Origin of the sequence: Roseomonas sp. CECT 9278 (assembly GCF_918698155.1) — a bacterium.
GTDB lineage: Bacteria > Pseudomonadota > Alphaproteobacteria > Acetobacterales > Acetobacteraceae > Neoroseomonas.
Genome location: NZ_CAKKLX010000032.1, coordinates 1 through 55,358, shown reverse-complemented (window position 1 = coordinate 55,358; position 55,358 = coordinate 1). Strand labels below are relative to the sequence as shown.

Below are 55,358 nucleotides of genomic sequence, written 5' to 3'. Positions count from 1 at the left end.
GACCGCATCACCGACAGCCAGCGCACGCTGCGCGACCGCGCCGCCGGCATCGAGCAACTGGCCCAGACCGCGCTGCGCGAGATCGAGCAGGCGCTGGGCGTGGTGATCCGCCAGGTTGCCTCCAGCCGCAGCGTGAACATCGTGATCCCGCGCCCGCTGGTCATCTTCAACGAGCCGCAATTCGACCTGACCGAGGAAGTCGCCGCGCAGCTCAACCGCATGATCCCGAGCGTGACCTTGCCGCCCGAGGCCGGCGAGACGCCTCCGGCGCGGCCCGCCCAGGCGCCGGCGCGCCCGGCGCAGCCGCCGCGGCGGAACTGATCGTGGGGGCGGACCCCCGCTTCTTTCCCGCGCGCGGCCCGCTGAGCCTCGCGGCGATCGCCGAGGCTGCGGGCGCGCACCTTGCCGCCGAGGACGGGCGGAGCATCGCGGGCGTCGCGCCGCTGGCGCTGGCGGCCGCGCAGGACATCGCCTTCTGCGAGGGCCGGCGCCATCTCGCGGCGCTGCGCGAAACCCGCGCCGGCGCCGTGCTTGTGGCCGCCGAGGCCGTGGCCGAGGTTCCCGCCGGCTGTGCGGCGCTGGTGGTCGATGCGCCGCAGCTCGCCTTCGCGCGCGTGGCCGCGCTGTTCCATCCGCGCCCGGCGCCGGTGCCCGGCATCCACCCCAGCGCCGTCATCGCTGCCGACGCGACCATCGGGGAGGGCTGCGAGATAGGCCCCTTCGTGGTGGTCGGCGCGGGGGCGGAGATCGGGCCGGGGTGCATCCTGCACCCGCATGCCGTGGTGGGGCCGGGCTGCGTGCTCGGGGCCGGGTCGATCCTGCGGACCCATGCCAGCCTGCTGCACTGCATCGCCGGCAAGGGCGTGGTGCTGCACGAAGGCGCCCGCGTCGGCAATGAGGGCTTCGGCTTCGTCACGACCAAGGCGGGCGAGCACGTGACGGTGCCGCAGGTCGGCCGCGTGCTGCTGGGCGATGGTGTCGAGATCGGCACCAATGCCTGCGTGGATCGCGGCGCGGGCGGGGATACCGTGCTGGGGCCGGGCACGCGGCTCGACAACCTGGTGCAGGTCGGCCACAACGTGAAGACCGGTCGCGGCTGCGTGATCGTGGCGCATGCCGGCATCGCCGGGTCGTCGGAACTGGGCAACTACGTGGTGATCGCCGCGCAGGCCGGCATCACCGGGCACATCACGCTGGGCGATGGCGCGCGCGTGGGCGCGCAGGCAGGGGTGATGAACCACGTGCCCGCCGGCATCGACGTGGTGGGCAGCCCCGCCTGGCCGGCGCGTGAGACGCTCAAGGCCTTCGCCTGGCTGCGACGCCAGGTGGCGCCCCCAGGGGGTGCGAAGTCAGCGAACGACAAGACGGGCGGGGCGGCATGACGACCGAGGACACCAGCAAGGCCGGCGAGGTCGGCACCTACGACATCGCGCAGATCATGCACGCGATTCCGCACCGCTACCCCTTCCTGCTGGTGGACCGGGTGGTGGAGCTGGTGAAGGACGTCTCCTGCATCGGCATCAAGAACGTCACCATCAACGAGAACTTCTTCCAGGGCCATTTCCCGACCATGCCGGTGATGCCCGGCGTGCTGATCATCGAATGCATGGCGCAGACCGCGGCGGTGCTGGTGGTCGAGACGCTCGGCCCCAGCTGGGCCGGCAAGCTCGTGTATTTCATGACCGTCGACAATGCGAAGTTCCGCAAGCCGGTGGTGCCGGGCGACCAGATGCGCGTGCATGTCGTCAAGCAGCGCCAGCGCGGCAACATCTGGAAGTTCGAGGCCGAGGCCAAGGTGGACGGCAAGGTCGTCGCCGAGGCCACCTACGCCGCCATGATCCTGGATCGCTGAGCATGACGCAGATCCATCCCACCGCGGCGGTCGCCCCGGGCGCCGTCATCGGGCAGGGCTGCCGGATCGGCCCCGGCTGCGTGGTGGGCGCCGACGTCGTGCTCGAGGACAATGTCGAACTCATCGCCCATGTCGTGGTCGACGGCCACACGCGGCTGGGCCGTGGCGTGCGGGTCTTCCCCTTCGCCACCATCGGCATGGCGCCGCAGGACCTGAAGTACCGCGATCAGCCGACACGCTGCGAGATCGGCGCCGGCACGCTGGTGCGCGAGGGTGCGACCGTGCACCGCGCGAGCGTGGGCGGGGCGGACGTGACGGTGGTGGGTGCCAACTGCCTGCTGATGGCGGCCTCGCATGTCGCGCACGACTGCGTGCTGGGCGACGGCGTGATCCTCGCCAACAACGTCATGCTCGGCGGCCATGTCGAGGTCGGCCCCGGCGCCTTCATCGGCGGCGGCGCGGCGGTGCACCAGACCGTGCGCGTCGGCCGCCTCGCGATGGTGAGCGGCATGTCGGGCGTGACCAACGACATCCCGCCCTTCGGCTACGTGTTCGGCGTGCCGGCGCGACTGGTCGGCTTCAATCGGATCGGGCTGTTGCGCCGCGGTGCCACGCGCGACCAGCTGCGGGCGCTGCGCGCCGTCCACACCATGCTGTTCAAGGACCCGGGCGAATTCGCCGCGAAGCTCGATGAGGCCGCGGCGCGCTTCGTCGAGGATGCGCTGGTGCAGGAACTGCTCGCCTTCGTGCGCGACCCCTCGCGCCGGCGCCAGCTCGTGCGGCCCGGCCGCATGGCGGCGCCGGAGCTCGGCGGCACGGATGAGGAGAACGGGGAGGGGTCGTGACCCCCGGCCCCAGCGACGCCCCCTTGGGCATCATCGCCGGCGGCGGGCTGCTGCCCGTGCGCGTGGCGGAGGCGGTCGCCGCCACCGGCCGCCCGGTGGTGGTCGCCGTGCTCGAAAGCCATGGCGACCCGCGGGCCTATCCGCGCTTCCCGGCGCAGGCCTTCCGCTGGGGCCTGGCGGCCACGATGCTGGCCTGGCTGAAGGCGCAGGGGGTGCGGCAGGTGGTGCTGGCGGGCACCGTGGCGCGGCCTTCGATCCTGTCGCTGCGGCCCGACGCGGCGGGGGTGAAGCTGCTGGCGCGGATCGGCCGCGCCGCCTTCACCGGCGATGATTCCATCCTGCGCGCGGTGATGAAGGTGCTCGCCGAGGACGGGTTCGAGGTGCTGGGCGCGCAGCAGGTGCTGGGCGGGTTGCTGCCGGCGGCGGCGCACCTGGCCGGCCCGGTGCCGGACGACCTGGCGCGCGCCGACATCCAGCGCGGCCTGGCGGTGTGCCGGGCGCTCGGTGCCGTCGATGTCGGCCAGGGCTGCGTCGTGCAGCAGGGCCTGGTGCTGGCGGTCGAAGCCATCGAGGGCACCGACGCGATGCTGGCCCGCGCCGGCGCCCTGCAACGCGAGGGCCCCGGCGGCGTTCTGGTGAAGGCGCTCAAGCCCGGCCAGTCGCGCCTGGCGGACCTGCCGACCATCGGGCCGCGCACGGTCGATGGCGCGCGGGAAGCGGGGCTGCGCGGCTTGGCCTTCGAGGCCGGCGGCACCATCCTTCTGGAGCGTGACGCAACCATCGCGCGGGCGGCGGCGGCCGGGATCTTCCTGCTGTCCTTCGACCCCGCGGAATATTCGGAAGGATCGACGACATGACCACGGGCCGCTTCCTGCACACCATGATCCGGGTGGGCAACCTCGACCGTTCCATCGCCTTCTACACCACTCTGCTCGGCATGACGGAACTGCGCCGGCGCGACGTGCCGGATGGCAAGTACACGCTGGCCTTCCTGGGCTATGGCGAAGGCAACAAGGAAGGCCAGGGCGAGATCGAGCTGACCTACAACTACGGTGTCGACTCCTACGACCAGGGCAATGCCTTCGGCCACCTGGCGGTCGGCGTGCCCGATGTCGCGGCGGCCTGCGAGGCGGTCCGCAATGGCGGCGGCAAGGTCACGCGCGAGGCCGGGCCGGTGAAGTTCGGCACCACCATCATCGCCTTCGTGGAAGACCCGGACGGCTACAAGATCGAGCTGATCCAGCGGTAGCGGCAGGCGGGGATGGACCCGCTCTCCCTGCTGCGCGGCCTCCTCGACACCACCGAGGATGCCGCGCGGGCGCTGGTCGGGCGCGAGCGCATCCGTCTCGCGGTCACCGGCCTGTCACGCGCGGGCAAGACCGTGTTCCTGACATCGCTGATCGCGAACCTGGTCGCCGCCGGGCGCGGGGCGCGCACGCTGCCGGTGCTCAGCGACGCCGCGGGCGGGCGCATCCGCCGTGTCTTCGTGGTGCCCGCCGGGACCGAGACGGTGCCGCGCTTCGACCCGGACGCGCACCTGGCTGCGCTCGCCGCGGATCCGCCGCGCTGGCCCGAACGCACCGAGGATTTCTCGACCCTGTCGATCGCCATCGACGTCGAGCGCCGCAGCTCGCTCGGCGGCATGCTGCCGGAACGGCGCATCACGCTCGACCTGATCGACTACCCGGGCGAATGGCTGCTCGACCTGCCGATGCTGCGCCAGGATTTCTCGACGTGGTCCGAGGAGACGCTGGCGCGATTGAAGCGCGGCATCCGCGCCGGCGCGGCGGCGGAATTCCTCGCCTTCCTGGATGGCCTGCCGGATGACGCGGCCGCCGAGGATGCGCTCGCGAAGCGCGGCTACACGCTGTACCGCGACATGCTGCGCGAGTGTCGCGACGGGCTCGGGCTGCGCTTCCTCCAGCCCGGGCGCTTCCTCAATCCCGGGCCGCGCGGGGAAGCGCCGCTGCTGTGGTTCTTCCCGCTGCCGGCCACCGCGCAGGGCGGGCTGGCGCAGCTCTGCGCGCGGCGCTTCGATGCGTATCTCGCGGACCAGCGGGCGACCTTCCTCGACCCCTTCTTCGCGCGCTTCCATCGCCAGGTCGTGCTGGTCGATGTGCTGGGTGCGCTGCATGCCGGGGAGGAAGCCTTCCACGACACCGGCGATGCGCTGTCCGCCATCGCCTCGGTGGTCTCGGGCGCCAATTGGCTGGAACGGCTGCTTGGCGCGGCGCCCACGCGTGTGGCCTTCGCCGCCACCAAGGCGGACCACGTGCCGGCGCGCGCGCGCGATGCGCTGGCGGCGCTGGTGGAGCACATCACGGTCGGCGCGCGCGGTCGGGCGGAGCAGTCGGGGGCGGCGGTGTCGTTCCACGCGCTTGCTGCCATCCGCTGCACGGAGGATGCCGTCGCGCGCCTCGAGGGCCATGCCGTCGCGGCCGTGCGCGGGGTGCTTTTGGAGAACGGCGTCGGCGCCACCATCTATCCGGGCGAGGTGCCGATGAAACCGCCCGAACCTGCCTTCTGGGATGCCGGCCTGTTCACCATGCCGGAGTTCCGCCCGCCACGGCTCGACCCCGCCGGGGCCAGCGGCATGCCGCATATGGGCCTGGATGCGCTGCTCGCCTGGTTGATCGGGGACGCGTTGTGAGCGCGCCCGATGGCCGCAGGGGCGAAGGCCCCGGAGGGCTGAATCGGCCGCGTCACGCTGAAAGCGCGCCCGATGGCCGCAGGGGCGAAGGCCCCGGAGGGCTGAATCGGCCGCGCCACACTGAAAGCGCGCCCGATGGCCACAGGGGCGAAGGCCCCGGAGGGCTGAATCGGCCGCGCCACGCTGAAAGCGCGCCCGATGGCCGCAGGGGCGAAGGCCCCGGAGGGCTGAATCGGCCGCGCCACACTGAAAGCGCGCCCGATGGCCGCAGGGGCGAAGGCCCCGGAGGGCTGGTTCGGCCGCGCGTGATCACCGATGCGCCGGGCGATCGCGGCGGTGAAGCCGCCGTGGAACGCCATCAGCCGCGCGTCGTCGCCGAGGATGCAGGCGCTACGGCAACGACCACGCAGGGCGCCACCCGCGCCCGCCCGCGCGTGATCCTCGACGAGGGCGCCAAGCCCTTGCCGCGGCTGGACTTCGGCTGGGACCGGGCGGTCGCGCCGGTCGCTCTGCCGCCTGGTCGCGGCTGGTCGTCCGTCGCGCTCGTGGGGGCGGGGGCGGCGGTGCTGGTGCTCGGCTTCTCGGTCCTGGAAGCCGGCAATTTCGTCGCCGCGCAGTTCGCGCGCGCGGCCTGGCTTGGCTGGGTCACGCTGGCGGTTGCGACGGGCGGATTCGGCCTCGTTTTCGCGGCGATCTGGCGGGAGATGCACGGCTACCTGGCCCTGCGCACGGTCGATCGTGCGCGCGCCGCCGCCGCGCGTGGCGACGTGGCGGGGCTGCGGTCGGAGCTGGTGGCCTGGCAGGCGCGATTGCCGCCTGGGCGCGCGCGCACGAACGACATCGCCGCCGCGCCGATTGATGCTGTCGTCGCGTTGGTCGAGGCCAGGACGCTGGCGCCCATCGCGCAGGACGCCGCCGCGCTGGGCCGTGCCGCCGCGGTACAGGCCTTCGCGGTCACCGCGGTCAGCCCCTCGCCGGCCGCGGATGCGTTGATCTTTGTCTGGCGTGGATTGCGGCTGGTGCGGCAGGTGGCCGCCTTGCACGGCTTCCGCCCCGGCATTGCCGGCACCCTGGCGCTGCTGCGCCGTGTCGCGGTGGATGCCGCGACGGTGGCTGCGACCGATGTCGCCGTGGATGCCGCCGTGCGTGGCCTGCTGAGTTCGAAACTGGCCGAGCACATCGCCGGCGAGGCCGCCGCGGGCGCCGTGGCCGCCCGCCGCATGATCCTGCTGGCCCGCGCCGCCGACGAAGCCTGCCGCGTCCTGCCGCGCCCCTGAGTTCCAAAAAATGGGCGGGGGATCGGGGGAGTTCCCTCCCCCGACCTTTCTTTTAGCCTTCCAGCCTCACGTTGGCGGCGCGCGCCACTTCCCGGAAGGTCGCGATCTCGTTGCGGATGAACGCCGCGTACTCCTCCGGCGTCATCGGATCGGGCACCGCCCCCATGCTGAGGATGCGGTTGGCGATGGCCGGTTCGCGCAGGATGGCGACGACGTCGGTGTTGATGCGCCGGATGATGTCGGCCGGCGTGCCGGTGGGTGCCACCAGCCCGGTCCAGCCCGCCGTGGCGTAGCCTGGCACCAGCGTCTCGGCGATGGTCGGCACGTCGGGCAGTTGCGGCACGCGCCGGGCGCTGCACAGCGCGATGGCGCGCACGCGCCCCTCGCGGATATGCGGCAGGGACGACGCCACGGAATCCGTCATCAGCTTCACGTTGCCCGCGATGACGTCGGCGATGGCCGGGCCCGACCCGCGGTAGTGCACGATGTTGAAGCGGATATTGGCGCGCATCATCAGCAGTTCCGCCGCCATGTGCTGCGACGTGGCCGGCCCGGCCGAGGCCATGTCCAGCGCGCCCGGCCGTGCGCGCGCTTCCGCCGCCAGTGCCTGCATGGTGTGCTGCGGCACCGACGGATGCGCGATCACCAGCAGCGGCACCATCGCGACATTGCTGATGGCGGCGAAATCGCGCTCAGCGTCGTAGGGCACGCGCTGCATGACGGAGGGATTCACGCCCAGCGTTCCCGATGTCCCGGCGGTCAGCGTGTAGCCATCGGCCGGCGCGCGCGCGCCGGCTTCGAGCGCCGGCGCACCGGCGCCGCCGGCGCGGTTCTCGACCACCACGCGCTGCGGCCAGCGGCGCGAGAGTTCATCGGCGACCAGGCGCGTGATGATGTCGGAGGCCTGGCCGGGCGGGAAGGGCACGATGATGCGGACCGGCCGGTTCGGGTAGTCGGACTGCGCCCGGGCTGCGATGGGCAGCAGCGGCAGGCTGGCCGCGCTTAGCAGGGCGCGGCGATGGATGCGGTTCATGCGATTCTTCCTCCCGGAACGCGCAATCTACTGCAGCGCCCGGTCCAGTGGAACCGCGCCACGGTGGCGTCGATGGCGGCACGCGCCGTGTTGCGGGCCAGCACGCCCGGCGGGATCGTCCCGGCTGCTGGATGTTCAACGCGGCGCACGACCGGGCTTCGGCCGCATGGAGACGCCCGTGGAACCAAGGGGCGGGGCTCCGCACCAGGGCGCACGGGCAGCGCGCTATTCCGGCGACAGCGCATCCTCCAGCCGGGCCTGGTCGCGGCGCAGCGCGTCGCGCCGCTCGGCCTGGGCGCGGCGGTCGCGCAGCAGGTCCAGCACCTTCTCGGCGCGCCGTGCGCCGGCCAGGGCGTCGCGTTCGGCTTCCAGCGCGGCCTCGGCGCGCGCCACGGCCGCGGCCTGTGCGTGGCGCACGGCCAGCCCGCGGGCCAGGAAGGCGCCGTAGGTCGCCCCGGTCGCGTCGGGTGCCTCGTTGCGCAGGGCGGCCTCGGCGGCCGCGGCGGCATCCTGCTGGCGCGCCAGGGCGCCGCGCGCTTCCGACAGGCGACGGCGCGCGGCCTCGACCTCGATCGCGCGCAGGCGGGCCAGGGTGGAGAGAGGGTCGCGCGGCATGGTGGCGCCATGGTCGCGCAGATGCCTTGCCGCAAGGTGAATCAGCGCGCGCCCTGCAGCCAGACCGCATCGGCCCCCAGCTCCGGCCAGCCGATCGGGCGCACCACGCCGGGTGCTGCCGGGTCGCCATTCCAGCGCGCGGCGATGATGCGCTGGCCGGTGAAGCCACCGGCCGCATCCGACAGCAGCCAGGCCAGCGGCGGGCCCATGATGGCGGGCTTCAGCATGGCATCGCGCGACCAGCCACTCTCCGCGCCGATGAAGGGCGTGTCGGTCGGCCCGCCCGGGATCAGCACATTCACCGTGACACCGCTGCCCGCGAGCTCCTGCGCCCACACCGCCGAGGCCGCCTCCAGCGCCGCCTTGGTCGCGCCATAGGGCAGCACGCGCAGCATGGTGCGGAAGGATGTCGTGTTGTTCACCACGCGCCCCCAGCCGGCAGCACGCATCATCGGCAGCACGGCGCGCAGCAGCAGCATCGGCGCACGCACGTTGATGGCGAAGAAGCGGTCCCAGGCGGCGGCGTCCAGCTCCTCGATCGCCGGCAGGCGCGTCTCGGCATCGGGGCGCAAGGACGACACGCCGATGCCGGCATTGTTTACCAGCGCGTCGATGCGCCCGAAATGCGCGACGGCAGCAGCCACGCCATCGCGGCAGCCGGCCTCGGTCCCGAGATCCGCCAGGATCGGGTGCAGCCGGTCATGCACGGGCAGGCCGGCGATGTCTCGGTCGAGCGCGGCGACGCAGTGGCCGGCCGCCAGCACGGCATCGACCATCGCCAGGCCGATGCCGCCGGCGGCGCCGGTGATCAGGATGGTGCGGGGCATGGGAAGGGTCCTCGAGGGGGCTTTGCCCCCTCGAACTCCCCCACCAGGGGACGACGGCCCCCTGGACCGCGGGGACCACTCGCCGGGGCAGGGAAGGCACCTTATCCTGCAAAGCACGAAACGGGAGGGGAGCGATGCGCGTCATCATCGCAGGCGGGGGGATCGGCGGGCTGGTGGCGGCGCTGTCGCTGCACGCGGCAGGGATCGAGGTCGACGTCTTCGAACAATCGACCGAGATCCGTCCCCTCGGCGTGGGCATCAACGTGCTGCCGCACGCCATGCGCGAATTGACGGAGCTCGGGCTGCAGGACCGTGTCGCGGCGGCGGGGATCGTCACGCGCGAACTCGCCTACGCCAATCGCTTCGGGCAGATGATCTGGTCCGAACCGCGCGGGCGGCACGCCGGCTACACCTGGCCGCAGGTCTCGATCCATCGCGGCCGGCTGCACCTGCTGCTGCTTGATGTCGCACGCGAAAGGCTGGGCAGCGACCGCATCCACCTCGGCGCGCGGCTGGCGGATTTTGCCGAGGACACCACCCGCGTCACCGCCCGCTTCGAGGATGGCCGCACCGCGCAAGGCGACGTGCTGATCGCCGCCGACGGCATCCATTCCGCCGCCCGCACGCGCTTCTACCCGAATGAAGGCGTGCCGATCTGGAACGGCGCGATCCTGTGGCGCGCGACCTCCATCGCCGATCCCTTCCTGACCGGCGCGACCATGGCGGTGGCCGGCAATCGCGACGAGAAATTCGTCGTCTACCCGATCGCCGACCTGCCCGATGGCCGCAAGCTGACCAACTGGATCGCCGAGCTGCGCGTCGACCCCAACCAGGACTGGAAGCGCGAGGACTGGAACCGCCCCGGCGCCATCGAGGATTTCGTCGACCGCTTCGAGGACTGGCGCTTCGACTGGCTCGACGTGCCGGCGCTGATCCGCACCGCGCAATCCATCTATGAATTTCCCATGGTGGACCGCGACCCGCTGCCGCGCTGGACGCATGGGCGCGTCACGCTGCTGGGCGATGCGGCGCATCCGCTCTATCCGATCGGATCGAACGGGTCGTCGCAGGCCATCCTCGATGCGCGCACGCTGGCGCTGCACCTCGCGACGCAGGCCGACCCGGTCGCCGCACTGCACGCCTACGAGGCCATCCGCCGCCCGGCCACCGCCGCGCTGCTGCACGCGACGCGCGGCGACGGCCCGGATGTCGTGCTCGACATCGCGGAATCCCGCGCCCCCGACGGCTTCGCCGACATCGAGTCGGTGATGCCGATGGCCGAACGCAGCGAGATCGCCACCCACTACAAGCGCCTGGCCGGCTTCGAACCCGCCACGCTCAACACGCGGCCGAGCCTGTCGCCGCCACGGAGGGCCGCATGAGCGTCCACTACCTTCCCGTCCGCGAGGACTGGCTGGCCACCTGCCAGGAGGAAATCCTCGACCCCGGCCAGCGCATCATCGACCCGCACCACCACCTGTGGGACCGCCCGGGCTGGCGGTATCTGCTCGATGAGATCCTGGCCGATATCCGCACCGGCCACGACGTGCGCGCCACCGTGCTGGTGCAGGCGCGCGCCTTCCACCGCGCCGATGGGCCGGTGGAACTGCGCCCGGTCGGCGAGACGCAATTCGCCGCCGGCATCGCCGCGATGTGCGAGAGCGGGTTCTACGGCGATGTGCGCGTCTGCGCGGGTATCGTGGGCCATGCCGACCTGACGCTGGGCGCCGCGGCGGGCGCGGTGCTGGACGCGCATCTCGCCGCCGGCAATGGCCGCTTCCGCGGCATCCGGCACTCCGCCACCTGGGACCCTGATCCCGAGATGCTGAACCCCGCCTATACGCCGGCCGAGGACATGCTCGACACGCCCGGCTTCCGCGCCGGCTTCGCGGAACTGGGCAAGCGCGGCCTGTCCTTCGAGGCCTGGCTGTATTTCCACCAGATCCCGCGCCTGGTGCGCCTGGCGCAGGCGCATCCCGAGGTGCCGATCGTGCTGAACCATTGCGGCGGGGTGCTGGGCATCCGCGGCTATGCGGGCAGGCGCCACGAGGTCTTCGCGGCGTGGTCGGCGAACATGCGCGCACTCGCCGCCTGCCCGAACGTGATGGTGAAGTGCGGCGGGCTGGGGATGCGCCTGCCGGGCTTCGGGCTGGAGCAGGGCGCGGCGGCGCCCTCCTCGCAGCAGCTCGCCGATGCCTGGCGGCCCTGGATGGAGCCGATCATCGAGATGTTCGGCACCGACCGCTGCATGTTCGAGAGCAACTTCCCGGTCGACAAGGGCGGCTTCGGCTATGCCGCCGGCTGGAACGCCTTCAAGCGGCTGGCGGCGGGTGCCTCGGCCGAGGCGAAGGCCGACCTGTTCCACCGCTCCGCCGCCCGCTTCTACAGGATCGAGGCATGACCCAGCACCGTTTCTGCACCGTGGCCGATGAAGGCCGCCTGCGCATCGTCACGCTGAACCGCCCCGAGGTGATGAACGCGCTGCACAGCGAGGCGCATGTCGAACTCGCGCAGGTCTGGGACGACTTCGCCGCGCGCGACGATCTGTGGGTGGGCATCGTCACCGGCGCCGGCGACCGCGCCTTTTCCGCCGGCAATGACCTGAAGGTGCAGGCGGCGGGCAAACGCGGGCCGACGCCGGCCTCGGGCTTCGCGGGGCTGACCACGCGCTTCGACCTGGACAAGCCGTTGATCGCCGCGGTGAACGGCATCGCCATGGGCGGCGGCTTCGAGATCGCGCTGGCCTGCGACCTGATCGTCGCGGCCGAGAACGCCGTCTTCGCGCTGCCCGAACCGCGCGTCGGCCTGGTGGCCGGGGCAGGGGGCGTGCACCGCCTGCCGCGCATGATCGGCCAGAAGCAGGCGCTCGGCATGATCCTGACCGGGCGGCGCGTGCCGGCGGCGGAGGGTTTCGCACTCGGTTTCGTCAACGAGGTGGTGCCGGCAGGCGAGGCGCTGGCGGGTGCGAAGCGCTGGGCGGCGTTGATCCTGGAATGCTCACCGCTGGCGGTGCGGGCGTCCAAGCAATGCGTCTATGACGGCATGGATGCGCCGACCCTGCGCGAGGCGATCGGCACCATGTTCCCCGCCCAGCAGCGCAACCGCGACAGCGAGGACTACATCGAGGGCCCGAAGGCCTTCGCCGAGAAGCGCAAGCCCGACTGGAAGAACCGCTAGAGGTCGGGCTCGAAGCCCAGGCCCGGCGCGCCCGGCACGGCGATGGCGCCGTCGCGCGGCACCAGCGCCGGATAGGCCGGCCGCGCCAGGTCGGCGAAGTAGATCTCGATCGGCTCGGCCTCCGGCATGGCGGCGAGGAAATGCAGCGTCGCCAGCAACCCCGGGCCGAAATAGGGGCAGTGCGGGACCAACCGCACGCCGGCCTCGCGCGCCAGCTCGGCGATCTCCAGCATGGCGGACAGGCCGCCGATCTTGGTGATCGACGGCTGCGCCACATCCACCGCGCGCAATTCGAACATCCGGCAGAAATCCTCCACCGTGCCGTTGCATTCGCCCGCCGCGATCGGCACCGGCGATGCCGCGCGGATGCGCGCGATGGCGGGGATGTCCTCGGGCGGCCAGATCGGTTCCTCGACCCAGGCGGCGTTCAGGCCCTCGACATCCTCGCAGAATTGCGCCGCCTCGTGCTCGGTGTTCCAGACGCAATTGATGTCGAGCATCAGCGGCGTCGACGGTGCGGCCAGGTGCGCCGCGCGGATGCAGCGCAGGTCGAATTCATGCAGCTTGATGTGGCGATAGCCGCGCGACAGTGCCTCGGTCACGTTGCGCGCGACGTCATCGGGCTGGCCATAGCGCAGCAACGAGGCATAGGCCGGCACCGATGCGCGCGCGGCATCGCCCAGCAGCGCATGCAGCGGCGCGCCCGCCGCCTTGGCGCGGATATCCCACAGCGCGATGTCGATCGCCGACAGGGCGAAGCTGACCGGCCCGTTGCGGCCGAAATTGTGGAAGCGGCGCGCCAGCATCCGCATCAGCGCGGCGATGTCCGTCGCATCCTGCCCGATGCAGGCCGGGCCGATCAGCCGATCGATCGCATCCTTCGTCGTCTCGACCAGGGTGAAGCCGAAGCCCTCGCCCCAGCCATGCAGCCCGTCCTCGGTCTCGATCCGCACCAGCAGCGTGTCCATGGCGCGCAGATGCAGGTTGCCGCCGACGCCGCCGGCGCTGGCGCCATAGGTGAAGTCCGTGCGGTGGTGATGCGTGGTGACGCGGGCGATCCGCATGGTCCTTCCCCCTCGGCCGTTCGTCTTGCCGCCGGCCATCTGGCGCTGCATCCTGCCGCCATGCAAGCCGCCGGCACGCCGCTCAAGACCACCCATTTCAAGCGGGGCGATCATGGGCTCGACCTGGTCGGGCGCGACGATTCCTCCAGCGCGCTGGTCATCCGCGAGATCTTCCACGACCGTGTCTATGCGCCGGTGCCGGGCATCGCCCCGCCGCGCGTGGTGCTCGACATCGGCGCGCATACCGGCTTCTCGTCGGGCTTCTTCCGGCTGATGTATCCGAATGCCGCGATATTCTGCGTCGAACCCGACCCTGAGTCCTTCGCCATCCTCGCCGGCAACGCAGAACGCATCGGCAATTGCCGCGCCTTCAACCTCGGCCTGTTCGAACGCGACACCGTGGCGCATTTCAACGCGGCACGGATCTCCGTGCTCAGTTCGCTGTTCCCGATGAAGTACGACGGCGTGCCGGCGCAGTCGGCGGCAGTGCAGCTGCGCCACGCCGGTGCCTTCGCCGGCGAACTCGCCGCGCAGCACGACCTGCCCGGCTTCGACCTCATCAAGATCGACACCGAAGGCGCCGAGTTGGCCATCCTGGGCGCGCTCGGCGACCGTGTGGCGCAGGCGCATGTGATCCACCTGGAATTCCACAGCCACGCCGATCGCCGCGCCATCGATGACCTGCTGTGCCGCACCCATGTGCTGTGCCATGGGCGGATCGAGCGCCCCGACCTCGGCACGCTGACGTATGTCGCGACGCGCCTGATCCCACAGCGCCATCCGCGCTGACGCTTCCGCCGCGCGAGGTTCTCGGCGATGCTCGGCCCACGCGCGGCGCCCGCTGCGCGCCGGGGGAGACACCGCATGAACCGCCGCACGCTGTTGCTGGCCGCCACCCTGCCACTGCCCGCCCTGGCGCAGGCGCCAACGCACGCCGCTTGGCCCGACCGCCCGATCCGCGTGGTGGTGCCCTTCGCGGCCGGCGGCCCGTCCGACATCGTGGTGCGGCTGCTGGCACCGCGCATGGCGGCGACGCTGGGCCAGCCAATCGTGGTGGACAACCGCGCCGGCGCCGGCGGCGTGACCGGCGTGGACGCGGTCGCTAAGGCCGCACCCGACGGATACACCATCGGCATCGGCAGCGCGGGCGGGCTTGCCATCTCGCCGCGGCTGGACCGCGGCACGCCCTATGATCCGCTGCGCGACCTGGCGCCGCTGACACTGGCGGTGCTGGTGCCCGAACCGCTGGTGGTGCCCGCCGCCGCCCCCTTCCGCACGGTGGCGGACCTCGTGGCGGCGGCGAAGGCGCAGCCGGGGCGGCTGAACTACGGCTCGGCAGGGTCGGGCAGCATGCCGCACCTGGCGGGCGAGCTGTTCCGCATGGCGGCGGGCATCGACATCACGCATGTGTCCTATCGCGGCGGCGCGCCGCTGGCGCTGGCCATCCTGCAGAACGAGGTGCAGCTGGGCTTCGCCGACCTGCCGATCCTGCTGCCGCATATCCGCAGCGGTGCGCTGCGCGCGCTGGCGGTCGGCACGCAGCAGCGGCTGGAATGGATCCCGGACGTGCCGACCATGGCGGAGGTCGGGCTGCCCGGCGTGGACGCCAACAACTGGCATGGTTTCGTGGCCCCCGCCCGCACGCCGCAACCCGTGCTGGACCGGCTGCACGGCGCGTTGGCCGGCGCGCTGAACGACCCCGGGATCCGCCGTGCTCTGCACGACCAGGGGGCGATCCCGGGCGGCAATACCGCGGCGGAATTCGGCGCCTTCCTGCGCGCCGAGAACGAGAAATGGGGCGGCGTGATCCAGCGCGCCGGCGTGCGCGCCGACTAGGCCAGGTCCCGATCGGATCGGCGCATGCGACCGGGTGGCGATGTTCGCAAAGGCAAGGCGGCGGCGGCGGCGTTGCAGCGCAGGCGCCGAGGGCTTCAGGCGCCGATGGTCTGCAGCACCTCGAAGCCCTCGAATTGCGGCGGGCCGAGGGTGGTCGGCTTGGACACGGCGCCGGCGCCGGCATGGGCGCGGCGGAACTGTTCGGACCGCGTCCAGCCCTCGAAGGCCTCCTTCGACTGCCAGAGCGTGAAGGAGGAATAGAGGATGTGGTCCGCGGCCTGCGCGCCCTTCAGCAGGTGGAAGGTGACGAAGCCGGGCACCTCGTGCAGGTGGCTCTCGCGCGTCAGCCAGGCCTGCTCGAAGGCGGGCGCCTGGTCGGGGATGACGCGGAAGCGGTTGGCGGCGACGAACATGGCGGTGGCCTTCCCTGGACTGCGCCCATGGATGGGCAGCGGCGCGCGATCTGCAAGGGGCAGCGCGTGACCGACCGTGCGGCAATGGAGGCCGTGGCCGACTGGTACCACGCCTGGTTCACCGGGATCGTGCTGGCGGCCGTCGCGCGGCGCGGCCCGGCGGATGCGGCGGCGCTGGTCTTCGCCGTGTTCCGCCGCCAGCAGGCGGAGACCTTCCTGCCCGGCCTGCGCAAGCTCGGCCTCGATGGCCTGCCGCCGGCGGTGGCCGCGGCGCGCTACCACTACCTGTCGAACTTCATCGGCGGCGTCGGCGTCGAATATGTCGAGGAGTCGCCACGGCAGGCCTGGATCCGCTACCCGCCGCCGCGCTGGATCTGGCCGGGCGCCACCATCTGCGCCATCCCCTCCGAGGTGAACGCCGCCATGCTGCGCGGCTGGCACGCGAACAACGGCGTGATGCTGGGCTGCCCTGGCCTCGGCTTCGTGTGCACCGGGCAGACGGTGGATGGGGATCCGGGGCTCGAGGGCTACTACGTCGAACATGACCACGCGCTGGCCGAACCCGACCGTCTGCGCTTCGCGAAGCACGAGACGATGCCCCGCTTCGATGCCGCCGCCGCGCCACGCCTACCATCGTCCGATTGGCCGGAAGACCGTGTGGCCAGGGCGAAGCGCGGCTATGCCATGACCTATTGCCGCACCACGCTGGCGGCGGCGTTCGACGTGTTCGGCGCCGAGGCCGGTGGCGCGCTGCTCGGCCACGCGGCGCGGCTGATCGGCATGCAGCATGTCCATGCGACGGCCGCAGCGCTGGGCGCGCGGGACTTCGCAGGGTTCATGGTCGCGCTGGCGGAAGCGGAGGGCGATGCGGCGCACGCCGAAGCGCAGCCCGATGGCAGCGTTGTCGTGACGCGCGAGCGCATCGCCCTGCTGCGCGGCATCGTGGCGCCGCATCCCGCGATGCTGGCGGCCTGGGGTGAATTGCTGGCGGGCGCGCTGGCGGGCTGGGACCGTTTCGCGCGGATGAAGCGCGAGGGGATGCTGGCGTGGCGGATCACCGGCGGTTGACGGTTGCGCGGGGATTGGGCCTGCCTTTCAGAGTTTCCGGATAGATTTCCGGAAACATGAACCGCCACGACGGCCCCGCCCCCGCCACCGCTCTCGTCCACGACCGCCTGCGCCAGCGCAGCCTCTGCCTGCGGCGTGTCGAGGTGCAGGTCCGGCAGGAGGACACGCCGCCGCTGCGCGCCGTCGCCGCCGCCTTGGCCGATGCGGCGCAAGCCGAGACCGCGCGCGCGGATCTGCGCCGCCGCTTCGCATCGGCGGCCGGGCTCAAGGCGCTGCTGGCCGCCGTATCGCTCGACGGGCTCGACCTTGAGCGCCCGCGCGACACGGGCCGCGACAGCGACCTGTGACCTGGCTGGTCGAAACCAACATCATCTCGGAGGTCAGGAAGGGGCCGCGCTGCCATCCCGCCATTTCCGCCTGGTGGGCCGGCGTGGAGGAACACGACCTGTTCCTCAGCGTGCTTTTGCTGGGCGAGATCCGGCGCGGCATCGGCGCCCTCGCACGGCGGGACCTGCCCCGCCCCACCACGACCGAGGCCTGCCTCGCCACGCTCGTGGCCGGCTTCGGCCCGCGCATCCTCGGCATCGATGCGCGGGTGGCGGAACGCTGGGGCGCCTTGCCGCGGGCGGAAGGTGCCGGTGATCCATGCGCTGATGGCTGTGCCCGCGGATGTTCACGGCCTCACGCTGGTGACGCGCAGTGCCCGCGACGTCGGGGGTCTCGGCGTCGGCGTGCTGAACCCCTTCGGCTGATCCTCCCGCTATGCCAGCGCCGCCGCCGTCGTGATCCGCAACAGGCTCTCATCCCGCCCCAGCGCCCAGAGCACCGAATTGATCGGCGGGCTCATCAGGCTGCCGCACAGCGCGGCGCGCAGCGGCTGGGCGATGTCCTTCAGCTTCACCCCCTTCACCTCGGCATAATCGCGCAGCCATTGCTCGAGGTCGGCCTTCTCCCAGGGCGCGGCGCTCAGGAACTCCGCCAGGTCCGCGAGGCGCGCGCGCGCCTCGGGCGTCAGCGCGGCCAGCGCCTTCTCGTCGATCGCCGGCAGGCTTTCATGCGCGGCGAAGGCGGCGGATCCCGCCAGTTCCTCCAGCGTGCGCGCGCGTTCCTTCAGGTCCGGCATCAGCATCGCGACGCGCTCCGCACCATCCGTGCCGAACAGCACGCCGCGCTTGGCCAGAATCTCCAGCACCGCGCGCGTCAGCCGCGCATCATCCGCCTGGCGCAGGTACACGCCGTTCAGGTGCGTGAGCTTCGCGTAGTCCATGCGCGACGCGGAGCGCCCCACATCCTTGATGTCGAACAATTCGACCGCGCGGTCGTGGGGCACGATCTCCTCGTCGCCATGCCCCCAGCCCAGGCGCAGCAGGTAGTTGTTCACCGCCTCGGGCAGGTAGCCCTGGTCGCGGAAATCCAGCACCGACACCGCGCCATGGCGCTTCGAAAGCTTCGCCCCATCGGCGCCGTGGATCAGCGGGATGTGGGCGAAATGCGGCCGTCGCCAGCCCATCGCGTCATAGACCATGCATTGCCGGAAGGTGTTGGTCAGGTGGTCGTCGCCGCGGATGACATGGGTGATCGCCATGTCGTGGTCGTCCACCACCACCGCATGCAGGTAGGTGGGCGAGCCGTCCGATCGCAGGATGATCATGTCATCCAGCTCCGCATTGCCCACGCGCACCTCGCCCTGCACCAGGTCCTCCACCACCGTCTCGCCCTCCAGCGGCGCGGCGATGCGGATGACGAAGGGCTTGCCCGCCTGCTCGGGGCCGGGCGCGCGGTCGCGCCAGCGGCGGTCGTAGCGCGGCGGGCGGCCCTCGGCGGCGGCCTGCTCGCGCATCTGGGTCAGTTCCTCGGGCGTCGCCCAGCAGCGATAGGCGCGGCCCGCCGCCAGCAGCGCATGCGCCACCTCGGCATGGCGTGCCTCTCGCGCGGCCTGGAAGACCGGCGCCTCGTCCGGGGAAAGCCCGAGCCAGGCCAGGCTCTCCAGGATCTGGTCGACCGCCGCCTGGGTCGATCGTTCCTTGTCGGTATCCTCGATGCGCAGCAGGTAGGCGCCCTTGTGGTGGCGCGCGAACAGGTAGTTGAACAGCGCGGTCCGCGCCCCCCCAATGTGCAGGTAGCCGGTGGGCGAGGGGGCGAAGCGGGTACGGACGGTCATGTCACCTGGGCTCGGTCGGGAAGGGCGCCGCTGATCCAGCGGCATGAGGCTGCGGGCCTGGTGCCAGGGCCGCCGGCCCGTCGGGCGCCACGCCGCCAGCGCCTGCGGCACGGCACCCGGATACCAGATCGCCCGGGCGCGGTGAACCCGCAACACCCTCCCGCGCCCTGGCCGGATCAGGCTAGGATGAACGCCTGAGTTGTGGAACGCGCTCCTGTCCAGCACCATCGCGCGAGATGCCGCCTGCCGTATCGGCGCCGCCCTTGTCGCCGTGGGGCAGCGCATGGACCTGCTGCTGGCCAGCGAGCGGGGCCGCCTCGCGCCCTGGCTCGCGGTCGCGATGGGGGCCGGCATCCTGGGCTACTTCACGCTGCACGAGGAACCGCCGCTCTGGGCCGTCGCACCCGGGCCGCTGCTGGTGGTGGCGGCCTGGCTGGTCGCGACGCGCGCCCCGCATGCCGGCTGGCTGATCGGGCTGGTGGCCGCCGCGGCGCTGGGCTTCGGCGCGGCGCTGCTGCACGCCGCCGCCGCCCCGCCGGTCATCGCCCCGCCGCTGCGCGCGGTGGTGCTGAGCGGCATCGTCCAGGATGTGGACCTGCTGCCCGAAGGCCTGCGGGTGACGCTCGGCCAGGTGCGCTTCGGGCCGCAGGACGCGGTGCAGCCCCGCAGCATCCGCGTGCGCCTGCGCGCCAACGACCCCGCACGCCCCGCCCCGGGGGATGGGATCAGCCTGCGCGCCCTGGTACGTGCCCCCTCGCTCCCCGCCTTTCCCGGCGCCTGGGACTTCCAGCGCGCGGCGTATTTCGCCGGGCAGGGCGGCGCAGGCTTCGCCATCGGCCCGGCCGAGGTCACCCCCGCCGCCGGCGCCGCGCCGCCGCTGTCGGGGCTGCGCGCCGCGATGGAGGCACGGGTGACCGCGGCGGTGCCCGGTGCCGCCGGGGCGGTCGCCGCGGCGCTGCTGACCGGCGGGCAATCCGCCATCCCGCGCGCCGACATGGCGGCGATGCGCGATTCCGGCCTGGCGCACCTGCTCTCGGTCTCCGGCCTGCACATCGCCATCGTGATGGGCGTGACCTTCTGGGTGGTGCGGCTGCTGGTGGCCTGCTGGCGCTGGCTGGCGCTGCGCGTCGACGGCAAGGTCTGGGCGGGGGTCGCGGCGCTGGGCGCGGGCGGGTTCTACATGCTGCTGACGGGGTCGCAGGTGCCCATGCAGCGGTCCTTCGCGATGGCGGTGCTGGTGACGCTGGCGCTGCTGTCCGGGCGGCACGCGGTCACGCTGCGTGGCCTGGCGCTGGCGGCCGCTGCGGTCATGCTGCTCGCCCCCGATGCGCTGCTGGGCCCGTCCTTCCAGATGTCCTTCGCCGCGGTGCTCGCGCTGGTGGCGGGGTGGGAGGCCCTGCGCGCGCCGGTGCAGCGGCTGCGCGGCGACGGCGCCTGGTGGCGGCGCGCGGCGGTGTTCGGCGTGGGGCTGGTGATGACCTCGGTGCTGGCGGGGCTGGCGACGGCGCCCTTCGGCCTCGCGCATTTCGGCCGGCTGCAATGGTATGGCGTGGCGGCGAATGCGGTGGCGGTGCCGCTGACCTCGGTGCTGGTGATGCCGGCCGCCATGCTGGCGGCGCTGCTGATGCCGCTCGGCCTCGATGGCCCGGCGCTGGCGGTGATGGGCTGGGGGTGCGAGGCGGTGCTGATGGTGGCGCGCGAGGTCGCTTCCTGGCCCGGTGCCGCCACCGGGGCGCGGCCGATCCCGCCCTGGGGCGTGATGTGCTTCGCCTTCGGGATGCTGTGGCTGTGCCTGTGGCGGGCGCGCTGGCGCTGGGCGGGGGTGCCGCTGATGGCGCTGGGGCTGGCCAGCGCTTCGCTGCATCGCCCGCCCGACCTGCTGGTGTCGAACGATGCGCGGCTGGTCGGCTTCGCGGCGGATGGCGGGTTCTGGCTGCAGCGGCAATCGGGCGCGTCGAACCTGGTGCGCGACACCTGGCTGCGCGCGCATGGGCTGGCCAGCGCGCAGCCCTTCCCGCGCGAGGGCGACGCAGCGGCCGGCGCCATCGATTGCCGCGCCGGCGCCCGCGGCACCCTCGGCGCGTGCAGGCTGCGCGCCACGCCGCAGGGCCCGGTCGCGATCCTGCTGCGCGGGGAGGCGCCGGAGCACGCCTGCGGCCAGGCCGCGGTGGTGGTCTCGGCCGAGCCGGTGCGCGGGCGCTGCGCCGGCAGCCAGGTGGTCGACCGCTTCGCGGTATGGCGCGACGGGCCGCATGCGGTGTGGCTGGACGGCGCGGCCGCGCGCGTGGTGTCCGACCGCGCCTTCCGCGGCGCGCGCCCCTGGGTGCCGCCGCCGCCGGTGCCCCGCGCGCGGGAGGAACTGCCCCCGGCCGCGGTGGAATGACCGCCCCCGCGACACGCAGCCCGCACCGCCGGTCGTGATCCGGTCGGCCGGTCCCCGCCGAACGCGACCCGCCCTACAGGAAGAACCAGGCCTGCACCGGGGTGAAGGTGCTCGCCACCACGATCGACAGGTCCGCCGTGCCGTCGCCATTGGTGTCGCCGCGGATCACATGGATGCCGGCGGCGACGGTGTCGTAGCCGAGCTGCCCCGCGCTGGCCGCCCCGGTGCCCGCGAAGGCGGTCGTGCCAATCCAGGTGAAGGCCTGGTTGCCCGCGGCGGCCGCATTGGCGTCGATGGTCCGCAGGTCGATCTTGTCGAACCCCGCCCCGGCCGAATAGGTGAAGTCGAGGATCACGTCCGGGTTCCCGGTCGCGCTGTCGCTCACCAGCGCGAAGCGGAAATGGTCCGCGCCGGTGCCGCCCTGCAGCGTGTCGGCATCCGCGCCGCCGACCAGCGTGTCGTTGCCGCCGCCGCCCGCCAGGGCGTCGTCGCCGGCCACGCCCTGCAGCAGGTTCGCGTTGTCGTTGCCGGTGATGCTGTTGGCGAGCCCGTTGCCGGTGCCGTTCAGCAGCGTGGCGCCGGCCAGCACCAGCGCATCGAGGTTGGCCCCCAGCGTGAAGGCGGTGCCTTGCGTGGCCGAGACCGTGTCGATGCCCTGGTTCAGCAGTTCGAACACCACGTCGCCGGTGGCATGGAGGTAGAAGTCGTCGCCGATGCCACCGACCAGACGGTCATTGCCGGCCTCGCCGTCCAGCGTGTCGTTGCCCGAACGCCCTTCGAGCGTGTCGTTGCCCTCGGCGCCCGCCAGATAATTGCCGAGGTTGGTGCCGCGGATGATGTCCGCCGCGGTGCCGCCGATCGCGTTCTCGAAGCCGATGATGGTGTCGAGGCTGCCGCCGTAGTCGGTCGCGCGCGCGGTGATCAGGTCGATGGTTACGCCCTGCACCTGGAGGCGGTCGCCGGCCTCGTTGCTGGTGAAGTGCGTGCCGCCGGGCGAGAAGCCCAGGCTGTAGCTGAGCGTATCGGCGCCGCCCAGCGCGTTCACCAGGTCCGCCCCGGCGCCCGGGCCGATCAGGTTGCCGATCGCCGAGCCGGTCAGCGTGTCGTCGCCGAAGGATGCCGAGATCCCTTCGAAGCCCAGGATGGTGTCGGTGTCGCCGCCGGTGTCGCGCGCGCGCGACACCGCCAGATTGACCGACACGCCGCCGACATCGGCCCCGGTATAGGAGATGATGTCGAAGCCGCCGAGCCCATTGACGCTGTCCGCGCCTTCCGAGGGGCTGATCCATTCGCCGAAGGCCGAGCCCAGCACCACGTCGTTGAAGTCGCCGAACAGGACCGCGCCGCGGATGTTGATCAGCCTGTCGGTGGCGCCACTCCCGTCAGCCACGCTGCCGGAGGCGAGGTTGATCGACAGCCCCTGGGTCTGGTCGGCATAGTCGGCGCGCACGTATTCGCCGGCGATGCCCACCAGCGTGTCGTCGCCGCGCCCGCCGCGCAGGTCCGAGGTCGATTGCCCGCCCTGCGCGATGCCGGTCAGGCGGTCGGCGAAGGCGCCGCCGATCACGTTCTCGATCGATACCAGGCGGTCGGTGCCGCCCTCTCCATCGGTCGCGACGCCGGTCGTGAGGTTCACCGTCGCGCCGGTGGTGGCGTTGTTGTACTCGGCATAGTCGCCGCCCAGGCCGCCATCCAGCGTGTCGTTGCCGGCGCGGCCGCGGAAACGGTTCTGGTCGGTGCCGCCCAGCATGGAATCGGCGAAGGCGGTGCCGGTGACGCGCTCGATCCCGGTCAGGCGGTCGGTGCTGCCCCAGCCATCCGTCACCACGCCGGTCACCAGGTTGACCACGACGCCCTGCGTCGCGCCCGTGGCGAGCCCGGCGCTGAACTGGAAGCCGACGCGGTCCTGCCCGCCGCCGCCGTTGATCGTGTCGGCGCCGGCGAAGGCGAAGAAGAACTCGTCGGCGCCCGAGCCGACCATCAGGTCGTTGCCGATGGTGCCCCAGACTTCCTCGATGCTGACCAGCGTGTCGGTGCCACCTTCGCCATCCTGCGCGCGGCCGGTGGCGAGGTTGACGCTGACCGCGCCGGTCGCCTGGCTGTAGTCGGCGATGTCGTTGCCGTCGCGCCCGTCGATCCGGTCATTGCCGGCGCGGCCGCGGAAGCGGTTGATCGCGGCATCGCCGTTCAGCGTGTCGCCGAGCTCGGTGCCCCGCACCGCCACGAAATTGGCGATGGTGTCGATGCCGCCCAGCCCGTCCGTCGCGCGACCGGCCACGAGGTCCACCGAGACGCCGGCGGTCGCGCTCGCGCTGCGGTAGTCCAGGAAGATGCTGGTATTGGCATCCAGCGTGCCGACCAGGCTGTCATTGCCCGCATTGCCGCGGACGTTGAAGCCGAGCGTGGAATTGACCGAGGCCAGGGTGATGGTGTCGTGGCTGTTCGACCCGTTGATCTGCTCGACATTCGTGATGGTGTCCGCGCCCTGCGTCAGGATGGTCGGCGCGGGGGCGGAGATGATGGTGTTGACGCCGCCGACATTCGTGACGTTGACCGTCACGGCGCCATCCGTCGGATTGGCGGCGAAACTGACGATGTCGAAGCCGGTGCCGCCGTCGATGCGGTCGTTGCCGGCGCCGCCGAAGAACAGGTCGTCGCCTTCGTCGCCGAACAGGAAATCGTTGTCGTTGCTGCCGGCCAGGCTGTCATTGCCAAGCCCGCCACGCAGCGTGTCGAGCCCGCTGCCGCCGTTGACGCTGTCGTTGCCGCCCTGGGCCAGGACGCTGTCATTGCCGCCGGTGGTCAGCGGCCCGACGCTCGACACCGCGGTCGTGATGGTGTCGTTGCCCGCGGTCGCGGTGATGATGGCCATGGCGAAGCCCTTCCGACGTCGCAACCAGCATCGGCCGCGCGCCCGTCGGGCGCCACGATGTCAGCGGTGCATGGCCAAAAAGTAATGCGACCTGCGGTAGTGCGGTGGCGGGTCAATACCGCCGCAGCAGCCCCACCAGCCGGCCCTGAACGCGCACCCGGTCGGGCCCGAAGATGCGGGTCTCGTGCCGCGGGTTGGCCGGTTCCAGCGCGATCGAATTGCCGCGCCGGCGCAGCCGCTTCAGCGTGACCTCGTTCTCGTCGACCAGCGCCACCACGATGGTGCCGTTCTCGGCCGTCTCGGCGCGCTGGATCAGCACGGTGTCGCCATCGAGGATGCCGGCGTCGATCATGGAATCACCGGCGACCTCCAGCGCGTAGTGGTCGCCAGAGCCGATCAGCGCCGCGGGCACATCCACCGAGGCGCCGTGGTCGCGCAGGGCTTCGATCGGCACGCCGGCGGCGATCCGCCCGAACAGCGGCAGGCTGACCGCGGCCACGTCGTTGGCGGGTTCCGGGGCGGGGCGGGGCGGGCTGGCGGCGAAGGGGCCGCGGATGACATTGGGGCCGAGCGGCGCGTCCTGCACCTTGGGCGTTCGGCTGGGACGCGGCGCCATGTTCTCGGGCAGGCGGATGACCTCGAGCGCGCGGGCGCGATGGGCGCGGCGGCGCAGGAAGCCGCGTTCCTCCAGCGCCGTGATCAGGCGGTGGATGCCGGATTTCGACTTGAGGTTGAGCGCGCCCTTCATTTCCTCGAAGGATGGCGAGAAGCCGGTGTCGCGCAGGTGGCGGTCGATGAACATCAGCAATTCGTGCTGCTTGCGCGTGAGCATCCGGCGGCCTCTCTCTCCGTGGTGCCGGCCGCGACTCGTGCGGAACAAAGCGGCAACCTGGCGCTGTTCTAGAAAGGTTCCGGAGTCACAGTCAATGGGATTCGCCTGTGGATGAATCCCGCCGTCCTGCCAGGATGCGCCCCATGGACCTGTCCTTCCTGATCGCCGCCCATCGCCTGCCGGAGCAGGTGCCGCAGGCCGTCGCCTCGGTCCTGGCGCGCGCCGCCGGCGCGGCGGTCGAGGTGATCATCGCCTCCGACGACGGCACCGACTATGCGCCGCTGCTGCCGCCCGACCCGCGGCTGCGCTTCACCGCGGTGGGGCCGGTCGCGACCGGCGCCCATGCCGCGCGCAACCGCGCCCTGGCGATCGCGACCGGGGCCCATGTGCTGATGCTGGACGGCGACGACGCGCTGGAGGGCCCCCCCGATGCGATCGCGCAGGCCCTGGCGCAGGCGCGCCCGCGCGGCGCGGTGGTGGTGCCGAGCATCGTGCGCGACCCGGGCGGCCAGGTGGTCCGGCGCATCCCGGCCCAGGGCAGCCAGGCCTTCGGCTTCGCCGCCTGGCGCGAGGCCTTCGCCTCCCTGCATACGGCATCGCCCATACCGTGGGCGGCTTCGCCTCGGCCGCCGCCGCCGAGGGAGGCCCCGATCTCTGGGAGCAGATGTACCGGTTGAACGTCCTGACCACGCTCAACATCTTCCGGGCCGCGCTGCCGCCCATGTGCGCAGCCGGTCGCGGCAGCCTGCTGGCCATCGGCGCCGGTGCGGCCGTGAAGGCGCCGTCGGGGCTTGGCGCCTATGCCGGTGCCAAGAGCGCCGTCCATCGGCTTGTCGAGAGCTTCGCCGACGAGCTCAAGGCCGACCGCATACGCGTCAACGCGATCCTGCCCAGCATCATCGACACCCCGCAGAACCGGGCGGCCATGCCCGACGCCGACCACACCGCCTGGGTGCGGCCGCGTGAGATCGCCGACGCCATCGCCTTCCTGCTCGCCGAGGATGCCAGCGGCGTCACCGGTGCGTTCATTCCGGTGTCGGGGCGGGTCTGAGGCTTCGCTTAGACAGGCTCGGTCCGGACAAGCCGGACATCGACCTCGCGCTCAACGAAATCCCATTCCCGCGTCGCTCGCAGCCGCGCCAAAAGCCTGTCGAACGCCGGCTCATCGGCCGGTGCGAACTCGAACCAGGTCAGGAAATCGAACGGCTCGCCGAGGTCGCGGCTGTGGTGCAGCCGGCGCGCGATCGCCGGAAGGTACTCCATGCCGATCGCCGTGTGCTGCGAGGTCTCTTCGAAGATCGCGCGTCTGTCATCCTGCGCGAGGTCCCACCAGGCCGCCGACTTTTTGATTGGGATCAGGGCTGCATGGGTCGCCTGTCGGCGGTCGAGGCCCTCCTGGCGCGCCCTCAGGCCGGCCACCTCGTCTCGCGTCGCATAGCGGAGGTTGCTGACCGTGCCGAGCAGGCGCCAACTTGTAGGGTCATCGATCGGGCCGGGCTCCCAGGGGTGGATGGTCAGGGCCTCGGCCGGTGCGAGGCCGGCGCCGCGATAGGCCGCGATCGAGGAGATACGCCAGTCTCCGTGCGCTCCGGCGCTGAAGGCATAGGTCGACGCCATGGCGGTCCCGATCTTGCTAATCACCCGACATTCCCCAAGTGGCCCGCCGCTTGACTTCAAGATCGCCTGATTTTGCTCGCTGGGCAAGCGTTTTTCGCCCCGAGCGGTGTCTGTCGTCGCGCAAACGGCCGAAGTCGGGTGGATCAAGCCTCGAACCCGCAGCATTCTGGCCCGGCAGAGCCGCTTTTCCGCGCGGCAGACGGACCTGTCCTGCCGCTTTCGTTCAGCTTGGGCATGGATCGTGGTCATGCGCATGACGGAGGCGTTCGAAGACGGCGGATGGCGGCAAGGACGGCCCGCACCATCGGGCCGGTGACGGCGACCTCGGCCAACTGGAAGGTAATGGCGCGGGCGTGGCGGACGACGCGGGCGCCGATCTTGATCAGCTTGAGTTGCAGGCTGGTCAACGACCAGTCCGCCATGGCCTCGGGCAGTTCGATGCAGCGCAGGAAGGTTGCCAGGTTGTAGGCCAGCGCGTGCAGTTGCAGCCGCACCTCGTTGTGCCGGAACTTCCGGCATGACAGCCGCGTCCAGCGAAAGGCATATTTGCCTTCCTTGATGTGCTGCTCTGCGGTGCCGCGCTGGTTGTAGAACCTCACCACCCAGTCTGGCTCCATCGGCAGGTTGGTGACGATGAAGCCGACTTTGGGGAACAGCTCGCCCGGATGCCATTCGATCTTGGCGATGACGCGGCGCGGCTTGTCCCAGGACGCCGCCTGATACTCGAAGTCCTCGAAGAACCGTTTGACCTTGGTCAGCGAAGGCCGTCCCACGGGCCGTGTCAGCCGATGCGCGATCTTCTCGCGCAAGACGGCGTTGGCGGGCAGACGGATGGCGTAGAAGAACCTGGCTTCTTCCAGCCGCATATAGATCGCGGGGATCGCGTAGGCAGCGTCGGCCCGGAAGAAGCGTCCACCAAGGTCGCGGCCAGCATATCGGGCAATGACGGGATCAAGGACATCCCGCCAGCCATCGGCGCTGTGGACATTGCCGTTACGCAGGGCGCAGCGCTCCAGCATGCCAAACTGGTTGAACAAGAAGATGGGGTGATAGCAGGTGCAGTCGAAATGCCCGTTCCAGGCAGTACCTTCCTGATCGCCGTGGGTGGGGCTGACCGAGCTGTCCATGTCCAGCACGATGTATTTCAACCCGTTGCGGTCATGAAACCGGTCGATCCATTGGCCGTTCAGATCGGCCAGCGCCGCCCGGTTCGCGGCCAGAGCCAGCGTCTCGGTCTCGAACCGTCCCATCTGCGATGCCGAAGCAGCTTGCGCCTCGACGGCCCTGCCGCCAACGACCTGACGCATCACGGGATCGAGGGCCAAGCGGTCGGCATCGTTCACATCCTCGTATCCGGCCAGTCGTCCGAACACCGATTGCCGGAACAATCCGTCAAGCCGATGGAGCGTGTTCTTCCCGGTGCGGCTGTCTCGCAGCGCCTCCGACGCCAGATTGGACAGGCCGAGCACGTCATCAAGCTCGCGCATCACCAGCAGGCCACCGTCTGAACTGATCTGCGCACCACGGAACTCCAGACGCACACGGCGGTCGAAATCAACCCGATCTCCCCGCGCCAAGCCCGCACCCTCCAGGTGATCCATGAAACGCGCCCCTCGCAGCCGTCAACGCCATGATTTATATGCGAAATATCACGATTACGACAGCGAAATCAGCGACTTACTTGGAGAATGTGGGTGCATGTGCTCGCGCGGCGCGACCTGGTGCGCCCCTTCGAGGATTTCCGCCTGATCGACGACGTCGTCTTCGACCTGCGCGCGCTGGCCGCGGCGGGGGGCGAGGCCGCGGTCGCGCAGGCGCTGGCCTATCGCTACCAGCTGCGCGCCGGCCAGGCGACCGACGTGCCCTGGCGGCGCTTCGATGCGGAATATGCGCGCGCGCTCGGCGCGATCACGGCGGATGGCTTCGGCTTCGGCGCGCAGGCCGGCGCGGCGGCGCGGGTGCTGCGGCGATGGCGGGCGATGAACCGGGCGGTCGGCACGCGGCCGGGGCTGGGCGACTACCACCGGGTGGTGGCGGCACGGGAGGCCGGCGCGGCGCGCGCGTGAGCGCGAGGGTCCGCATGGGGCAGGGCGCGCGCAGGCCACGGCCCGGACGCGCCGCGGCGATCCGATGGCGCGCCCCGACCGGATGGATTGGCCAGGTCGGGCAGGGATGTTCGTCAGAACGAAGGTCGGGAACAGCGCCCGACCGGACGCGATCATCCGGGCGGGGAAGGACGTTCGTGACGGCAAGCGTCGCAGGGCATCGACGCTCCAGGTCGCACCCACACGGCGCCAGGGAAGACCCCAGCCGGATGGCATCATCCGATCGGGCAGGGATGTTCGTGGAGACAATGGCCTGGAGGCGGTGCAGCGAGCCAAGGCGCGCGGAAACGGCGCCACGGCATTGTTTTTGCGAGCATCCTACCCGTCCAAGCAACTCCGTTTGCACGGATGACGCTTTAGACGCCCAGCTCCGCCAGGATGATCGCCTCGACCTCCGCCCCCGCCGGCAGGGCGGGCGCGTGGGGCGCGCGCAGCACCAGCGCCTCGGCGCGCGCCAGCGTCGCCAGCATCGACGAATCCTGCATCGCCGCGGGGGTCGCGACCAGGCGGCCCTGGTCGTCGACGGCCAGCGTCGCGCGCAGATGGTCCGCGCGCCGGTCATTCGCCTTCAGCGCCACGCCGGCCAGCACGCGCCGGGTCGGCGGCGGCGCCCCCGGCAGGCCCGACATCCGGCCGATCGCCGGGATCAGGAACATCACGCCGCAGACGATGGCACTCACCGGATTGCCGGGCAGCCCCAGCACCGGCGTGCGCCCCAGCCGCCCCCAGATCAGCGGCTTGCCCGGCCGCATCGCGATCTTCCAGAAGCCGAGTTCGAAGCCTTCGCCGCCGAGCGCGGCCTGGACCAGGTCGTGTTCGCCCACGCTGGCGCCGCCGGTGGTCACCAGCAGGTCGAAGGCATGGGCGGTGGCGGCGACCTCGGCGATGGCGGCGGTGTCGTCGGGGGCGATGGGCAGCACCACCGGGTCGCCGCCGGCAGCGCGCACCAGCGCGGCCAGGGCATGGGCGTTGGAGGAGACGATGCCGCCCGGCGGGATCGGGTCGCCCGGCAGCGCGATTTCGTCGCCGGTGGCCAGGATGCCCACGCGCGGGCGGCGATGCACCGCCAGCCACGGATTGTTCGACGCGGCGGCCAGGCCGATGTCGCGCGCGGTCAGCTTGCGCCCGGCGGGCAGCACCTCCGCGCCTTCCGCGAAATCCAGGCCGCGGCGGCGGATATGGCGGCCGGCGGTCACGGCCTCGTTCACCCGCACGCTGCCATCCGCGGCGGTGGCGTCCTCCTGCAGCAGGATCGCGTCGGCGCCGTCGGGCACGACGCCGCCAGTGAAGATCCGCACCGCCTCATTCGCACCGACGCGGCCGGCGAAGGGGCGCCCGGCCGGCGCGGCGCCGGTCATCCGCAGCGTCGCGCCTTCCGTCGCATCCGCCGCGCGCACGGCGTAGCCATCCATCGCCGAGACATCCGCCGGCGGCTGCGTCAGCCGCGCCGACACGCCACGCGCCAGCACGCGCCCGGCCGCGTCGGACAGCGCCACGGTCTCGGCGGCGGTCGGGCTCAGCGCGGCCAGGATGCGCGCGCGGGCGTCCTCGACCGCGAGCAGGTCACTCGCCACGGAATTCGCCCGACTTGCCGCCGGCCTTGTGGACCAGGCGCACATCCTCGATCCGCATGCCGCGATCGACTGCCTTCACCATGTCATACACGGTGAGCGCGGCGACGGTCACGGCGGTCAGCGCCTCCATCTCGACGCCGGTGCGCCCGGTCAGCGTCACGGTCGCCTCGATGGCCACCGCATCCTCGCCCACGGGCACCAAATCCACCGCAACCTTGCTGAGCATCAGCGGATGGCACAGCGGGATCAGGTCCGACGTCTTCTTCGCCGCCATGATGCCGGCGATGCGCGCCACCCCCAGCACATCGCCCTTGCCCGCGCGGCCCTCGCGGATCATCGCGAGCGTCGCCGGCTGCATCACGATGCGCCCGCGCGCGGTGGCGCTGCGCGCGGTCTCGTCCTTGCCGGCCACATCGACCATCGCCGCGCGGCCGGCGGCATCGAAATGCGTCAGCGCCATCAGCGCGCGTCGACCAGCGCGCGCGCTGCCACGGTCACGTCCGGCTGGCGCATCAGGTGCTCGCCCACCAGGATGCAATGCGCGCCGGCCATCGCCATGCGGCGCACATCGGCCGGCGTGCGGATGCCGCTCTCGGCGACCGGCAGGCGGTCGGCGGGCACCAGCGGGGCCAGTGCCTCGGTGGTGTCGATGTCGGTCTGCAGGGTGCGCAGGTTGCGGTTGTTGATGCCGATGAGGCGCGTGCGCAGCCCCAGCGCGCGGTCGAGCTCGGCGCGGTCATGCACCTCGGCCAGCACCGCCATGTCGAGCGACAGGGCGATGTCCTCCAGCTCGTTCGCGCGTTCGTCGGTGAGGGCGGCCATGATCAGCAGGATGGCGTCCGCACCCATCGCGCGCGCCTCGAAGACCTGCCAGGGATGGATCATGAAGTCCTTGCGCAGCACCGGCAGGGAACAGGCGGCGCGCCCGGCCTCCAGGTGCTCGCGCGCGCCCTGGAAATACGGGCCGTCGGTCAGGATGGACAGGCAGGCGGCGCCGCCGGCCTCGTAGGCGGCGGCCAGCGCGGCGGGTTCGAACGGGTCGCGGATCAGCCCGCCGGAGGGCGAGGCGCGCTTGATCTCGGCGATCAGCCCGGTGCGGCCCTCGCCGATGCGATGGCACAGCGCACCGACGAAGTCGCGCACATGCGGCGCATGGCCGGCGGCGCGCTCGATCTCGGATTGCGAGGTCGCGGCCATGCGCTCGGCCACCTCGCGTTCCTTGTCGGCGATGATGCGGACCAGCACGTCGGGCACCGAGAGCGCATCGGCGGTCGTGGTCACGGGCGTGGGCACGTTCATGCGGCAGCGTCCTTGGGGGGGCAGGCGGCGCGGAGGCGCGTCAGTACGCGCAGCGCCGCCCCATCGTCTATGGCGCGCGCGGCGATCGCGGCGCCCTCGCGCAGATCGGCGGCGCGCCCCGCCACCACAAGGGCGGCCGCGGCGTTCAGCAACACGACATCGCGATACGCGCCGGGCGCGCGGTTGAGCAGGGCTTCCAGCGCCACCGCATTCTGCGCCGGGTCGCCGCCCTTCAGCGCCTCGGCCGGGGCGCGCGGCAGGCCGGCATCCTCGGGCGCCACGGTGAAGGCGTGGATCGACCCGTCGGGGTCCAGCGCGACCACCTGGCTCTCGCCGGCCAGGGTCAGTTCATCGAGGCCCTGGCCATGCACCAGCCAGGCGCGCTCGGTGCCCAGCCGCCGCAGCGTCTCGGCCATCGGGCGCAGCCATTGGGGGGCGAAGGCGCCGGTCATCTGGCGCGCGACGCGCGCCGGGTTCGCCAGCGGGCCGAGCAGGTTGAAGATGGTGCGCGTGCCCAGCTCCACGCGCGGCCCCGCGGCGTGGCGCATCGAGGCGTGGTGCCGCGGCGCCATCAGGAAGACCATGCCGGCCTCGCGCAGCACGGCGGGCAGGCGCTCCATCGGCACGTCCAGCGAAATGCCCAGGGCGGCGATCGCATCCGCCGCGCCCGACTTCGACGACAGCGCGCGGTTGCCGTGCTTGGCGACCGGCACGCCCGCCCCGGCCACCACCATGGCGGTGGTGGTGGAGATGTTCAGCGTGCCCGCCGCATCGCCGCCGGTGCCCACGATGTCGATGGCGCCCGCGGGTGCCTCGATCGCCACCATGCGCGCGCGCATCGCGCGCACCGCGCCGGTCATCTCGGCCACCGTCTCGCCGCGCACGCGCATCGCCATCAGCAGGCCGGCGATCTGCGCGGGCGTCGCCTCGCCGGCCATGATGATGCCGAAAGCCTCCTCGGCCTCGGCCTCGGCCAGCGTCTCGCCGGCGGCAAGCCGCCCCAGGATCGGCTTCAGCGACATCAGGCCGCGACGGGGGTGGGCAGGGTCGCACCCGCCAGCGTCAGGAAGTTCCGCAGCAGGTCGTGGCCATGGGCGGAGGCGATGCTCTCCGGATGGAACTGCACGCCCGAGACCGGCAGGTCGCGATGCTTCACGCCCATGACCATGCCGTCCTCGGTCCAGGCTGTGACATCGAGGCAGTCGGGCAGGCTGGCGCGTTCGACGATCAGCGAATGGTAGCGCGTGGCCGCGAACGGCGAGGGGATGCCGGCGAAGACGTCCCGCCCATCATGGTGCACCTGCCAGACCTTGCCATGCACCGGTTCGGGCGCGCGCACCACCTTGCCGCCGAAGGCCTGCCCGATCGCCTGGTGGCCCAGGCAGACGCCCAGCACCGGCAGCCGCACCTCGGCCGCCAGGCTGATCAGCGGCAGGCAGATGCCGGCCTCGTTCGGCGTGCAGGGGCCGGGCGAGAGCACCACGGCCTCGGGCTTCATCGCGAGCACGCCCTGCGGGTCGATGGCGTCGTTGCGGCGCACCTCCACCCTGGCCCCCAGGTCGCCCAGGAAGTGGAACAGGTTGAAGGTGAAGCTGTCGTAGTTGTCGATCAGGAGGATCATGGCGGGTGATCCTTGGACCCGGGCGGGGGGGGAATCAAGGCCGCGCTTGCCCCTGGTCGCGCGCCCATGCAACTGTTGCTGACCCGCATCGAAGGGTGGCGACATGACGGTCCTGCGCGCGGCGTTCCTCCTGCCGATGATCCTCGCGGCCATGCCCGCCGCGGCGCGCGAGCCCTGCCTGGGTCGCCCGCCCAGCGGCCCGGCGGCCGAACTGCGCGACATCGGCAGCGTCAGCGTGCCGACCGGCCCGCGGATCGACATCCATCTTTGCCTGGTCTCGGCCGAACGCCGCCCGCTCGCCACCGTCTCGGTGAGCTTCCAGGTGTATGGCGCGGACGGCGCGCTGCTCGGGCAGGACGGCAATACGGTGTTCAATCTCCAGCCGGTGGACGGCGCCGGCGGGCCACCGCGCCACGCCGTGCTGATGGCCGCGGGGGTCGGCCTCACGCGCCCGCTCGCCCCCGGCGAGGTGCCGCGGATCGTGCGGGCCGGCTGCGTGACGCAGGTGGCCGGGCAGGCGGTACGGCCATGCCGCACCTGACCCGCATTGCCCTGGCCGGACTGGCGGCGCTGCTCGCTGCCTGCGCCACGCCGCCACCGCCGGCGCCCCCGCCGCCGCCCATCCCGGTGGCCTGCCTGGCGCCCGCCGGCGCACCGCAACGCGACATCGACATGGTCGATATCGAGATGCGCTGGGCGCCGGCCGAAGGCTATTTCCTGGTTGGCGGCTGCCTGGTGGTGCCCGGCGTGCCGGCCGTTCTGACCGCCAATGCCGCCTGGGCGCTGCTGAACCGCCGCGGCGCGGTGGTGGGGGCGGGCGGCTCCGGGCGCTACGAAGGACCCTACCTGCCGCCGGAAGGCGGTGGGCCGATCGCCTTCCGCCTGGGTGCCAACCCGTCGGCGCCCGACCCGACGGCGGTGACCGCGCGCGTGCTGGTGCGCTCCGAGATCACGCTGTGCGACGATGCCGCCTGCACCGCCAGGCGGCAGATCACGCGCAGCATGGTCCGCACCGCGCGCTTCGTCGGCCCGCGGCCGCCCTGAGGCGGGCGCCGCGCGGGCCCTCGCGCGCGACGTGGCATTGCGCGGGCTCTCGCCCGCGACGTGGCATTGCGCGGGCCCTCGCCCGCGACGTGGCATTGCGCGGGCTCTCGCCCGCGACGGGGCGCCGCGATAGGCTCCGGCCCTCGACCGGAGGAAACCGACGATGATCCGCATGCTGCTCGTCGCGGCGCTGCTTGCCGCGGCGCCGATGCTGGCGCCACGCGCCGCCGACCTGCCCGACCGCCCGATCCGCATCATCGTGCCCTTCACCCCCGGCGGCACGTCGGACATCGTCGCGCGCCTGCTGGCCGAGGCCGCCGGCCCGCACCTGCCGCGCGGCGCGGTGGTCGAGAACCGCGGCGGCGCGGGCGGCAATATCGGCATGGCGGAAGCCGCGCGCGGGGCGGCGGATGGCTCCACGCTGATCCAATGCGCCTTCGGCCCCTGCGGCGCCAACCCGGCGCTGTATGCGAACCCCGGCTACAACCTGCTGGCCGATTTCGCGCCGGTGATCCTGACCGGGGCGGTGCGCAACGTGATGACGGTGCGGCGCGAATTGCCGGCGGCGAATGTGCAGGAATTCCTCGCACTCGCGCGCCGCCAGCCGCTGTCCTTCGCATCTTCGGGCGTGGGCGCGTCGAACCACCTGGGCCCGGAGCTGCTGCGGTCGATCACCGGCATCGAGATGACGCATGTGCCCTATCGCGGGTCGGGCCCCGCCATCACCGACCTGGTGGCGGGGCGCGTCGATGTGTTCTTCGACAACCTGCCCTCGATCCTGCCGCATATCCGCAGCGGTACGGTGCGCGCGCTGGCGGCGGTGTCCGACACGCGCATCCCCGAACTGCCCGACGTGCCGACCTTTGCGGAACAGGGCGTGCAAGGCATGGCGATTGATTCCTGGTTCGGCTTCATGACGCCGGCGCGCACGCCGCCGGCCGCCATCGCCGCGCTCAACGCCGCCTTCGCCCAGGCGCTGCAGAACCCCGCCGTGCGCGCCCGCATGATGGAACTGGGTGCGACGCCGCTGGGTGGGTCGCCCGAGCAGATGGGCGCCCATGTCCGTGCCGAGGCCGCACGCTGGGCCGAGGTCGTCCGCCGCCAGGGAATCCGCGCCGAATGAGCCGTATCACGAACATCCGCACCATCCGCATCGGCGAACGCCCCAACCTGATCTGGGTCGAGGTCACGACCGACGAGGGCCTGACCGGCCTCGGCGAAGCCTTCCGCGGCGCCGCGGCGGTGGAAGCCGTCATCCACGAAAGCGTCGCGCCGATGCTGCTCGGCCGCGATGCGCGCGACATCGAGCCGGTCTCGCGCGCGCTGCTCACGCCCTATGTCGGCTTCGGCGGATCGTCGGCCGAGGTCCGCGCGGCATCGGCCATCGACATCGCGCTGTGGGACCTGATGGGCCAGCGCCACGGCATCCCGGTACATGAGGCGCTCGGCGGCAAGGCGCGCGACCGCGTGCGCAGCTACAACACCTGCGCCGGCTACGACTACAACACGAAATCCGCCGCGCGGCGCGACATCGGCGCGGGCGACGAAGCCCGCGGCCCCTACGATGACCAGGTGGCCTTCATGCGCGACGCCGGGACGCTGGCCGAAAGCCTGCTGTCCGAGGGCTTCAACGCCATGAAGATCTGGCCCTTCGACATCTATGCGCCGGCGACGCAGGGCGTGTCGATCACGCTGTCGGATTTGAAGAAGGGCATCGAGCCCTTCGCGAAAATCCGCCGCGCCGTTGGCGACCGCATGGAGATCATGGCCGAGCTGCATTCGCTGTGGTCGATGCCCGCCGCCTTCCAGATCTGCAAGGCGCTGGAAGACTTCGACATCACCTGGGCGGAAGACCCGATCGCCAAGATGGACGACGTTGCCTCGTTGGCCGAGCTGCGCCGCGCCGTGCGCACGCCGATCTGCGCGAGCGAGACGCTCGGCGGCAAGGTGGCCTTCCGCGACCTGCTGGTGGCCGGCGCCACGGATATCGTGATGCTCGACCTCGCCTGGTGCGGCGGGCTGACCGAGGCGCGCAAGATCGCCGCCCTCGCCGAAGCCTGGTCACGCCCGGTGGCGCCGCATGACTGCACCGGGCCGATCACGCTGATCGCCTCGGTCCATCTGGCGATGCACGCACCGACCGCGATGTTCCAGGAAGTGGTGCGCGCCACGCTGGCCACCTGGTACCGCGACCTGGTCACGGTGCTGCCGCGCGTCGAGCAGGGCTGGGTGCTGCCGATGGAAGGGCCGGGGCTGGGGGCGCGCCTGCTGCCCGATGTCGCGGCACGCGAGGATGCCGTGGTCAGGACCAGCGCGCGATGATGATCGCGCTGGACGTCATGCCGTGGCTGCTGCCGGCGATCCTGACCATCCTGGTGGGGGTGGGCGTGCTGCTGCGCCGCCACCACCGCGCGGCCGCTGCGCGGATCGTGCTGGGCACGGCGCTGGCGCTCCTGGCCGCCTGGGTGGTGCTGAGCCTGTTCATGGCGCTCGGCGCCATCGCCTGAGGTCGCGGCGCGCCGCAGCGCAAATGGTTGGCGGCCTGGCTGGCGTGCCGTCAGGTCACGCCGGCGGCGGCAGGTTCCCCGTCCGCACGAGGAACGCCGCGCGCGCCACCGCGCCGCGCCAATCGGCGCCGCCATCCGGGCAGCGCACCAGCCGCACCGAGGGGTACCAGACCGGCACGTCCTGCGCGTGCAGCCAGCGCCAATCCGCGTGCCGGCCATGCATCAGCATCAGCGCCGGCCGCCCCAGCGCGCCGGCCACGTGCAGCACCGCGGTATCGACGCTGACGACCAGGTCGAGCGCGCTGATCGCCGCCGCGGTGTCGAGGAACCAATCCGCCCCGCCATCCAGCTCCGGCCCCAGCCGGTCAAGCGGGAAGGGGGCGTCCTGCTCCTCGCCCGGCCCCTTCTGCAGCGCGAACAGCCGCACGCCGGGAATGGCCGCCAGCGCCGCGAAGGCCGCCAGCGGCACGGATCGGTTGGCATCGACCGGTGCGTTCGGATTGCCCTGCCAGACGATGCCGATGCGAAACCCGCCCTCGCCGATGCGCGCGCGCAGCCTGGCGCGGCGGGCGGGATCCGCCGCCAGGTAGGGCACCCGCCCCTGGTATTGCTGCGGCGACAGCGCCAGTGCGCGCGGCAGGTCCATCAACGGCAGCCAGGCCCGCACGCCGGGGACCGACCCCGGCGCGCCGCTGGCCCGCAGGTCGATACCGCCGGTCACCGGCGCCAGCAACGCATGCAGCCGCTGGTCGACCACCGCATGCACGCGCATCCCGCGCGCCACCAGCAGCGGCAGGTAGCGCGCGAACTGGATGGTGTCGCCCAGGCCCTGTTCACCCATGACCAGCACGGCCTCGGGGCTGCCCTGGCCGCGCCAGGGCGGCAGCGGCACCGGCCCGTCCGGCCCCGGGCGCGTGACGCGCGGGAAGGCCGAGGGCAGCAGGTCGAAGCGGACCTCGTAGGCTGCCCAGGCCTCGTTCCACAAGCCGGCCTGGAACAGCGCGCGGGCGAGGGCGGCGCGCACGCGCTGGTCGCCCGGGACCAGCGCGGAGAGTGCGCGCAACGCGGCGGCGGCCTCGGTCGCGCGGCCATCGGCGCGTGCGGCGTCGGCGAGGGCGAGGAGCGGCGCGAGGTCGGGTGGTGCCGCGGGCGGCGCGCGGGTGGGTGCCGCCGCTGGCGGCGCGGGGGCGGGCGTTGCCGCTGGCGGCACGGGATCCGGTCCGGCCGCGGGCGGTGCATCCCCCGGCGCCCCCACGCGCGAAGTCGCGTCAGGCGTGCTCGCGGGCGGCACCGGACCGGGCGTGCCCGCGCCTGACATGCGGTCAGGCGTTCCCGCGCTCGCGCTTGCCGGCGGCGAAGCGCACCGCTTCCTCGGCCGCGCGGAACAGCGCGCGGGCCTTCTGGTGCGTCTCCTCGTATTCCGACTTCGGGTCGGAATCCGCCACCACGCCGGCGCCGGCCTGCACATGCATCACGCCATCCTTCACCAGCGCGGTGCGCAGCGCGATGCAGGTGTCCATGCCGCCATCGGCGCCGAAATACCCGATGCCGCCAGCGTACAACCCACGCCGCGAGGGCTCCAGCTCCTCGATGATCTCCATCGCGCGGATCTTCGGCGCGCCGGTCAGCGTGCCGGCCGGGAACCCGGCGCAATAGGCATCGAGCGCATCGAGCCCCTCGCGCAGCCGCCCCTGCACCTCGGACCCGATGTGCATCACCTGCGAATAGCGTTCGACCTGGAACTGCGCCGTCACCTTCACCGTGCCGATGGCGGCGACGCGCCCCACATCGTTGCGGCCGAGGTCGAGCAGCATCAGGTGCTCCGCGCGCTCCTTCGGGTCGGCCAGCAATTCGACCTCCAGCGCGCGGTCTTCTTCCGGCGTCGCGCCGCGGCGGCGCGTGCCGGCCAGCGGGCGCACGGTCACGGTGTTGTCGCGGCAGCGCACCAGGATTTCCGGGCTCGCGGCCACCACCGAGAACCCGCCGAAATCCCCGAAGACCAGGAAGGGCGCGGGATTGATCCGACGCAGCGCGCGATACAGCGCAAACGGCGGCAAGGCGAAGGGCACCGAGAATCGCTGCGCCGGCACGATCTGGAAGGCATCCCCGGCGCGGATGTAGTCCTTGGCGCGCTCCACCGCCGCGATGTAGCCGGCCTCGGTGAAGTTGCTGTCGGGCTGCGCGAGGCGCGGGAGGTTCACCGGCGGCGCCGCGCGCGGTACCGGGCGGTCCAGCGCCGCCTCCGCCTCATCGAGCCGCGCCTCGGCCGCCTCGATCAGCGCATCCGGCTCGCCGCCCGGCCAGACCGGGGCACACAGCGTCAGCGTGTCCCGCACATGGTCGAAGACAGCCATCAGGGTCGGCCGCGTCAGCACCGCATCGGGAATGCCGAGCACGTCGGGCTTTGTGCTCGGCAGCTTCTCGATCAGCCGCACCATGTCGTAGCCGAGGTAGCCGAACAGCCCGGCGGCCATCGGCGGCAGGCCGGGCGGCACCGCCATGCGGGCCTGGCCGATCAGCCGACGCAGGCTGTCCAGCGCCGGGCCGGGCTCGGGCTCGAAGGCGTGGGGCGCGGTCAGCGCATGGCGGTTGATCTCGGCGCGGCCGTCCTTGCAGCGCCACACCAGGTCCGGCGCCATGCCGATGCCCGAATAGCGCCCGCGTGCCGCACCGCCCTCGATCGATTCCAGCAGGAAGGCGTTCGCCTGCGCGCCGCCGGTCAGCTTCAGGAAGGCGCCGACCGGGGTGTCGAGGTCGGCCACCCGCTCGCGCACCAGGATACCCGGCCGCCCGGCCGCGAGCGCGGCGCGCACCGCGGCGGCGTCGGTCCCGCTCATCGCCCGGTCACCTGGTCCAGCAGGGTGCGGTTGATCCGCACATCGGCGCGCCCGCGCAGCGCCTGGGCGTACTGCTCCTCGAGCTCATCCTGCATTGACTGCTCGATCTCCGTGCGGATGCGCCCCATGCCCAGCGGGTCGGTCGCCGGGTTGAAGGGAATGATCTCGGTCAGCCGCGCCACGGCGAAGCCGGTGCGCGTCTCGGCCATGGTCACGTCGCCCTGCCTGGCTTCGAACAGCGGAGCCAGCAGTTCCGGCGGCAGGGTATTGGCCTGCTGCGGGGTGCGGCCGAAGGGGCCGGCCCGCTGGACGATCAGGCCGGCCTCCTCGGCCGCCTCCTGCAGGGGCTTGCCGCCGCGCACCGCGGCCAGCAGCGCGGCGGCGCGTTCCTCGGCGGCACGCCGGCGGGCATCGGCGATGAAGGCGGCCTGCAGCGATCCCTCGATGCTCTCGAAGGGCCGCAGCGCGGGCGGCGTGATCGCGCGCAGCTCGACCGCGACGAAGGCGTCGCCCATCTCGGTCATGCGCGGCGCATCGCCCTGGCGCGCGGCGAAGACGGCGCGCAGCAGGTCGGCGCGCTGCGCGTCGGGCACCGGCAGCGCGACCACGGCATTCGCGGGGTCGCGGCCGGCGGAATCCATGGTGGCGGTGACCAGCGCCAGGCCGAGACGCTGCGCGACCTCGGCCAGCGGCGTGCCGCCGGCCAGCGCATCCTCGACGCGGTTGGCGCGCTCATAGGCCATGTCCAGCGCGCGGTCGCGCGCGACCTCGGCGCGCAATTCGTCGCGCACATCGGCCAGCGTGCGGATCGCCGCCGGTTCGATCCGGTCCACCTTGATGACATGCCAGCCGAAGGGCGACTGCACCGGGTCGGTCACCGCGCCGTCCGCCGCGGCAAAGGCCGCCTGCGCGACATTCGCCAGCGGCAGCGTGGCGCGATCCAGCAGGCCAAGGTCGGCGGCGCTGCCATCGGCCGCGGTGGCGGCCGCCTCGATGGCGGGGAATTCGGCGCCGCCGCGCCAGGCGGTGGCGATCTCGCGCGCCGCGGCCTCGGTCGGCACCACCGCCTGGCGCAGCGCGCGGCGCTCGGGCGTGTCGTATTGCGCGCGGCGCTGTTCATAGGCCTGCGCCAGGTCGGCGTCAGGGACCTCGATCTCGGCCGCGACACCCTCGGGCGACAGCACCGCGATCGCCGCCTCGCGGTATTCGGGCGTGGAGAAGCGCGCCGGGTTGTTCTCCTGGTAGCGGCGCAGCTGCGCCTCGGTCGGCGGCTCGGGGTCGGGCATCGCCGCGGTATTGACCGCGACCACCTCGGCCGAGCGGCGTTCCATCGCCCAGGCCAGCAGCGGGGCGGACATCGCATCGGGGCCAAGCGCGCCGGAGCGCACCGCGCCGGCCAGCTGCTGGCGCAGCAGGTCGCCCGCCACCACCTGCAGGAACTGCTGCTCGTTCAGCTCGTTCTGGCGCAGGAAGCTGTCGAAGATGGGGCGCGAGAAGGTGCCATCCGCCCCCCGCAGCCCCGGGATGGCGAAGACCGAATTGCGCACCGCATCCGCCGGCGCGCCGATCCCCTGGCGCCGGGCTTCGGTGCGCAGCGCGCGGTCCGAGATCAGCTGCTCCAGCGCCTGCGCGGCCACCGCGCGGCGGATGTTGTCGTCGGGTTCGAAGCGCGCGCCCATCTGGCGGGCGATGCGCGCCATCTCGCGCCGCGCATTCGCCTGCGCCTCGGTCAGTTCGATCGGGTCGCCGCCGACATGCGCGACGGCGGTGTCGCGGCCGATGTTTCGCACCACGTCCTCGATCCCCCAGACCGCGAAGGACAGGACGAGCAGGGCGAAGAGGATCTTGGCGACCCAGGTGCCGGCGAGGCGGCGCAGCGCGGTAAGCATGGCGCGTGCCTACCAGCGGGCGGCGGGCGGCGGAAGGGGCCGTGGCACCCGGCTTGGAGGCGGGGCGCATTTCCGATACTCCGGCGCGCCTGAAGGAGACACGCCCATGACCCCCGGAACCCGCCCGATGATCGCCGGCAACTGGAAGATGCATGGGCTGGCGGCCGATGGGCTGGCGCTGGCGCGGGCCGTTGCGGCAGGCGCGCCTTCCGGGCCGGAGCTGGTGGTCTGCCCGCCGGCCACGCTGGTCGCAGCCCTCGCCGCCGCGCTGGCCGGCACGCCGGTCGCCGTGGGCGGGCAGGATTGCCATGCCGCGGCCAAGGGCGCCCATACCGGGGACATCGCGGCGCCGATGCTGGCCGATGCCGGGGCGCGCTTCGTCATCCTGGGCCATTCCGAACGGCGCGCCGGCTACCGCGAGACCGACCCCACCGTGCGCGCGAAGGCCGAGGCCGCCATCGCCGCCGGCCTCACCCCCATCGTCTGCGTCGGTGAACCCGAGGATGACCGCCTGCTCGGCCGGGCGGAGGAGGTGGTGGCCGACCAGCTCGCCGGCTCCCTGCCGCCGGGCTTCGGCGCCGTCGGCGGGGTGGTGGCCTATGAACCCGTCTGGGCCATCGGCACCGGTCGCACGCCGACCGAGGCCGACATCGCCGCCATGCACGCGATGATCCGGGCGCGGCTGGTGGCGGCCTTCCCGGGGCCGGGGGCGATGCTGCGGATCCTGTATGGCGGGTCGGTGAAGCCGTCGAACGCCAAGGCCATCCTGGCGCTGCCGAATGTGGATGGGGCGCTGGTCGGCGGGGCGAGCCTGGTCGCGGCGGATTTCCTGGCCATCGCGGCGGCGGCGGGCTAGCCGCGGCGCCCGCGCCTCGCTAGATACCCCTCGCCATGACCACCGTCCTGCTCGTCATCCATCTGTTCGTCACCCTTGCCCTGATCGGCCTGGTGCTGCTCCAGCGCAGCGAGGGCGGCGGGCTGGGCATCGGGTCCTCCGGGGGCATGGGGTCCTTCATGGGCGGGCGGGGCACCGCCAACCTGCTGACGCGCGGCACCGCCATCCTGGGGACCGCCTTCTTCGTCCTCGCGCTGGCCTTGGCGCTGCTCAACCGCGGGGCGTCGCAGCAGAACCGCTCGATCCTCGATTCGCCGCCCCCCGCCAGCGCGCCGGCCGCCCCCGTGCTGCCGGCCGTGCCCACGAACTAGAGCGAGCTGATCTCGCTTGCCTTCGCCGAACACGCTCTACTTCTCTGTTCTTGCGCGTTTTCCGAGTCGTCAGGCGCAGCCGCCTGACGTGAAAATGCTGTAGCCGCTTTGCAACCACTTGCCGCCGCGCGGCCGCCCCGCTGACAGCGCGGGTGGCGCATCCGCGCGCCCGGGTCTAAGGAGAGCGCCCATGGCGCGGTTCGTCTTCATCACCGGCGGCGTGGTCTCCTCCCTGGGCAAGGGCATCGCCTCGGCGTCGCTCGGCGCGCTGCTGCAGGCGCGCGGCTACAAGGTGCGGCTGCGCAAGCTCGACCCCTACCTGAACTACGATCCCGGCACGATGTCGCCCTACCAGCATGGCGAAGTCTATGTGACCGATGACGGGGCCGAGACCGACCTCGACCTCGGCCATTATGAACGCTTCACCGGTGTCGCGGCGCGCAAGCCGGACAACTGGACCACCGGGCGGATCTATTCCGACGTGATCGCCGCCGAACGTCGCGGGGACTACCTGGGCGGGACGGTGCAGGTGATCCCGCACATCACCGACAAGATCAAGGAAGTCATCCAGGCCGAGACCGACCCCTACGACTTCGTGCTGGTCGAGATCGGCGGCACCGTGGGCGACATCGAATCGCTGCCCTTCCTGGAGGCCATGCGCCAGCTGGCGAACGAACTGGGGCCGCAGCGCAGCCTGTTCATGCACCTGACGCTGGTGCCCTACATCGCCTCGGCCGGCGAATTGAAGACCAAGCCGACGCAGCATTCGGTGAAGGAACTGCTGGGCCTGGGCATCCAGCCGCAGATCCTGCTGTGCCGGTCCGACCGGCCGATCCCGGAGAATGAGCGCCGCAAGATCGCGCTTTTCTGCAATGTCCGCCCCGAAAGCGTGATCCCCGCCCTCGATGCCCGCACCATCTACGAGGTGCCGCTGATGTATCACCGCGAGGGTCTCGACCAGGAGGTGCTGCGCCATTTCGGCCTGTCGGCCTATGGCGAGCCCGACATGACGCGCTGGGCGCGCATCGTGCAGGCGGTGAAGCAGCCCGAGGGCGAGGTGACCATCGCCGTGGTGGGCAAGTACACCAACCTGCTCGACGCCTATAAGTCGCTGAGCGAGGCGCTGGCCCATGGCGGCATGGCGCACAACGTCAGGGTCAACCTGGACTGGGTGGACAGCCAGATCTTCGAGGATGACAGCGCGGCCGTCGCGCGGCTCGAGAAGGTGAACGGCATCCTGGTGCCCGGCGGCTTCGGCGAACGCGGCGCCGAGGGCAAGATCGAGGCGGTGAAATTCGCCCGCGAACGCCGCATCCCCTTCTTCGGCATCTGCTTCGGCATGCAGATGGCGGTGATCGAGGCGGCGCGGAACCTGCTGCACATCAAGGGCGCGTCCAGCACCGAATTCGGCGCCTGCCCGGAGCCCGTGGTCGGCCTGCTGACCGAATGGCTGCGCGGCAACGAGGTCGAGAAGCGCGCCGCCGCCGGGGACCTGGGCGGCACCATGCGCCTGGGCGCCTACCCGGCCGCGCTGGCCGAAGGCTCCCTGGTGCGGGAGGTCTATGCCGGCGCGCCTGTCATCGAGGAACGCCACCGCCACCGCTACGAGGTGAACGTGGCCTACAAGGACCGGCTGGAGGCGGCGGGGCTGCGCTTCTCCGGCATGTCGCCCGACGGCGTGCTGCCCGAGATCGTGGAATACCCTGACCACCCGTGGTTCATCGGCGTGCAGTACCACCCGGAGCTGAAGTCCAAGCCGTTCGAGCCGCATCCGCTGTTTGCAGGATTCGTGGGGGCGGCGGTGAAGCAGGCGCGCCTGGTGTGATGCGTCGCGCCGCGCGGGCCGCGCCGCGGTGGGCGCACTGAAACGCATCCAGGCGCGCATCGCCGCGCCGTCCCGGAGTTGTCCATGCGCCACGTCCCCGCCGGCCCCGTCACCTTCGGCAACGACCTGCCGTTGGTCTTCCTCTGTGGCCCCTGCCAGATCGAATCCCGCGCCCATGCGCTGGAAATGGCCGCGGCCCTGAAGGAGATCGCCACCGCCGCCGGCGTGCCCCTCGTCTACAAGTCGTCCTACGACAAGGCGAACCGCACCTCGGTCTCCGCCGCCCGCGGCATCGGCATGGCCGAGGGCCTCGACATCCTCGCGCAGGTCCGCGCCACCACCGGCCTGCCCACCCTCACCGACATCCACGCCCCCGACCAATGCGCCCCGGCGGCCGAGGCGGTGGACATCCTGCAGATCCCCGCCTTCCTCTCCCGCCAGACCGACCTTCTGGTCGCGGCCGGGGAAACCGGGCGCGCCATCAACGTGAAGAAGGGCCAGTTCCTCGCGCCGTGGGACATGCAGAACGTGGCCGCCAAGATCGCCAGCACCGGCAACCACAACATCCTGCTGTGCGAACGCGGTGCCTCCTTCGGCTACAACACGCTGGTCGCCGACATGCGCTCCCTGCCCATCATGGCGGCCACGGGCTATCCGGTGGTGATGGACGCCACCCACGCCGTGCAGCAGCCGGGCGGGCAGGGGACGTCCTCCGGCGGCCAGCGCGAATTCGCCCCGGTGCTGGCCCGCGCCGCCGTGGCCGTCGGTGTCGCCGCGGTCTTCATCGAAACCCACCCTGACCCCGACCACGCGCCCTCGGACGGGCCGAACATGATCCCGCTGCGGCAGATGCCGGCGCTGATCGCGCGGCTCAAGGCCTTCGACGCTCTCGCGAAGGCGGAGCGCGACCCGGCCGGCGCGTGACCGGCGGCCAGGCGGCGTCGCGGCACCTGCACGGCGCGCCACGCATCGCGGCCCCCGCGCAGGGTTTCATTGCGTCGCGCGCCAGGCCGGGCAAGCCTGCCCGGGTGACCCTGCGTGATCTCCCCACCGCGCGCGTGATGCTGATGCTGGCCTGCGGCGCCGGCATGATCGGCGGCCTGCTCTGGATCCGCTTCGGCGGCGGTGTGGCGGCGGGCCTGTCGGTGTTCGGCGCGGCCCTGGCAGCGGCCTATGCCTTCGGCCCCTTTCCCGGTGCCGGCGCAGACGACGTGAGTGGCGGCGACAGCGGCGGGCGCCACAGCGATGGCGATGGCGGCGATGGCGGCGAATAGGGTCCGCCCGGTGCGGCGCCCATGACCCGCCCGCCCGGCCTGCCGCCGGCACCGCGCCGCCCGGTGCCCGCGGTGCTGATCCTCGCGGTCATGGCGCTGGTGCTGTGGTGGTCGGTGCCGGCGGGCGTCACCGCGCTGCGCCTGTCAGGCTGGCATCCGGAAACGCTGGTCGTGGTGCTCGGCGCCCATGCGCTGTTCCTGGCCGCCTTCGGCTGGATCGCCTGGCTGTTCTGGGCGGCGCGCCGGCCTGGCGATGGCGGCTGATCCAGCCCCGCGCAAGCCTTCCTTCACCCCCCCTGCCGCAGCATCCGGCGCATCGCCCGGGGGACTTCATGCGCATCACGTATCTGGCCGATGGAACGGCGGTGCCGGTCTATGAGCCCGGCGACCTGGTGCGCCTGCTACGCGACGAACCCGGCGAACCCGTGACCGCGCAGGCCGGTGAGTGGGGCGTGGTGGTCCGCAACCGTGGGGCGGCCGGGGTCGATGTCCGCCTTGCCGGTCATTCGCGGCCGCGCACCGCCCGGATGCCGGTCGCGAGCGGCCTGCCCCCGAGCCTGCTCGTGCCCTGCGACCGGCAGGGCCTGCGCATCGACCTGCAGCGCGACCTGCGCCAGGCGCGCCGCCGCGGCTGACGCGCGCCGCTTGCCGGACGCCCGGTGCGCCTCTATCCGACCCGCCCATGGACGACCCTGCGGCTTTCGAGACGCTCGCCCGCGCGCCGCTGCACGAGATGCGCGGCGCGGCCTGGGACGCCTTCCTGCCGGCCGTCGCAGCGTGGCTCGACCATGCCGATCCCACCATCCGCGCCCGCGCCGCGGAACGCCTGGCGATGGCGGTGTTCTGGGCCGAGGCCAGCAGCGTGATCCAGGCGCGCAATGCCGGGCAGACCCTGCCGCACGACCCCGCCGGGCGCCTCGCCTGGCTGCTCGGCGTGATTAACGCCGCCCAGGCCCGCCACCCGGATGTGATCGGCGCCTTCCTCGACAGCCTGCGCTTCCACAACCTGGACGAGCCGATGCGCGGGCCGCTGCTGGGCTGGCTCGATGCGCTGCGCGACGCGCCGCCGCCCGGCCTGGACCCGGCCCGGGCCGAGGGCATCGCCGTGCTGGTCCGCCCCTTCGATGCCGACGACGCTGCCGATGTCGCGCGCCTGGTCGCGCTGCTCGACCATCCGTCCGCTTACCTGCGCGCCTGCGCCGCGCGGCGCCTGAGCGGACAGGAGGGCCGCGCGATCGACGTCGCCGCGATCTTCGCGCTGGTCACGCAGAAGGAGATCGCGCGCCCGGGCATCGCCGGCCCCTTCTGGTCCGACTGGCAGTATGCGCGCGAGGACCTGCCCTTCGACCCGGCCGACTGGATGATGGACATCCTGGAACGCCGCGCCGGCCCCGAGCCGGACGGCATGCCCTTCAACGGCATCGACTTCCACCTGCACGAGATCTGCGACCACGCCCCCGACGCGGTGCGCCGCATGATCCGCGGCAGCCATGGCGCGCTCGCCATCGAGACCGCGACCGAAGCGCGTGGCGTCGTCCCGGGCATGGAGCCCGTGCTGCGCGACCTCGCGGCGCATCCCGACGCCGCCATCCGACAGCGTGCGCGCTTCCACCTCGCGTATTTCTACGCGGTGACGCTGCCGCCCGAGCCCGGCGCGCCCCTGATCCGCCACTGGCCGGACTGGGAAGCCGACGCGCAGGCCTTCAGCTTCCACCAAGGGCCGGCGAACCAGGCCTGGTGCGCCGTGATCCATCCGCGCGAACCCGGCGCGCGCTGGACCGATGCGCGCGCCTGGGCGCTGGCCGACCGCGCCCTGCCGCCCGGGCTGCGCGGCGCGCTGGTGGCGCATCCGCTCGATTTCGCGCAGCCAGCGGACCCGGCGCCGTTTCGGCTGGGAGATGCGCTGATGCGGCGCTTCGCCGCCGGCGCGTCGATCGACATGCAGGGTGACCCCGACGCCGGCACCTGGGCGCGGATCGAGATCGGCGCCGTGTCGCTCGGCGCGCGCTGGACCAGCTTTCCCGCGTGATGCGCGGCGGGTTCGCCATCCGCGCGGGCAAGGCGCCCCTGCCGAGGGCACGAGCGCCTGGCGCGTGCCGCGACGCCGAAGCGTCCCGCGCGGCATTCGAAGGCGGCCCAGGAAGCGCGCCAGCGGTCGAGGATTTCGGCCGCTGGCATTAGTCTCGCCCGCCCGAACCGGAGTCCCCCCCCATGCGCCGAGGCCTACTTGCCGTGCTCGCCCTGCTGCCGGTGCTGGGTTGCGCCATGGCGCCGCCCGCGCCGCAGGGCCCGGCGGCCGACCACGCCAGGCTCGCCATCGCCGCCGACCGTGCGATCGGGCAGATGATCGACCACCTTGCCGCGCGCGAACGGGTCGAAGTGGAGCAGGCCGCCTCGCTGCGCTTCGCCGCCGCCGCCAGCGTGACGCGCGCGCTGCCGGCGCCGGCGACCCCCGTGGTGGGGGCGGTGCTCGACCCCGGGATGGACCTGGTGGTGATCGCGGCGCAGCGCCTTGCTGTCCTGGCCGGCGGCGCCGGCGCGGGCGGTGATGCCGAGGCGGCCGCCGCGCTGGCGCGCTTCGAAGCCGCGCTGGGCGGCCTGCGCGCGGTGCCCGGCCGCTGGCCATCGGAGGCTGCGCGCCGCCGCGGCCTGGATGGCTTCCGCGCGCTGGCCGCGCCGGTGCCGGCGGGCGCCGATGCCGCGACGCTGGCCGCCGCGCGCCAGGGCGCGATCATGGCCGGGGTGGCGCTGCTGCAGGCGGTGGTCGGCGATGACGCGCGCAGCGGCCTGCGCGGCGTGCTGGCTGCGCGCCACGAGGCCTGGCGGGAGGCGCAGCGCGGCCTGCTCGCGACCGGGCAGCGGATGGACCCGGCCCAGCGCCTGGCGCTGTGGAACCGCGTGCAGGCGGCGCTGGCGGCCGATGGCTTCGACCTGCCCGCGGCCGAGGTGGTGCGCCTGCTGGGTGCGCTGCCCCCCGCCCATGCCGCGGCCGGCGCGGGCGACCCGGCCGGGGTGGCGGCGCTGCAGGCGGCGCTGGCGCGGTTCCAGTCGGTGCTGGCGCAGGCGCGCTGAGGGCGGGCTTGCCGGCCCCCGGCCTTTCGCGTTGCCGCGGGCTCGTGTAGCCACCCTCGCAACGCAGCCCCTGGAGTTCCCGCATGTCCGCCATCGCCGACATCATCGCCCGCGAGGTCCTCGATTCCCGCGGCAACCCGACCATCGAGGCCGAGGTGGTGCTCGACACCGGCGCGCGCGGCCATGCCATCGTGCCCTCGGGGGCCTCCACCGGCGCGCATGAGGCGGTCGAGCTGCGCGACGGCGACAAGAAGCGCTACGGCGGCAAGGGCGTGCTGAAGGCGGTCGGCAATGTCGAGGGCGAGATCTTCGACGCCATCTCCGGCATGGATGCCGAGGACCAGGTCCGCATCGACGAGGTGATGATCGAACTCGACGGTACGCCCAACAAGGCGCGGCTCGGCGCCAACGCCATGCTGGCCGTGAGCCTGGCGGTGGCCAAGGCGGCGGCGGTGAACCTGGACGTGCCGCTGTACCGGTATGTCGGTGGCGTGTTTGCCCGCACCCTGCCGGTGCCGATGATGAACATCATCAATGGCGGCAAGCACGCCGACAACCCGATCGACATCCAGGAATTCATGATCATGCCGGTCGGCGCCGGCACCATCGCCGATGCGGTGCGCGTGGGATCGGAAGTGTTCATGGCGCTCAAGAAGGCGCTGCACGATGCCGGCCATTCCACGAACGTGGGCGACGAGGGCGGCTTCGCGCCGAACATCGGCTCGGCCGACGAGGCACTGGGCTTCATTGCCAAGGCCTGCGAGGCGGCGGGCCACCGGGTGGGAGAGGACGTGGTCTTCGCGCTGGATTGCGCCGCGACCGAATTCTTCCACGACGGCGCCTACAAGCTGGATGGCGAGGGCAAGACGCTGGATGCCGGCGGCATGGTCGACTACCTGGCCGCGCTGTGCGCGAAGTGGCCGATCGTGTCCATCGAGGACGGCATGAGCGAGGATGACTGGGCCGGCTGGAAGGCGCTGACCGACCGGATCGGCGACAAGGTCCAGCTGGTCGGCGACGACCTGTTCGTGACCAACCCCGAGCGCCTGCGCCTGGGCATCGAGCGCGGCACCGCCAATGCCATCCTGGTCAAGGTCAACCAGATCGGCACGCTGACCGAGACGCTGGAGGCGGTCGAGACCGCCCATCGTGCCGCCTATCGCGCCGTGATGTCGCACCGCTCGGGCGAGAGCGAGGACGCCACCATCGCCGACCTGGCGGTGGCGACGAATTGCGGGCAGATCAAGACCGGGTCGCTGTCGCGCTCGGATCGCCTCGCCAAGTACAACCAGCTGATCCGCATCGAGCAGGGGCTCGGTTCGGCGGCGCGCTACGCCGGGCGCGGGGTGCTGCGGCGCTGACGTTCCGTTCAGCTTCGCGCCATCGCCGAGGACAAGTGAGTCCCTGATGTCGCGGGGGGCAAAAAATCTGCTCCCCGCGCGCGATTTCCTGGACGAAGCGGGTGACACCGAGTCGCCCGCACGCCTAGAATCACGTGTCGTCTCGTCCTGGATGCCCCTGTTGCGGTTCATCAAGCGCATCTTCAATGCCCTGGCGCTGCCGGTCCTGTTCCTGGCGGTCTCGGGCTATTTCGTGTGGCACGCCATGCATGGCGAACGCGGCCTGATCGCGCGCGAGCACCGCGTGGCCGACATCGCGGCGGCGCGCGCCGAACTGGCGCGGGCCGAGGCCGATCGCGATGCCATCGAACGCCGCGTCACCGGGCTGCGCGGCGACCGGCTCGACCGCGACCAGCTGGATGAACGTGCCCGCGCGCTGCTGAACATGGCCGGGCGCGACGAGATCGTGGTGCCCTATCCGCAGGATCGCCGCCTGTATTGACGCTCGGCGCGCTGTGACGCGCGGCACGTGCCGCGCGCCGGCGCGGTTGCGCGGCGCCAGGCCAGGGCGGATGCTGGCGGCCCTTCGCCGGAGGTCGCCATGCCGCGCCTGCTGATCGCCGCCCTGTTCCTGGCCGCCATGCCCGCCCTCGCGCAGCCCTCGCGCATCGAGGTCGCGGCGCCGCCCGCCGCCGTCACCGTGCATCCCGACATCGCGACGGTGACGCGGCGTGGCAGCGCCGATATCCCGGCCGGCGAGAGCGTCCTGGTGCTGCCCAATATCCCCGGGGCGGTGCTGCGCGAGAGTGTCACGGCGCGCGCCCAGGCCGCCGCCGCGGTCGCCATCGGCAGTGTCGAGCTGCGCCAGGCCCGCTTCGACCGCGGCGCCGTGGATGTGCGCCGCGCCGCACTGGAGGCGCGCCTGGCCGAGGCCGAGGCCGCCATCGCCGCGACCGATGCGCGCCTCGCGGCACAGGCGGCGCAATTGCGCCTGGTCGAACGGCTCGCCGGCGGCTTCGTCGCCGCGCAGCGCCAGCCGGCGGTGTCGAACGAACCGGCGCCGCGCCTCGCCGCCGATCCCGCCGCCTGGCGCGCCGCCTGGGAGGCGGTGCGCGAGGGCACCGAGCAGGCCGCCGAGGCGACCCGCCTGCTGCAGGCCGACCGCCGCCCGATCGAGCAGCGGCGCGATGCGATCCGCGCGGAGATCGCGGCGCTCGGTGGCCCGCCGCCCGGCACGCTCGAGATCGCGGTGGCGCTGCGCGCCGAGGCGGCGACGCGCATCGAGATCGAGGTGAGCTACCAGGTGCGCGGCGCGCGCTGGGTGCCGGTCTATGAACTGCGGCTCGACAGCGAGGCGGCGCGCGTGACGTTGCGGCAGGAGGCGATCGTCTCGCAATCCACCGGCGAGGACTGGGCCGATGTCGCGCTGACGCTGTCCACCGCGCGGCCCACCGAGGCCAGCGCGCCGCCGCGGCTCGCGCCCTGGCGGATCGCGCTGTTCGATCCCGCGCGGTTGCGCGAACAGGCGCCGCGCGACCGCCCGGAAGCGGCCATGAGCCGCGCCGCGCCGGCCGCCGCGCCGGCGCCCCCACCACGCGAGGCGGAGGTGGTCAGCGCCGCCATCCAGGCGACGGGCTTCGCGGTGGAATACCGCATCCCCGGGCGCGCGGGCATCGGCGCCGACGGGTCCGACCGGCGTGTGCGCATCGCCGACCTGCCGGCGGAGGCGAGCCTGTCGGCGCTGGTGGTGCCGCGGCGCGCGGCGCGCGCGTTCCTGACCGCGCGATTTGCCCATGCCGCGCCGGCGCCGACGCTGCCGGGGGCGGCCTCGCTCTACCTCGATGGCGTGTTCGTCGGGCGCGCGGCGCTGCCGCTGCTGCGCCCCGGTGAGGAAGCGGCGCTGGGCTTCGGCGCCGACGATCGCATCCGCGTCACCGCCGAACCCCAGGCGCGCCGCCGCGCGCAGGAAGGCAGCCTGCTGACCGGGCGCACCACGACCGAGAGCTTCGAGACGGTGACGCTGCTGCGCAGCTTCCACGCGCGCCCGATGGAGGTGGTGGTCGAGGACCAGGTGCCGGTCTCGGGCGATGCCGAGCTGGTGGTGGCGATGCAGGCCGACCCGGCGCCGACCCAGCGCGATGTCGAGGATCGCCCGGGGATCGTCGCCTGGCGGCTGACGCTGGCGCCGGGGGAGGAGCGGCGGATCCGCTTCGGCTTCAGCGTGACGGCGCCGCGCGAGCGCCAGGTGCAGGGGTTGCCGGGGCGCTGACCGCGCGGCCGGGCACGCAGATTCAGATGCTTAACTGAATTTCGGTTAAGCGTCTTATTGCATTGCGAAAGAACGATTTTTTGCGGATGGCGCTTGCGCAGCGCGGCATTCGGCGCCTAATTCGCCTCTGTTAGTTCCGCGCGCAGCCGCCACGCCAACCCTGCGCGCAGGTACGTCCGGCAAAGGGGCCGGCCGTATCCGTGAGCGCCGATCCGAGGGAGTGAACGCCATGGCCCAGGCCGCCGAGACCAGCCCCAAGCGCCGCGGGCGCGGAAAGGAACCTGCGATCAGGCGGGCGGACATGCTCAAGGCCTATCGCGACATGCTGCTGATCCGCCGCTTCGAGGAGAAGGCGGGCCAGCTGTACGGCATGGGGCTGATCGGGGGCTTCTGCCACCTGTATATCGGGCAGGAAGCGGTCGTGGTCGGCATGCAGATGGCGCTGAAGCCCGGCGACCAGGTCATCACATCCTATCGCGACCACGGGCACATGCTCGCGACCGGCATGGAGGCGCGCGGCGTGATGGCGGAACTGACCGGGCGCATCGGCGGCTATTCCAAGGGCAAGGGCGGGAGCATGCACATGTTCTCGCGCGAGAAGGGCTTCTACGGCGGGCATGGCATCGTCGGCGCGCAGGTGTCGCTGGGTGCGGGCCTCGCCTTCTCGAACTGGTATCGCGGCGACGACCATGTCGCCGTCACCTATTTCGGCGAGGGTGCGTCGAACCAGGGCCAGGTCTTCGAAAGCCTGAACCTGGCCGCGCTGTTCAAGCTGCCCTGCATCTTCGTGATCGAGAACAACAAGTACGGCATGGGCACGAGTGTCGAGCGTGCCTCCGCCTCGCGCGACCTGTCGCAGAACGGCGCCGCCTGGGGCATCCCGGGCGAGCAGGTGAACGGCATGGACGTGATCGCGGTGCGCGAGGCGGCCGAGCGTGCCGTCGCCCACTGCCGCGCCGGCAAGGGGCCGTATCTGCTGGAGATGAAGACCTACCGCTACCGCGGCCATTCCATGTCGGACCCCGCCAAGTACCGCACGCGCGAGGAAGTGCAGAAGATGCGCGAGCAGTCCGACTGCATCGAGACCGCGCGCAAGCTGCTGGTCGACCAGTTCGCGGTGACCGAGGCCGAGCTGAAGGTGATCGACGACGAGGTGAAGGCGATCGTGCAGGACAGCGCCGACTTCGCGCAGCAATCGCCGGAACCGCCGGAGAGCGAGCTCTGGACCGACATCCTGCTGGAGACGAAGTGACATGGGTGCCGTGATCCTGATGCCGGCGCTCTCGCCGACCATGACCGAGGGCAAGCTGGCGCGCTGGCTCAAGAAGGAAGGCGACAAGGTGAAGTCCGGCGACGTCATCGCCGAGATCGAGACCGACAAGGCCACGATGGAAGTGGAAGCGGTCGACGAGGGCACCATCACGTCGATCGTCGTGCCCGAGGGCACCGAGGGCGTGCAGGTGAACAGCCCGATCGCCGAACTCGATGGCGGTGCGGGCGGCGCGGCCGCGCAGACCATGCACGGCATCACCAACAAGAACGAGCGCGAGAACGAGAAGATGATCGCCGATGCCGGCACCGCGCAACGCCACGATGCCACCGTGCCCGCCGCGCCGCGCACCCCCGAGGTGCAGCCTGAGCGCGACTGGGGGCCGGTGAAGTCCATCACGGTGCGCGAGGCGCTGCGCGACGCCATGGCCGCCGAGATGCGCGCCGACAAGGACGTCTTCCTGATCGGCGAGGAGGTCGGCCAGTACCAGGGCGCGTACAAGATCAGCCAGGGGCTGCTGGATGAATTCGGCCCCAAGCGCGTGATGGACATGCCCATCACCGAGCACGGCTTCACCGGCATGGCGGTGGGTGCCGCCTTCACCGGCCTGAAGCCGATCGTCGAGTTCATGACCTTCAACTTCTCGATGCAGGCGATCGACCAGATCATCAATTCGGCTGCCAAGACGCTGTACATGTCGGGTGGGCAGCTGGGCTGCCCGATCGTGTTCCGTGGCGCCAATGGCGCGGCGTCGCGCGTGGCGGCGCAGCATTCGCAGTGCTACGCGTCGTGGTACGCGCATTGCCCGGGGTTGAAGGTGGTCGCGCCCTGGTCGGCGGCCGATGCGAAGGGGCTGCTGCGCGCGGCCATCCGCGATCCGAACCCGGTCATCTTCCTGGAAAACGAAATCCTGTATGGCCAGTCCTTCGACTGCCCAACGGACGAGAACTTCATCCTGCCGATCGGCAAGGCGAAGATCGAGCGCGCCGGCACCGACGTGACCATCGTGGCCTTCTCGATCATGGTCGGCATGGCGATGCAGGCGGCGGAGAAGCTGGCGGAACACGGCATCAGCGCGGAGGTCATCAACCTGCGCTCGCTGCGCCCGCTGGACACCGAGACCATCGCGAATTCCGTCCGCAAGACCAACCGCCTGGTGACGCTGGAGGAAGGCTGGCCCTTCGCCGGCATCGGCGCCGAGGTCGCGATGCAGATGATGGAGGTCTGCTTCGACCACCTCGATGCGCCGCCGGTGCGCGTGCATGGGCTCGATATCCCGATGCCCTATGCGGCCAACCTGGAAAAGCTCGCGCTGCCGCGCCTCGAACAGGTGGTCGATGCGTGCAAGCGCGTGACCTACAAGTGAGGGGCTGAACCGATGGCAACCAACATCCTGATGCCCGCGCTCTCCCCCACCATGACGGAGGGCAACCTCGCGCGCTGGCTGAAGAAGGAAGGCGATCGCGTGAAGGCCGGCGACGTGATCGCCGAGATCGAGACCGACAAGGCGACCATGGAAGTGGAAGCCGTGGACGAGGGCATCCTCGGCAAGATCCTGGTGCCGGACGGCACGCAGGGCGTGAAGGTGAATGACGTGATCGCGGTGCTGGTGGAGGCCGGGGAGGCGGTGCCCTCGGGCGCGCCGGCCGCCGCACCGGCGCCGGTCGCGGCCACGCCGGCGGCAGCGCCCGCGCCGGCCGCGGC

57 protein-coding genes (1 of these 57 running past the window's edge) are annotated in these 55,358 nt (G+C 72.2%); 39 read left to right on the top strand and 18 right to left on the bottom strand.

What is annotated here, in order from left to right; translation table 11 throughout:
• The 8 genes from LQ222_RS18580 to LQ222_RS18545 form a co-directional block, all read left to right on the top strand.
• On the top strand, positions 1–321 hold part of the coding region annotated (locus LQ222_RS18580; protein WP_230168335.1) for an OmpH family outer membrane protein (this coding region is incomplete at its 5' end). 302 nt of the annotated region lie to the left of the window's left edge; 321 of 623 annotated nt are visible.
• Positions 322–323: 2 nt separating this feature from the next.
• A complete protein-coding gene (gene lpxD / locus LQ222_RS18575; RefSeq protein WP_230168334.1) occupies positions 324–1,382 on the top strand; it encodes a UDP-3-O-(3-hydroxymyristoyl)glucosamine N-acyltransferase in 1,059 nt (352 codons plus the stop codon).
• The gene (fabZ, locus tag LQ222_RS18570; RefSeq protein ID WP_230168333.1) at positions 1,379–1,852 is read left to right on the top strand and encodes a 3-hydroxyacyl-ACP dehydratase FabZ; all 474 of its coding nucleotides are present in this window, start codon (positions 1,379–1,381) and stop codon (positions 1,850–1,852) included. Before lpxD ends, fabZ begins: the two co-directional genes overlap by 4 nt.
• A gap of 2 nt (positions 1,853–1,854) precedes the next feature.
• A complete protein-coding gene (gene lpxA / locus LQ222_RS18565; protein WP_230168332.1) occupies positions 1,855–2,697 on the top strand; it encodes an acyl-ACP--UDP-N-acetylglucosamine O-acyltransferase in 843 nt (280 codons plus the stop codon).
• Entirely contained in the window at positions 2,694–3,554 is an 861-nt protein-coding gene (locus LQ222_RS18560; RefSeq protein WP_230168331.1) for an LpxI family protein, read from the top strand. The genes lpxA and LQ222_RS18560 overlap by 4 nt, the downstream gene beginning before the upstream one ends.
• Positions 3,551–3,946, top strand: coding sequence for a lactoylglutathione lyase (gene gloA, locus LQ222_RS18555; protein ID WP_230168330.1), 396 nt, complete (start codon positions 3,551–3,553; stop codon positions 3,944–3,946). The genes LQ222_RS18560 and gloA overlap by 4 nt, the downstream gene beginning before the upstream one ends.
• A gap of 12 nt (positions 3,947–3,958) precedes the next feature.
• Positions 3,959–5,347 (top strand): YcjX family protein, encoded by a 1,389-nt coding sequence (locus LQ222_RS18550; RefSeq protein ID WP_230168329.1) that lies wholly within the window; start codon positions 3,959–3,961, stop codon positions 5,345–5,347.
• Positions 5,348–5,694: 347 nt separating this feature from the next.
• Positions 5,695–6,624: a DUF697 domain-containing protein gene (locus LQ222_RS18545; RefSeq protein ID WP_230168328.1), complete on the top strand. Its 930-nt coding sequence runs from the start codon at positions 5,695–5,697 to the stop codon at positions 6,622–6,624.
• Positions 6,625–6,676: 52 nt separating this feature from the next.
• Here the strand turns inward: LQ222_RS18545 and LQ222_RS18540 are convergent, their stop codons facing one another.
• From LQ222_RS18540 to LQ222_RS18530, 3 genes are all read right to left on the bottom strand, one after another.
• Positions 6,677–7,657 (bottom strand): tripartite tricarboxylate transporter substrate binding protein, encoded by a 981-nt coding sequence (locus LQ222_RS18540; RefSeq protein WP_230168327.1) that lies wholly within the window; start codon positions 7,655–7,657, stop codon positions 6,677–6,679.
• A 225-nt stretch (positions 7,658–7,882) separates the two neighbouring features.
• Positions 7,883–8,272, bottom strand: coding sequence for a flagellar FliJ family protein (locus LQ222_RS18535; RefSeq protein WP_230168326.1), 390 nt, complete (start codon positions 8,270–8,272; stop codon positions 7,883–7,885).
• Positions 8,273–8,313: 41 nt separating this feature from the next.
• Positions 8,314–9,099 carry an SDR family NAD(P)-dependent oxidoreductase gene (locus LQ222_RS18530; protein ID WP_230168325.1) on the bottom strand — a complete coding sequence of 262 codons (786 nt, stop codon included), beginning with the start codon at positions 9,097–9,099 and terminating at the stop codon, positions 8,314–8,316.
• 134 nt (positions 9,100–9,233) lie between these two features.
• On the opposite strand from LQ222_RS18530, the gene LQ222_RS18525 reads away from it, so the two are divergent.
• Genes LQ222_RS18525 through LQ222_RS18515 form a run of 3 tightly spaced genes read left to right on the top strand, consistent with a single transcriptional unit; the run spans position 9,234 to position 12,276 of the window.
• The gene (locus tag LQ222_RS18525) at positions 9,234–10,481 is read left to right on the top strand and encodes a flavin-dependent oxidoreductase (RefSeq protein ID WP_230168324.1); all 1,248 of its coding nucleotides are present in this window, start codon (positions 9,234–9,236) and stop codon (positions 10,479–10,481) included.
• Entirely contained in the window at positions 10,478–11,500 is a 1,023-nt protein-coding gene (locus LQ222_RS18520; RefSeq protein ID WP_230168323.1) for an amidohydrolase, read from the top strand. The genes LQ222_RS18525 and LQ222_RS18520 overlap by 4 nt, the downstream gene beginning before the upstream one ends.
• On the top strand, positions 11,497–12,276 hold the full coding sequence (locus LQ222_RS18515) for an enoyl-CoA hydratase-related protein (protein ID WP_230168322.1): 780 nt from the start codon (positions 11,497–11,499) through the stop codon (positions 12,274–12,276). Before LQ222_RS18520 ends, LQ222_RS18515 begins: the two co-directional genes overlap by 4 nt.
• On the opposite strand, the gene LQ222_RS18510 is transcribed toward LQ222_RS18515, so the two are convergent.
• A complete protein-coding gene (locus tag LQ222_RS18510) occupies positions 12,273–13,340 on the bottom strand; it encodes a mandelate racemase/muconate lactonizing enzyme family protein (protein WP_230168321.1) in 1,068 nt (355 codons plus the stop codon). The genes LQ222_RS18515 and LQ222_RS18510 overlap by 4 nt on opposite strands.
• 60 nt (positions 13,341–13,400) lie before the next feature.
• On the opposite strand from LQ222_RS18510, the gene LQ222_RS18505 reads away from it, so the two are divergent.
• Both LQ222_RS18505 and LQ222_RS18500 read left to right on the top strand, forming a co-directional pair.
• Positions 13,401–14,129 carry an FkbM family methyltransferase gene (locus LQ222_RS18505; RefSeq protein ID WP_230168320.1) on the top strand — a complete coding sequence of 243 codons (729 nt, stop codon included), beginning with the start codon at positions 13,401–13,403 and terminating at the stop codon, positions 14,127–14,129.
• Between the two features lie 75 nt (positions 14,130–14,204).
• Complete coding sequence (locus tag LQ222_RS18500; RefSeq protein WP_230168319.1) at positions 14,205–15,176, top strand: tripartite tricarboxylate transporter substrate binding protein; 972 nt, start codon at positions 14,205–14,207, stop codon at positions 15,174–15,176.
• Between the two features lie 95 nt (positions 15,177–15,271).
• Here LQ222_RS18500 and LQ222_RS18495 read toward each other — a convergent pair whose 3' ends face one another.
• Positions 15,272–15,589: an antibiotic biosynthesis monooxygenase gene (locus LQ222_RS18495; protein ID WP_230168318.1), complete on the bottom strand. Its 318-nt coding sequence runs from the start codon at positions 15,587–15,589 to the stop codon at positions 15,272–15,274.
• 66 nt (positions 15,590–15,655) lie between these two features.
• On the opposite strand from LQ222_RS18495, the gene LQ222_RS18490 reads away from it, so the two are divergent.
• Both LQ222_RS18490 and LQ222_RS18485 read left to right on the top strand, forming a co-directional pair.
• Positions 15,656–16,657, top strand: a complete 1,002-nt coding sequence (locus LQ222_RS18490; RefSeq protein WP_230168317.1) for a hypothetical protein — start codon at positions 15,656–15,658, stop codon at positions 16,655–16,657.
• A 56-nt stretch (positions 16,658–16,713) separates the two neighbouring features.
• Positions 16,714–17,004 (top strand): hypothetical protein, encoded by a 291-nt coding sequence (locus LQ222_RS18485; protein WP_230168316.1) that lies wholly within the window; start codon positions 16,714–16,716, stop codon positions 17,002–17,004.
• 413 nt (positions 17,005–17,417) lie between these two features.
• Here the strand turns inward: LQ222_RS18485 and gltX are convergent, their stop codons facing one another.
• Positions 17,418–18,818, bottom strand: a complete 1,401-nt coding sequence (gene gltX / locus LQ222_RS18480) for a glutamate--tRNA ligase (protein ID WP_230168315.1) — start codon at positions 18,816–18,818, stop codon at positions 17,418–17,420.
• Positions 18,819–19,017: 199 nt separating this feature from the next.
• On the opposite strand from gltX, the gene LQ222_RS18475 reads away from it, so the two are divergent.
• A complete protein-coding gene (locus tag LQ222_RS18475) occupies positions 19,018–21,201 on the top strand; it encodes a ComEC/Rec2 family competence protein (RefSeq protein WP_230168314.1) in 2,184 nt (727 codons plus the stop codon).
• 73 nt (positions 21,202–21,274) lie between these two features.
• Here the strand turns inward: LQ222_RS18475 and LQ222_RS18470 are convergent, their stop codons facing one another.
• Complete coding sequence (locus LQ222_RS18470) at positions 21,275–24,073, bottom strand: calcium-binding protein (RefSeq protein ID WP_230168313.1); 2,799 nt, start codon at positions 24,071–24,073, stop codon at positions 21,275–21,277.
• Positions 24,074–24,185: 112 nt separating this feature from the next.
• Positions 24,186–24,905: a transcriptional repressor LexA gene (lexA, locus tag LQ222_RS18465; RefSeq protein ID WP_230168312.1), complete on the bottom strand. Its 720-nt coding sequence runs from the start codon at positions 24,903–24,905 to the stop codon at positions 24,186–24,188.
• Between the two features lie 143 nt (positions 24,906–25,048).
• On the opposite strand from lexA, the gene LQ222_RS18460 reads away from it, so the two are divergent.
• Together LQ222_RS18460 and LQ222_RS18455 are read left to right on the top strand one after the other, a co-directional pair.
• Positions 25,049–25,582, top strand: a complete 534-nt coding sequence (locus LQ222_RS18460; protein WP_230168311.1) for a glycosyltransferase — start codon at positions 25,049–25,051, stop codon at positions 25,580–25,582.
• Positions 25,513–25,956: an SDR family oxidoreductase gene (locus tag LQ222_RS18455; RefSeq protein ID WP_230168310.1), complete on the top strand. Its 444-nt coding sequence runs from the start codon at positions 25,513–25,515 to the stop codon at positions 25,954–25,956. Before LQ222_RS18460 ends, LQ222_RS18455 begins: the two co-directional genes overlap by 70 nt.
• A gap of 8 nt (positions 25,957–25,964) precedes the next feature.
• Here LQ222_RS18455 and LQ222_RS18450 read toward each other — a convergent pair whose 3' ends face one another.
• Positions 25,965–26,522 (bottom strand): chlorite dismutase family protein, encoded by a 558-nt coding sequence (locus LQ222_RS18450; RefSeq protein ID WP_199259175.1) that lies wholly within the window; start codon positions 26,520–26,522, stop codon positions 25,965–25,967.
• A gap of 245 nt (positions 26,523–26,767) precedes the next feature.
• Entirely contained in the window at positions 26,768–28,123 is a 1,356-nt protein-coding gene (locus LQ222_RS18445; protein WP_011997539.1) for an IS1380-like element ISPme1 family transposase, read from the bottom strand.
• Between the two features lie 93 nt (positions 28,124–28,216).
• Between LQ222_RS18445 and LQ222_RS18440 the strand changes: the two genes are divergently transcribed.
• On the top strand, positions 28,217–28,588 hold the full coding sequence (locus LQ222_RS18440) for a hypothetical protein (RefSeq protein WP_230168309.1): 372 nt from the start codon (positions 28,217–28,219) through the stop codon (positions 28,586–28,588).
• A gap of 395 nt (positions 28,589–28,983) precedes the next feature.
• On the opposite strand, the gene glp is transcribed toward LQ222_RS18440, so the two are convergent.
• From glp to LQ222_RS18415, 5 genes are read right to left on the bottom strand one after another with little or no spacing between them, the layout of a single operon-like run.
• Positions 28,984–30,189 carry a gephyrin-like molybdotransferase Glp gene (gene glp / locus LQ222_RS18435; RefSeq protein WP_230168337.1) on the bottom strand — a complete coding sequence of 402 codons (1,206 nt, stop codon included), beginning with the start codon at positions 30,187–30,189 and terminating at the stop codon, positions 28,984–28,986.
• Position 30,190: 1 nt separating this feature from the next.
• Entirely contained in the window at positions 30,191–30,661 is a 471-nt protein-coding gene (gene moaC, locus LQ222_RS18430; RefSeq protein ID WP_305800025.1) for a cyclic pyranopterin monophosphate synthase MoaC, read from the bottom strand.
• Entirely contained in the window at positions 30,661–31,500 is an 840-nt protein-coding gene (gene trpC / locus LQ222_RS18425) for an indole-3-glycerol phosphate synthase TrpC (RefSeq protein WP_230168308.1), read from the bottom strand. The genes moaC and trpC overlap by 1 nt, the downstream gene beginning before the upstream one ends.
• On the bottom strand, positions 31,497–32,522 hold the full coding sequence (gene trpD, locus LQ222_RS18420; protein WP_230168307.1) for an anthranilate phosphoribosyltransferase: 1,026 nt from the start codon (positions 32,520–32,522) through the stop codon (positions 31,497–31,499). Before trpD ends, trpC begins: the two co-directional genes overlap by 4 nt.
• Positions 32,522–33,121, bottom strand: a complete 600-nt coding sequence (locus tag LQ222_RS18415) for an aminodeoxychorismate/anthranilate synthase component II (RefSeq protein ID WP_230168306.1) — start codon at positions 33,119–33,121, stop codon at positions 32,522–32,524. Before LQ222_RS18415 ends, trpD begins: the two co-directional genes overlap by 1 nt.
• A 103-nt stretch (positions 33,122–33,224) precedes the next feature.
• On the opposite strand from LQ222_RS18415, the gene LQ222_RS18410 reads away from it, so the two are divergent.
• The 5 genes from LQ222_RS18410 (at position 33,225) to LQ222_RS18390 (ending at position 36,672) form a co-directional block, all read left to right on the top strand.
• The gene (locus tag LQ222_RS18410) at positions 33,225–33,662 is read left to right on the top strand and encodes a hypothetical protein (RefSeq protein ID WP_230168305.1); all 438 of its coding nucleotides are present in this window, start codon (positions 33,225–33,227) and stop codon (positions 33,660–33,662) included.
• Entirely contained in the window at positions 33,650–34,165 is a 516-nt protein-coding gene (locus tag LQ222_RS18405; RefSeq protein WP_230168304.1) for a hypothetical protein, read from the top strand. Before LQ222_RS18410 ends, LQ222_RS18405 begins: the two co-directional genes overlap by 13 nt.
• A 163-nt stretch (positions 34,166–34,328) precedes the next feature.
• Positions 34,329–35,288: a tripartite tricarboxylate transporter substrate binding protein gene (locus tag LQ222_RS18400; RefSeq protein ID WP_230168303.1), complete on the top strand. Its 960-nt coding sequence runs from the start codon at positions 34,329–34,331 to the stop codon at positions 35,286–35,288.
• Positions 35,285–36,487: a mandelate racemase/muconate lactonizing enzyme family protein gene (locus LQ222_RS18395; RefSeq protein ID WP_230168302.1), complete on the top strand. Its 1,203-nt coding sequence runs from the start codon at positions 35,285–35,287 to the stop codon at positions 36,485–36,487. Before LQ222_RS18400 ends, LQ222_RS18395 begins: the two co-directional genes overlap by 4 nt.
• On the top strand, positions 36,484–36,672 hold the full coding sequence (locus tag LQ222_RS18390) for a hypothetical protein (protein WP_230168301.1): 189 nt from the start codon (positions 36,484–36,486) through the stop codon (positions 36,670–36,672). Before LQ222_RS18395 ends, LQ222_RS18390 begins: the two co-directional genes overlap by 4 nt.
• Positions 36,673–36,727: 55 nt before the next feature.
• Here LQ222_RS18390 and LQ222_RS18385 read toward each other — a convergent pair whose 3' ends face one another.
• The 3 genes from LQ222_RS18385 to LQ222_RS18375 all read right to left on the bottom strand — a co-directional run bounded on the left by LQ222_RS18385 (position 36,728) and on the right by LQ222_RS18375 (position 41,398).
• Positions 36,728–37,882, bottom strand: coding sequence for a glycosyltransferase family 9 protein (locus tag LQ222_RS18385; RefSeq protein WP_230168300.1), 1,155 nt, complete (start codon positions 37,880–37,882; stop codon positions 36,728–36,730).
• A 112-nt stretch (positions 37,883–37,994) separates the two neighbouring features.
• Positions 37,995–39,509 carry an anthranilate synthase component I gene (trpE, locus tag LQ222_RS18380; protein ID WP_230168299.1) on the bottom strand — a complete coding sequence of 505 codons (1,515 nt, stop codon included), beginning with the start codon at positions 39,507–39,509 and terminating at the stop codon, positions 37,995–37,997.
• Entirely contained in the window at positions 39,506–41,398 is a 1,893-nt protein-coding gene (locus LQ222_RS18375) for a peptidylprolyl isomerase (protein ID WP_230168298.1), read from the bottom strand. Before LQ222_RS18375 ends, trpE begins: the two co-directional genes overlap by 4 nt.
• A 106-nt stretch (positions 41,399–41,504) precedes the next feature.
• Here LQ222_RS18375 and tpiA point away from each other — a divergent pair, with 106 nt between their 5' ends.
• The 15 genes from tpiA to LQ222_RS18300 all read left to right on the top strand — a co-directional run.
• Positions 41,505–42,254, top strand: coding sequence for a triose-phosphate isomerase (tpiA, locus tag LQ222_RS18370; protein WP_230168297.1), 750 nt, complete (start codon positions 41,505–41,507; stop codon positions 42,252–42,254).
• Between the two features lie 35 nt (positions 42,255–42,289).
• Entirely contained in the window at positions 42,290–42,604 is a 315-nt protein-coding gene (gene secG / locus LQ222_RS18365; protein WP_230168296.1) for a preprotein translocase subunit SecG, read from the top strand.
• A gap of 190 nt (positions 42,605–42,794) precedes the next feature.
• Entirely contained in the window at positions 42,795–44,429 is a 1,635-nt protein-coding gene (locus tag LQ222_RS18360) for a CTP synthase (protein WP_230168295.1), read from the top strand.
• Between the two features lie 84 nt (positions 44,430–44,513).
• Positions 44,514–45,353, top strand: a complete 840-nt coding sequence (kdsA, locus tag LQ222_RS18355; protein WP_230168294.1) for a 3-deoxy-8-phosphooctulonate synthase — start codon at positions 44,514–44,516, stop codon at positions 45,351–45,353.
• 104 nt (positions 45,354–45,457) lie between these two features.
• On the top strand, positions 45,458–45,703 hold the full coding sequence (locus LQ222_RS18350; RefSeq protein WP_230168293.1) for a hypothetical protein: 246 nt from the start codon (positions 45,458–45,460) through the stop codon (positions 45,701–45,703).
• Between the two features lie 21 nt (positions 45,704–45,724).
• On the top strand, positions 45,725–45,967 hold the full coding sequence (locus LQ222_RS18345) for a hypothetical protein (protein WP_230168292.1): 243 nt from the start codon (positions 45,725–45,727) through the stop codon (positions 45,965–45,967).
• A gap of 68 nt (positions 45,968–46,035) precedes the next feature.
• Complete coding sequence (locus LQ222_RS18340) at positions 46,036–46,338, top strand: hypothetical protein (RefSeq protein ID WP_230168291.1); 303 nt, start codon at positions 46,036–46,038, stop codon at positions 46,336–46,338.
• A gap of 47 nt (positions 46,339–46,385) precedes the next feature.
• Entirely contained in the window at positions 46,386–47,732 is a 1,347-nt protein-coding gene (locus tag LQ222_RS18335; protein ID WP_230168290.1) for a hypothetical protein, read from the top strand.
• A 182-nt stretch (positions 47,733–47,914) separates the two neighbouring features.
• Entirely contained in the window at positions 47,915–48,775 is an 861-nt protein-coding gene (locus LQ222_RS18330) for a hypothetical protein (RefSeq protein WP_230168289.1), read from the top strand.
• A gap of 83 nt (positions 48,776–48,858) precedes the next feature.
• A complete protein-coding gene (gene eno / locus LQ222_RS18325) occupies positions 48,859–50,136 on the top strand; it encodes a phosphopyruvate hydratase (RefSeq protein ID WP_230168288.1) in 1,278 nt (425 codons plus the stop codon).
• 151 nt (positions 50,137–50,287) lie between these two features.
• Positions 50,288–50,617: a septum formation initiator family protein gene (locus tag LQ222_RS18320; protein WP_374202175.1), complete on the top strand. Its 330-nt coding sequence runs from the start codon at positions 50,288–50,290 to the stop codon at positions 50,615–50,617.
• Positions 50,618–50,716: 99 nt separating this feature from the next.
• On the top strand, positions 50,717–52,384 hold the full coding sequence (locus LQ222_RS18315; protein WP_230168286.1) for a mucoidy inhibitor MuiA family protein: 1,668 nt from the start codon (positions 50,717–50,719) through the stop codon (positions 52,382–52,384).
• A 301-nt stretch (positions 52,385–52,685) separates the two neighbouring features.
• Positions 52,686–53,636: a pyruvate dehydrogenase (acetyl-transferring) E1 component subunit alpha gene (pdhA, locus tag LQ222_RS18310; protein WP_374202174.1), complete on the top strand. Its 951-nt coding sequence runs from the start codon at positions 52,686–52,688 to the stop codon at positions 53,634–53,636.
• 1 nt (position 53,637) lies between these two features.
• Entirely contained in the window at positions 53,638–55,020 is a 1,383-nt protein-coding gene (locus LQ222_RS18305; protein ID WP_230168284.1) for a pyruvate dehydrogenase complex E1 component subunit beta, read from the top strand.
• A gap of 12 nt (positions 55,021–55,032) precedes the next feature.
• A partial coding sequence (locus tag LQ222_RS18300) for a biotin/lipoyl-containing protein (protein WP_230168283.1) occupies positions 55,033–55,358 on the top strand: 326 nt, incomplete at its 3' end.

Excerpts from the sequence above, each read along its gene's own strand:
- trpE (WP_230168299.1), bottom strand. The coding sequence starts at position 39,509 with ATGAGCGGGACCGACGCCGCCGCGGTGCGCGCCGCGCTCGCGGCCGGG.
- LQ222_RS18375 (WP_230168298.1), bottom strand. The coding sequence starts at position 41,398 with ATGCTTACCGCGCTGCGCCGCCTCGCCGGCACCTGGGTCGCCAAGATC.
- LQ222_RS18515 (WP_230168322.1), top strand. The coding sequence starts at position 11,497 with ATGACCCAGCACCGTTTCTGCACCGTGGCCGATGAAGGCCGCCTGCGC.
- lpxA (WP_230168332.1), top strand. The coding sequence starts at position 1,855 with ATGACGCAGATCCATCCCACCGCGGCGGTCGCCCCGGGCGCCGTCATC.
- trpD (WP_230168307.1), bottom strand. The coding sequence starts at position 32,522 with ATGTCGCTGAAGCCGATCCTGGGGCGGCTTGCCGCCGGCGAGACGCTG.
- LQ222_RS18320 (WP_374202175.1), top strand. The coding sequence starts at position 50,288 with ATGCCCCTGTTGCGGTTCATCAAGCGCATCTTCAATGCCCTGGCGCTG.
- lexA (WP_230168312.1), bottom strand. The coding sequence starts at position 24,905 with ATGCTCACGCGCAAGCAGCACGAATTGCTGATGTTCATCGACCGCCAC.
- LQ222_RS18400 (WP_230168303.1), top strand. The coding sequence starts at position 34,329 with ATGATCCGCATGCTGCTCGTCGCGGCGCTGCTTGCCGCGGCGCCGATG.
- LQ222_RS18405 (WP_230168304.1), top strand. The coding sequence starts at position 33,650 with ATGCCGCACCTGACCCGCATTGCCCTGGCCGGACTGGCGGCGCTGCTC.
- tpiA (WP_230168297.1), top strand. The coding sequence starts at position 41,505 with ATGACCCCCGGAACCCGCCCGATGATCGCCGGCAACTGGAAGATGCAT.
- LQ222_RS18535 (WP_230168326.1), bottom strand. The coding sequence starts at position 8,272 with ATGCCGCGCGACCCTCTCTCCACCCTGGCCCGCCTGCGCGCGATCGAG.
- LQ222_RS18460 (WP_230168311.1), top strand. The coding sequence starts at position 25,049 with ATGGACCTGTCCTTCCTGATCGCCGCCCATCGCCTGCCGGAGCAGGTG.
- LQ222_RS18360 (WP_230168295.1), top strand. The coding sequence starts at position 42,795 with ATGGCGCGGTTCGTCTTCATCACCGGCGGCGTGGTCTCCTCCCTGGGC.
- LQ222_RS18410 (WP_230168305.1), top strand. The coding sequence starts at position 33,225 with ATGACGGTCCTGCGCGCGGCGTTCCTCCTGCCGATGATCCTCGCGGCC.
- LQ222_RS18450 (WP_199259175.1), bottom strand. The coding sequence starts at position 26,522 with ATGGCGTCGACCTATGCCTTCAGCGCCGGAGCGCACGGAGACTGGCGT.
- LQ222_RS18335 (WP_230168290.1), top strand. The coding sequence starts at position 46,386 with ATGGACGACCCTGCGGCTTTCGAGACGCTCGCCCGCGCGCCGCTGCAC.
- gltX (WP_230168315.1), bottom strand. The coding sequence starts at position 18,818 with ATGACCGTCCGTACCCGCTTCGCCCCCTCGCCCACCGGCTACCTGCAC.
- gloA (WP_230168330.1), top strand. The coding sequence starts at position 3,551 with ATGACCACGGGCCGCTTCCTGCACACCATGATCCGGGTGGGCAACCTC.
- fabZ (WP_230168333.1), top strand. The coding sequence starts at position 1,379 with ATGACGACCGAGGACACCAGCAAGGCCGGCGAGGTCGGCACCTACGAC.
- LQ222_RS18395 (WP_230168302.1), top strand. The coding sequence starts at position 35,285 with ATGAGCCGTATCACGAACATCCGCACCATCCGCATCGGCGAACGCCCC.
- LQ222_RS18495 (WP_230168318.1), bottom strand. The coding sequence starts at position 15,589 with ATGTTCGTCGCCGCCAACCGCTTCCGCGTCATCCCCGACCAGGCGCCC.
- LQ222_RS18470 (WP_230168313.1), bottom strand. The coding sequence starts at position 24,073 with ATGGCCATCATCACCGCGACCGCGGGCAACGACACCATCACGACCGCG.
- LQ222_RS18530 (WP_230168325.1), bottom strand. The coding sequence starts at position 9,099 with ATGCCCCGCACCATCCTGATCACCGGCGCCGCCGGCGGCATCGGCCTG.
- LQ222_RS18390 (WP_230168301.1), top strand. The coding sequence starts at position 36,484 with ATGATGATCGCGCTGGACGTCATGCCGTGGCTGCTGCCGGCGATCCTG.
- LQ222_RS18525 (WP_230168324.1), top strand. The coding sequence starts at position 9,234 with ATGCGCGTCATCATCGCAGGCGGGGGGATCGGCGGGCTGGTGGCGGCG.
- secG (WP_230168296.1), top strand. The coding sequence starts at position 42,290 with ATGACCACCGTCCTGCTCGTCATCCATCTGTTCGTCACCCTTGCCCTG.
- LQ222_RS18540 (WP_230168327.1), bottom strand. The coding sequence starts at position 7,657 with ATGAACCGCATCCATCGCCGCGCCCTGCTAAGCGCGGCCAGCCTGCCG.
- LQ222_RS18315 (WP_230168286.1), top strand. The coding sequence starts at position 50,717 with ATGCCGCGCCTGCTGATCGCCGCCCTGTTCCTGGCCGCCATGCCCGCC.
- LQ222_RS18445 (WP_011997539.1), bottom strand. The coding sequence starts at position 28,123 with ATGGATCACCTGGAGGGTGCGGGCTTGGCGCGGGGAGATCGGGTTGAT.
- LQ222_RS18485 (WP_230168316.1), top strand. The coding sequence starts at position 16,714 with ATGAACCGCCACGACGGCCCCGCCCCCGCCACCGCTCTCGTCCACGAC.
- LQ222_RS18520 (WP_230168323.1), top strand. The coding sequence starts at position 10,478 with ATGAGCGTCCACTACCTTCCCGTCCGCGAGGACTGGCTGGCCACCTGC.
- trpC (WP_230168308.1), bottom strand. The coding sequence starts at position 31,500 with ATGAACGTGCCCACGCCCGTGACCACGACCGCCGATGCGCTCTCGGTG.
- LQ222_RS18500 (WP_230168319.1), top strand. The coding sequence starts at position 14,205 with ATGAACCGCCGCACGCTGTTGCTGGCCGCCACCCTGCCACTGCCCGCC.
- LQ222_RS18550 (WP_230168329.1), top strand. The coding sequence starts at position 3,959 with ATGGACCCGCTCTCCCTGCTGCGCGGCCTCCTCGACACCACCGAGGAT.
- LQ222_RS18510 (WP_230168321.1), bottom strand. The coding sequence starts at position 13,340 with ATGCGGATCGCCCGCGTCACCACGCATCACCACCGCACGGACTTCACC.
- LQ222_RS18415 (WP_230168306.1), bottom strand. The coding sequence starts at position 33,121 with ATGATCCTCCTGATCGACAACTACGACAGCTTCACCTTCAACCTGTTC.
- moaC (WP_305800025.1), bottom strand. The coding sequence starts at position 30,661 with ATGGCGCTGACGCATTTCGATGCCGCCGGCCGCGCGGCGATGGTCGAT.
- LQ222_RS18345 (WP_230168292.1), top strand. The coding sequence starts at position 45,725 with ATGACCCGCCCGCCCGGCCTGCCGCCGGCACCGCGCCGCCCGGTGCCC.
- LQ222_RS18330 (WP_230168289.1), top strand. The coding sequence starts at position 47,915 with ATGCGCCGAGGCCTACTTGCCGTGCTCGCCCTGCTGCCGGTGCTGGGT.
- kdsA (WP_230168294.1), top strand. The coding sequence starts at position 44,514 with ATGCGCCACGTCCCCGCCGGCCCCGTCACCTTCGGCAACGACCTGCCG.
- LQ222_RS18340 (WP_230168291.1), top strand. The coding sequence starts at position 46,036 with ATGCGCATCACGTATCTGGCCGATGGAACGGCGGTGCCGGTCTATGAG.
- LQ222_RS18505 (WP_230168320.1), top strand. The coding sequence starts at position 13,401 with ATGCAAGCCGCCGGCACGCCGCTCAAGACCACCCATTTCAAGCGGGGC.
- eno (WP_230168288.1), top strand. The coding sequence starts at position 48,859 with ATGTCCGCCATCGCCGACATCATCGCCCGCGAGGTCCTCGATTCCCGC.
- pdhA (WP_374202174.1), top strand. The coding sequence starts at position 52,686 with ATGCTCAAGGCCTATCGCGACATGCTGCTGATCCGCCGCTTCGAGGAG.
- LQ222_RS18305 (WP_230168284.1), top strand. The coding sequence starts at position 53,638 with ATGGGTGCCGTGATCCTGATGCCGGCGCTCTCGCCGACCATGACCGAG.